The 46,897-nt window shown below is 63.7% G+C and carries 38 protein-coding genes and 1 pseudogene (1 of these 39 running past the window's edge); 26 read left to right on the top strand and 13 right to left on the bottom strand.

All coding sequences use genetic code 11. The features are described 5' to 3' along the window. Nucleotides 1-784, top strand: a pseudogene (locus tag ZAL01S_RS06795) (MobF family relaxase); the annotation flags it as partial. A 73-nt stretch (nt 785-857) separates the two neighbouring features. On the opposite strand, the gene ZAL01S_RS06790 reads toward ZAL01S_RS06795, so the two are convergent. Together ZAL01S_RS06790 and ZAL01S_RS06785 are read right to left on the bottom strand one after the other, a co-directional pair. Beyond that, nucleotides 858-1,853: a DNA-processing protein DprA gene (locus ZAL01S_RS06790; protein WP_066081598.1), complete on the bottom strand. Its 996-nt coding sequence runs from the start codon at nt 1,851-1,853 to the stop codon at nt 858-860. A 69-nt stretch (nt 1,854-1,922) separates the two neighbouring features. Further along, complete coding sequence (locus ZAL01S_RS06785) at nt 1,923-2,267, bottom strand: sulfate permease (RefSeq protein ID WP_066081622.1); 345 nt, start codon at nt 2,265-2,267, stop codon at nt 1,923-1,925. Between the two features lie 267 nt (nt 2,268-2,534). On the opposite strand from ZAL01S_RS06785, the gene ZAL01S_RS06780 reads away from it, so the two are divergent. The 10 genes from ZAL01S_RS06780 to ZAL01S_RS06730 all read left to right on the top strand — a co-directional run bounded on the left by ZAL01S_RS06780 (nt 2,535) and on the right by ZAL01S_RS06730 (nt 14,116). Continuing rightward, nucleotides 2,535-3,491, top strand: coding sequence for an AAA family ATPase (locus ZAL01S_RS06780; RefSeq protein WP_047691388.1), 957 nt, complete (start codon nt 2,535-2,537; stop codon nt 3,489-3,491). Further along, complete coding sequence (locus tag ZAL01S_RS10110; protein ID WP_066081596.1) at nt 3,488-6,106, top strand: S8 family peptidase; 2,619 nt, start codon at nt 3,488-3,490, stop codon at nt 6,104-6,106. Before ZAL01S_RS06780 ends, ZAL01S_RS10110 begins: the two co-directional genes overlap by 4 nt. 737 nt (nt 6,107-6,843) lie before the next feature. Continuing rightward, nucleotides 6,844-7,293: a hypothetical protein gene (locus ZAL01S_RS06765; protein WP_159421622.1), complete on the top strand. Its 450-nt coding sequence runs from the start codon at nt 6,844-6,846 to the stop codon at nt 7,291-7,293. Nucleotides 7,294-7,571: 278 nt separating this feature from the next. Further along, nucleotides 7,572-8,342 carry a peptidoglycan-binding protein gene (locus tag ZAL01S_RS06760; RefSeq protein WP_159421621.1) on the top strand — a complete coding sequence of 257 codons (771 nt, stop codon included), beginning with the start codon at nt 7,572-7,574 and terminating at the stop codon, nt 8,340-8,342. 77 nt (nt 8,343-8,419) lie between these two features. Next, a complete protein-coding gene (locus ZAL01S_RS06755; protein WP_306301594.1) occupies nt 8,420-9,049 on the top strand; it encodes an ABC transporter ATP-binding protein in 630 nt (209 codons plus the stop codon). Between the two features lie 14 nt (nt 9,050-9,063). After that, nucleotides 9,064-10,245 carry an ABC transporter permease gene (locus tag ZAL01S_RS06750; RefSeq protein WP_083523148.1) on the top strand — a complete coding sequence of 394 codons (1,182 nt, stop codon included), beginning with the start codon at nt 9,064-9,066 and terminating at the stop codon, nt 10,243-10,245. A gap of 46 nt (nt 10,246-10,291) precedes the next feature. Beyond that, entirely contained in the window at nt 10,292-10,966 is a 675-nt protein-coding gene (locus ZAL01S_RS06745; RefSeq protein WP_066081585.1) for a response regulator transcription factor, read from the top strand. Further along, nucleotides 10,959-12,143: a sensor histidine kinase gene (locus ZAL01S_RS06740; protein WP_066081583.1), complete on the top strand. Its 1,185-nt coding sequence runs from the start codon at nt 10,959-10,961 to the stop codon at nt 12,141-12,143. Before ZAL01S_RS06745 ends, ZAL01S_RS06740 begins: the two co-directional genes overlap by 8 nt. 171 nt (nt 12,144-12,314) lie before the next feature. Next, nucleotides 12,315-12,641, top strand: a complete 327-nt coding sequence (locus ZAL01S_RS10510) for a hypothetical protein (RefSeq protein ID WP_066081582.1) — start codon at nt 12,315-12,317, stop codon at nt 12,639-12,641. Then, on the top strand, nt 12,638-14,116 hold the full coding sequence (locus tag ZAL01S_RS06730) for a metallophosphoesterase (protein WP_066081580.1): 1,479 nt from the start codon (nt 12,638-12,640) through the stop codon (nt 14,114-14,116). The genes ZAL01S_RS10510 and ZAL01S_RS06730 overlap by 4 nt, the downstream gene beginning before the upstream one ends. Nucleotides 14,117-14,234: 118 nt before the next feature. Here the strand turns inward: ZAL01S_RS06730 and ZAL01S_RS06725 are convergent, their stop codons facing one another. Next, nucleotides 14,235-14,579, bottom strand: a complete 345-nt coding sequence (locus ZAL01S_RS06725; RefSeq protein WP_066081578.1) for a histone-like nucleoid-structuring protein Lsr2 — start codon at nt 14,577-14,579, stop codon at nt 14,235-14,237. A 263-nt stretch (nt 14,580-14,842) separates the two neighbouring features. Between ZAL01S_RS06725 and ZAL01S_RS06720 the strand changes: the two genes are divergently transcribed. The 4 genes from ZAL01S_RS06720 to ZAL01S_RS06705 are packed head-to-tail and all read left to right on the top strand — an operon-like array spanning nt 14,843 to nt 18,113. Continuing rightward, nucleotides 14,843-15,340: a beta-class carbonic anhydrase gene (locus ZAL01S_RS06720; protein ID WP_066081575.1), complete on the top strand. Its 498-nt coding sequence runs from the start codon at nt 14,843-14,845 to the stop codon at nt 15,338-15,340. 8 nt (nt 15,341-15,348) lie between these two features. After that, the gene (locus tag ZAL01S_RS06715) at nt 15,349-15,957 is read left to right on the top strand and encodes a methylated-DNA--[protein]-cysteine S-methyltransferase (protein ID WP_083523147.1); all 609 of its coding nucleotides are present in this window, start codon (nt 15,349-15,351) and stop codon (nt 15,955-15,957) included. Further along, nucleotides 15,954-16,535, top strand: a complete 582-nt coding sequence (locus ZAL01S_RS06710) for a DNA-3-methyladenine glycosylase I (RefSeq protein ID WP_066081570.1) — start codon at nt 15,954-15,956, stop codon at nt 16,533-16,535. Before ZAL01S_RS06715 ends, ZAL01S_RS06710 begins: the two co-directional genes overlap by 4 nt. A gap of 48 nt (nt 16,536-16,583) precedes the next feature. Next, entirely contained in the window at nt 16,584-18,113 is a 1,530-nt protein-coding gene (locus ZAL01S_RS06705; protein WP_066081569.1) for a serine aminopeptidase domain-containing protein, read from the top strand. Nucleotides 18,114-18,135: 22 nt separating this feature from the next. Here the strand turns inward: ZAL01S_RS06705 and ZAL01S_RS06700 are convergent, their stop codons facing one another. From ZAL01S_RS06700 to ZAL01S_RS06685, 4 genes are all read right to left on the bottom strand, one after another. Next, nucleotides 18,136-21,561, bottom strand: a complete 3,426-nt coding sequence (locus tag ZAL01S_RS06700) for a DNA polymerase III subunit alpha (protein ID WP_066081567.1) — start codon at nt 21,559-21,561, stop codon at nt 18,136-18,138. Then, nucleotides 21,558-21,896: a DUF6504 family protein gene (locus tag ZAL01S_RS06695; protein WP_244875358.1), complete on the bottom strand. Its 339-nt coding sequence runs from the start codon at nt 21,894-21,896 to the stop codon at nt 21,558-21,560. The genes ZAL01S_RS06700 and ZAL01S_RS06695 overlap by 4 nt, the downstream gene beginning before the upstream one ends. Before the next feature lie 125 nt (nt 21,897-22,021). Further along, a complete protein-coding gene (locus ZAL01S_RS06690; protein WP_244875357.1) occupies nt 22,022-23,011 on the bottom strand; it encodes an App1 family protein in 990 nt (329 codons plus the stop codon). 254 nt (nt 23,012-23,265) lie between these two features. Further along, a complete protein-coding gene (locus ZAL01S_RS06685; RefSeq protein WP_066081561.1) occupies nt 23,266-23,973 on the bottom strand; it encodes an SOS response-associated peptidase in 708 nt (235 codons plus the stop codon). Between the two features lie 183 nt (nt 23,974-24,156). On the opposite strand from ZAL01S_RS06685, the gene ZAL01S_RS06680 reads away from it, so the two are divergent. After that, complete coding sequence (locus ZAL01S_RS06680) at nt 24,157-24,894, top strand: TetR/AcrR family transcriptional regulator (RefSeq protein ID WP_066081559.1); 738 nt, start codon at nt 24,157-24,159, stop codon at nt 24,892-24,894. Here the strand turns inward: ZAL01S_RS06680 and ZAL01S_RS06675 are convergent. Further along, on the bottom strand, nt 24,891-25,574 hold the full coding sequence (locus ZAL01S_RS06675; protein ID WP_159421620.1) for a DedA family protein: 684 nt from the start codon (nt 25,572-25,574) through the stop codon (nt 24,891-24,893). The two genes, ZAL01S_RS06680 and ZAL01S_RS06675, sit on opposite strands and share 4 nt — an antisense overlap. A gap of 169 nt (nt 25,575-25,743) precedes the next feature. Here ZAL01S_RS06675 and ZAL01S_RS06670 point away from each other — a divergent pair, with 169 nt between their 5' ends. From ZAL01S_RS06670 to ZAL01S_RS06640, 7 genes are all read left to right on the top strand, one after another. Continuing rightward, entirely contained in the window at nt 25,744-27,150 is a 1,407-nt protein-coding gene (locus ZAL01S_RS06670) for a cytochrome ubiquinol oxidase subunit I (protein WP_066081617.1), read from the top strand. Continuing rightward, nucleotides 27,150-28,226, top strand: coding sequence for a cytochrome d ubiquinol oxidase subunit II (cydB, locus tag ZAL01S_RS06665; RefSeq protein WP_083523144.1), 1,077 nt, complete (start codon nt 27,150-27,152; stop codon nt 28,224-28,226). Before ZAL01S_RS06670 ends, cydB begins: the two co-directional genes overlap by 1 nt. A 48-nt stretch (nt 28,227-28,274) precedes the next feature. Next, nucleotides 28,275-29,969 carry a thiol reductant ABC exporter subunit CydD gene (cydD, locus tag ZAL01S_RS06660; RefSeq protein WP_083523143.1) on the top strand — a complete coding sequence of 565 codons (1,695 nt, stop codon included), beginning with the start codon at nt 28,275-28,277 and terminating at the stop codon, nt 29,967-29,969. Further along, nucleotides 29,966-31,639 (top strand): thiol reductant ABC exporter subunit CydC, encoded by a 1,674-nt coding sequence (gene cydC, locus ZAL01S_RS06655; RefSeq protein WP_066081555.1) that lies wholly within the window; start codon nt 29,966-29,968, stop codon nt 31,637-31,639. The genes cydD and cydC overlap by 4 nt, the downstream gene beginning before the upstream one ends. A 66-nt stretch (nt 31,640-31,705) precedes the next feature. After that, nucleotides 31,706-34,228, top strand: a complete 2,523-nt coding sequence (leuS, locus tag ZAL01S_RS06650; protein WP_066081552.1) for a leucine--tRNA ligase — start codon at nt 31,706-31,708, stop codon at nt 34,226-34,228. 247 nt (nt 34,229-34,475) lie between these two features. Continuing rightward, entirely contained in the window at nt 34,476-35,273 is a 798-nt protein-coding gene (locus ZAL01S_RS10335; protein ID WP_066081549.1) for a helix-hairpin-helix domain-containing protein, read from the top strand. Between the two features lie 82 nt (nt 35,274-35,355). Then, nucleotides 35,356-37,824, top strand: a complete 2,469-nt coding sequence (locus ZAL01S_RS06640) for a ComEC/Rec2 family competence protein (RefSeq protein WP_159421619.1) — start codon at nt 35,356-35,358, stop codon at nt 37,822-37,824. Here the strand turns inward: ZAL01S_RS06640 and ZAL01S_RS06635 are convergent. Continuing rightward, nucleotides 37,721-39,331 (bottom strand): GTPase family protein, encoded by a 1,611-nt coding sequence (locus tag ZAL01S_RS06635; RefSeq protein ID WP_066081545.1) that lies wholly within the window; start codon nt 39,329-39,331, stop codon nt 37,721-37,723. The two genes, ZAL01S_RS06640 and ZAL01S_RS06635, sit on opposite strands and share 104 nt — an antisense overlap. Next, nucleotides 39,328-41,061, bottom strand: coding sequence for a dynamin family protein (locus ZAL01S_RS06630; protein ID WP_159421618.1), 1,734 nt, complete (start codon nt 41,059-41,061; stop codon nt 39,328-39,330). The genes ZAL01S_RS06635 and ZAL01S_RS06630 overlap by 4 nt, the downstream gene beginning before the upstream one ends. Before the next feature lie 106 nt (nt 41,062-41,167). On the opposite strand from ZAL01S_RS06630, the gene holA reads away from it, so the two are divergent. Continuing rightward, nucleotides 41,168-42,202 carry a DNA polymerase III subunit delta gene (gene holA, locus ZAL01S_RS06625; protein WP_066081543.1) on the top strand — a complete coding sequence of 345 codons (1,035 nt, stop codon included), beginning with the start codon at nt 41,168-41,170 and terminating at the stop codon, nt 42,200-42,202. On the opposite strand, the gene ZAL01S_RS06620 is transcribed toward holA, so the two are convergent. The 3 genes from ZAL01S_RS06620 to ZAL01S_RS06610 all read right to left on the bottom strand — a co-directional run bounded on the left by ZAL01S_RS06620 (nt 42,199) and on the right by ZAL01S_RS06610 (nt 44,441). Continuing rightward, entirely contained in the window at nt 42,199-42,834 is a 636-nt protein-coding gene (locus ZAL01S_RS06620) for a DJ-1/PfpI family protein (protein ID WP_083523140.1), read from the bottom strand. The genes holA and ZAL01S_RS06620 overlap by 4 nt on opposite strands. 143 nt (nt 42,835-42,977) lie before the next feature. After that, complete coding sequence (gene rpsT, locus ZAL01S_RS06615; protein WP_066081541.1) at nt 42,978-43,238, bottom strand: 30S ribosomal protein S20; 261 nt, start codon at nt 43,236-43,238, stop codon at nt 42,978-42,980. A gap of 114 nt (nt 43,239-43,352) precedes the next feature. Continuing rightward, on the bottom strand, nt 43,353-44,441 hold the full coding sequence (locus ZAL01S_RS06610; RefSeq protein WP_066081538.1) for a CPBP family intramembrane glutamic endopeptidase: 1,089 nt from the start codon (nt 44,439-44,441) through the stop codon (nt 43,353-43,355). Nucleotides 44,442-44,566: 125 nt separating this feature from the next. On the opposite strand from ZAL01S_RS06610, the gene lepA reads away from it, so the two are divergent. After that, a complete protein-coding gene (gene lepA, locus ZAL01S_RS06605; protein ID WP_066081612.1) occupies nt 44,567-46,417 on the top strand; it encodes a translation elongation factor 4 in 1,851 nt (616 codons plus the stop codon). 391 nt (nt 46,418-46,808) lie between these two features. After that, nucleotides 46,809-46,897: the 5' portion of an arginine-ornithine antiporter gene (gene arcD / locus ZAL01S_RS06600; protein ID WP_244875356.1), read on the top strand. 1,417 nt of this gene lie beyond the right edge of the window; 89 of the gene's 1,506 nt are visible here — the first part of the coding sequence; it begins with the start codon at nt 46,809-46,811; its stop codon lies off the right edge, out of view.

Below are 46,897 nucleotides of genomic sequence, written 5' to 3'. Positions count from 1 at the left end.
CGGCGTGCTCCAACACAGCGGTGCTGAGCTGTCGGCGCACGAGACCATCACCGCTGAGCAGGAGCGGTGGGGCTCGATCGCCCAACTCGCCGCCGAATACGAAACCATCGCCGCCGCAGCCCAACACGACCGCTGGACCGCCCTCGTCACCACCAGCGGCCTCACTACCGACCAAGCGCAAGCCGTCATCGACTCCGACGCCTTCGGCGCGTTGACTGCGGAACTGCGCCGGGCGGAAGCGAACCACCACAACGTCGACACCCTCCTGCCACGCCTCATCAAGGCTCGCGGGTTCGCCGACGCCGACGACATCGCCTCCGTCATCCACCACCGCCTCGCCAACGCCACCATCCGTCCCGCCGGATCGGGCCGCACCCGCCAGGCCCCGCATCTCATCGCCGGCCTGATTCCCGAAGCCACCGGCCCCATGACCCCCGACATGCAGCAAGCCCTGACCGAGCGCCGCCACCTCATGGAAACTCGAGCAGAAGCAGTCTTGGACGCCGCCGTCCAAACCCACGAACCATGGGTTACGGTACTCGGTCCGATCCCAGCCGATGGGCGGGAACGGCGGCAATGGCGACGCCGCGCCGTGGTCGTGGCCGCTTACCGTGACCGGTACCAGATCAGCGACCCGGCCCCGCTCGGCGCCCAGCCCGAAGGCACGGCGCAGAAGATCGACCGCGCCCGAGCCGAAACAGCACTACGAACGCTGACCCGCCCGACCCTCCGGGACGAGCGTCGGCGCCCCGCCGTCCAAGCGACGCGGCACCTCGACCTGTAACAGCAGGGGACAAAGAAGGGGTCTCGCACCGTCCACAGGGATGCTGCGAGACCCCATGAGCCTGCCGACCGGGCTACAGAGACCGTTCCGGCGGTCCAGCCGCCGGCGACGCGCGCCGTGTGAACTCGGCTGACAGCTCCGGACGCTGGGTGGCGCGGTTGGCGGTGAGTTCTTCGACGTCGGCAGCGGAGGTGACCAAGTGTGCGTGGCCGGTGCGGAGTAGCTCGTGCGGACCATGACTGGTAGCGCTGGTGACCGGCCCCGGCACTGCACCGACTTGGCGTCCGAGTTGGTGGGCTTCGACTGCTACCCGTAGCGCCCCCGATCGTGCGCCGGCTTCCACGACCACCGTCGCGGCTGACATGGCCCCCAGCAGTCGGGAGCGGGCCAGGAATCGGTGCCGCGTCGGCGCCGCTCCGGGAGGAAGCTCGCTGACCAGCGCACCCACATCACCCACCCGGTCCAGCAAGTCACGATTCCCGCTCGGGTAGGGGCGGTCCACACCACCTGCGAGCACCGCGATTGTGTCCCCACCGGCCGCCAACACCGCGCGGTGCACGGCAGCTTCGGCACCATAGGCGCCACCAGCCACCAGAACACGCTCACGGTTCGCGAGGTCACCTGCCAGTTCGCCCGCGACATGCTCCCCATACGCGGAGGCCGCCCGAGAACCCGTGACCGTCACCAAGCCGTTCAGCGGTCGAGCCAGGAACGACGCTGCGCCGCGCACGAACAGAACATACGGGGCACGCTCGCCCAGCTCATCCAGCGCTCGGGGCCAGTGCGCATCACCCGGGATCAGCGTGGCGATCCCGCTCGCCTCAACCATGCGCAGCCGCTGGTCAACCTCATCCAGCCTGCCCGGTGAGGTGAGGCGGTCACGCCACACCTGACCATCGATCCGACCCAGACCAGGCACGGTCGTGTCGGTGTCGAGCAGCCCGAGCGTCTCAACGGCACCCACGCGGCGCATCAGCCCACCGGTGACGGGATCATCAGGCTCCGCCAGCATGGCCAGCACCACTCGGGCACGACGCTCATCAACACCAAGACCAGTAACACCAGACATGACGCACCCTCCTCGAACAGACTCCGCCGAGTAGGTGCGCCAACACAGCCCGCGAGCCTCGCGCGGCTGTCAGGCCGTGGGCACCGGCGAACGTGACAGCAGGCGCCGGTCGCGACGCTCAGTAGTGCGGGCACGCACCAACAGCACCACGCTCACCGGCCCCATGACCAGGAACTTGAACGCGTTCCAGATGCACAGCAGCACCAGCAGGTGGAACCAACCAGGCGCACCGCGGCCGATGAGAATCGTCAGGATGTTCGCGCCCGCGAGATACGGGATGGCCAGCAACATCGCCGGCACGCCCCACTTCAGCCCCCGCCGCGTGCGGAGCCTGTCCAAGACGATGTTGGTCGGCATGTAGCGGTGCAGGAAGTCCCGCGTGTGGATGCTGGCGATCCAGATCAGGCTAAACATGAGCACAGTCCTCTCCTCGTCACCGGCGACAAGGAAACAAGAGGACCACTCCGACCGAAGCCATCAGGTCAACCACCGCATCCAACGGTGGGCCACGCAGGTAGAGGCCGCCTACAGGCAACCATACTGCCTGGCAGTCGCGAGGGAAGTGAACCCGCCGCTGTCGCGCGGGGACCGGGGTGTCCACGGCGGCGAGGCTCTCTCGGTTCCCGGTGCTCGCCGCTAAGATGGAGCAAGGGTAACGGCTAGCGGTTCAAGGAGGCAGAGATGGCGCGTGCTGACCTGCTACTTGACCTCGTCGAAGCGGAGAGACGTGGTGACCGAGACCGATTTCGCGTTCTCGTCGAAGCTGTAATCGCTGAGGAGCGAGCCAACCAGCACCACCTTGTCGCTGACCGCTTGTCCGAGCTGATTACCACTACTGGGCAGAGCGCTCCGCGTGACGACCATGCGGCAGCTATGCGCGACCTGATCCAGGAGATCGTTCCTCAACGCCGCTTGGAAGAGCTAGAGCTTGCACCGGTCCCTCGTCGGGTCGTCGCTGAGTTGATTGAAGAGCAAAAGCGTTCCGAGCTGCTCCGCAGCTACGGAATCGAGCCCCGCAACCGACTCCTGTTGTCTGGTCCGCCGGGTAACGGCAAGACCAGCGTCGCCGAGGCGATCGCCTCAGAACTGATGCTGCCCTTCTACGTCATCCGTTATGAAGGAGTGGTCTCAAGCTTCTTGGGCGAAACCGCTGCACGGCTCGACAATGCCTTCGAGTTCGCACGGACGCGCCGTTGCGTCCTGTTTTTCGACGAACTTGACACCATCGCTAAAGAGCGATCGGACGAGCACGAGACAGGAGAGATCAAGCGCGTGGTCTCGACACTGCTGCTCCAGATCGACCGGCTGCCTCCGCATGTCCTTCTAGTCGGGGCGACAAACCACAGCGAGCTTCTCGACCGGGCAGCATGGCGACGCTTCCAGATCCGCGCCGAACTCGAACCACCCAGCCGTGCTCAAGCGACGCGCTTTCTCGAACGCCTCGCCGCCCGGCTAGGCGGTGATCTCGGATTTGCCCCGCGCACTCTGGCGGACAAACTTGCGGGAGCTAGCTTCTCCGAACTGGAAGAGTTCGCTCTCGACGTGCGTCGCAGAGCAGTCCTCGAACTCCCCGACAGCAACCTCCGGAAGATCGTCCAAGAACGTCTGGAGCACAGACGAGATCAGGCAACGGGATGACGGCCGAGCCTCGGCCCCTCCTGGCATTCGGGGCACCGAAGGTTGCAGGCCGACCAAAACAAAAGGCACGCGATCTGCCACGCTTGTCCAAACCAACCAGCGGCAGGCAGGGCGCACGCCTGACACCGCAATTTGGTGAACTGCGCTCGGCGTTCGATGCCGAGCGCGCACGTCTCTCGCCTGACGCGCGGGATGAGGTGGATCCGGCCTTGGTAGTGGTCTTTGACCTCGCCGGCAGCGTCACGGATTTCCGCAACGCGATCGACAAAGTCGACGGGCTGGAGTTCTTGTCTGAATTGATCGGGGAGCAATCTGACCCTGACGACGATTTCCACATGGTGGAGTCCAAGAGCGGCCGTACGGACAAGCCCGTTCAGCACTCCCTGTACCTGATGCTGTCGAACGCAAAAGCGATTGATCAACTCCTCAGCTTGTTCAAGACTTGGCAAACAGACCCGACAACAAAGTTTGCTCGTGGCCTCGGCAGGTTCAAGACAGCGTTCGAACAGCTCACCTCAATCAGACGCTGGGGGCCAGAGGATCGCATCCGAGAGACCGGCCTTCGCGAACAGTGGCAAGAGACGCTCGACCTCGTCGGCCAATCCGTGAGCACTGTGATGGTTGAAATCGAGCTGTGGTACCGCTCCGATGCTAGACAGCGCGCCACCGCGCAAGCGCACGTCGAGCAAGTCATCGCCGACAGTGGCGGGCGTGTGCTCGATCGCTCTCAGATCGGGGAGATCAGCTACCACGCCCTGCTTGCCGAACTGCCGATTCAACAGGTTCATTCCCTGACCACTGAGGGTGCCGAGTCGATCCAACTACTGGCCACAGACGAAGTCATGTTTGTCAGCCCGTTCACCCCTATGCACGTTGCACCGCCGACCACGGAAACGAGTATTCAGTTCGACCTGGAACCCCGAAGAGGTGCCCCTTCTGAGTTGCCTAGGGTCGCCTTGCTGGATGGGTTGCCGTTCACTAACCATGACGCCCTCGCAGGTCGACTGGTAGTCGATGATCCTGATGGTCTTGGCGAGGACTACCCGCTGGCCTCTCGTTACCACGGCACGGCGATGGCGTCCTTGATCATTCATGGAGACCTTGCCACCCGCAGTGAACCGATCGACCGGCCCCTTTATGTGCGTCCAATCATGCAACCCCACGAGTTCATGTCAGGACACGAACAGACCCTGCCAGACAGGCTGTTCCCTGACCTGCTACACCGCGCGGTCAAGCGAATCGTTGAAGGTGATGCCGGCCACGACCCTGTCGCACCCAGCGTGCGCGTCATCAACCTCTCGATCGGGTCCCAAGCACGAGCGCTCGTGAGAAGGATGAGCCCTGTTGGCCGGCTACTCGACTGGCTAGCTCACTCCTACAACCTGCTGTTCATCGTCAGCGCTGGCAATCACCTCGGCCCAATCACAATTCCCGTTACCGTGGCCAGCGACCCCGAATCCGCTCGATCCGCTGCAATCCGAACCCTCCACGACAGTGCGCTGTTGCGCGGCATCCTCCCTCCAGGAGATGCTCTCAACGCACTCACCATCGGAGCGACCCACACCGACGGACTCGGCGATATCGACGTACCAGACACCGCCTGGGACATTACGCACCCGAACGGACCTGCCCACTACGGCGCGACGGGACCCGGCGTCGATCGATCAGTCAAGCCCGACCTGCATCACACCGGTGGCAGAGCGCTCTACACCCGCCCTGTCATTCCAGCCGATCGCCTAGAAACCGTTGCCGTGGAACTGGCCCAGACCGCAACTACCGGTCCGGGGCTCCAGGTGGCTGCACCTGGGCGAGCAGGCGCAACCAACCACACCGTCTTCAGCGTCGGCACGAGCAACGCAACGGCACTGGTGACGCGCGAGGCCAGCCGACTCTTCGATGTCCTTGAAGCTGGCTCCGACGATTCAGAAGACGCGCCGCTGCCAGATCCTCAATATCATCCCCTACTAGTGAGAGCCCTCCTTGCCCATGCGACAAGCTGGGGCGATTGGGAACCGCAACTGCGCCGCGAACTCAAGCTGAGCAAGCAGGAAGCTCGTCGACACCTGACCGCGCTTCTGGGCTACGGGCGCCTCGACACAGATCGACTCGGCGCTGGGGCCACAAACAGAGCAGTCCTAGTCAGCGGAGGGCTGATAGCCGGCGACCAACGTCACACCTATGAGTTGCCACTCCCGCCTTCGCTTCGTGCACGCGCAGAATGGCATCGCCTCACCATCACCCTGGCGTACATGGCCCCCACTGTCAGTCGGCTCAACCGCTACCGAAGTGCGAAGGTGTACTTCGCCACTCCAGACAAGCAACTCGCAGGCGGAGAACGCATTGATGCGGAGCACAACTCGGTCAGGCGAGGGAGCCTCCAACACGAGATCGTCCAAGGCAGCCGCGCCATGGTGTTCGGCGACGATGACACGTTCCCGATCCACGTTGAATGCATGGACGACGCCCAACACCTTGGTGCTGGTAAGACGGTGCGATACGCACTCGTGGTCTCCATCGAAACAGCAGAGCAGACCTCGACCACGATCCACGACGAAGTACGGGCAAGACTGCGGCAGCAAGCCCGCGATCGCGCGCGCGGCCGGGTACAGAGCTGATATGAACGGCGAAGGACTGCATACTCGGACCCAGCTCCTGTTGGAAACATCAGCGTTGGCCATGATGTCTTGAGCTCTTGCCGAAACCGTGGGGGCTCCATTCAGACACGACCGTGCGTGTCGCGCATCATGACACCGGCGGCGATCAAGTGTTTGCGGACTGTCCCCGCGGTGTAGCCGAACTTGTTGCCCACACGCTCCAGTGAAGCCCCCTGCTCATACATGGACCGCATCAGCCGAATCTCGCTGATCGACGGGGAGTGGTTGCGGAGGACGACACCGCCCTCTCGCAGGAGGCGAGAGAGTCGCTCGTGTCCGAGGCCAACTTGCCGGGCCACAGCCTTCAGGGACCCGCCGGCAACGTAAGCGGCTTCCGCTCGCTGGAGGAGGTCTGCGGACGCTCGCGGCGCCTGCTGCGGTTGGTGCCTCCGGCGGTGCGTCTTGTGCTTTCTCGCGCGGATGGACTGGTGTGCTCGCGACATCTGAATCACCGGCGGGGTAAGTTTCGACAAGCCTCCCGCTAGGTCCACCACCGAGAGGGTCCTGAAAAGGACCCTCTTTTTCGTGTTTCCACGGCAATGTTGCCGTTTACGTTCTCGAAACCGGGCACTCGACATCCTCAATGGTGACCATTCAACAGGCTTCGGCAGAAGGCAGCTGAAGCACACACCAATTTGGAGGACTCACTCATGCGCAGCAGTTCAATTGCGACACTCCTTGGCACTTGCGTTGCCGTCGTGGCAGCACTCACCGGGTGCACTTCATCACAGGGAAACGTCGATATCGGGAGTACCTCAGCGCAGAGTTTGGAGCAGTGGCAACACGATTTCCAGCGATGCATGGGCGAACATGGCATCGAGCTCGGCGAAGGCGGTGCAATCCCCGTGAACGCAGATGGCTCGTTTGGTGGATCTGCAGATGGCACAGACTTTGACGCTGCGATGCAAGCCTGCGAAGAACAGCTTGGGCCGCCGCCGGCTGATGCCGGGACCCAGCTCGATGAGGACACGAAAGCTCAGATCCTTCGATTCACCAAGTGCATGCGTGAAGCCGGGTATGACATGCCAGATCCTGACTTCGAATCCGGCGAGGTGGTCGTCAGCGGAGGTGCAGACGCAGACCCGCAGGATGTGGAACGCTGCTCCATGGAAGTGGGCCTCGCCGCGCAGCCGGAGGGAGCCCAGTAATGCTGCGACGGAGAACGAAACTCGCGGCCATCGCTTGCGTTGGCATTGTCGCGGTGGGCGGTGTTGCAGCACTCGTCACTCTGGGCCCGAATACACCAGAGGCTGCCTCGATGCCCGCTGTTGCGACCGCAACTGCTGAGCGCAGTGACCTCGTTGACCACGTTGAGCTCAACGGGACGCTTAACTATGGCGCGGTAAGCCAGGTGGGGACTTCGCTGCAGGGGACGGTTACCTCACTCGCTGAGGCGGGTGCGACCATCAAGACAGGTGATGAGCTCATGCGCGTCAACGATGAGCCGGTCACGGCGCTCCGTGGTGCCCTCCCAGCATGGCGTGACTTCGAGCCAGGGATGAGCGATGGGCGGGACATCCAGCAGCTCGAGGAGAGCCTTGCCTCACTCGACTACTTCTGGTCGACGCCAGATGAGCATTTTGATTGGAACACCGCGACCGCAATTGCCTCGTGGCAGCGGGACCTGGGTATGCCCTGGCGCACCACGCTTGAACGGGGAAGAATTGCGTTTCTTTCCGGTGATGCACGTGTGCATCAGCGTCTTGTTTCAACGGGGGAACCGGCAGCCGAAGCCAGCCTTGAAATAACCGGCACTGAGCTTCACGCGACAGCGGAATTGGATGCTAAAGAGCAGCAACTCTTGCGGGTCGGGGAGAACGTCGACGTGAAACTTCCGAACGGCACGAGCCAAGCTGGCATTGTGGAGACCGTCGGCACAGCGGTCGAGCGAGAAGACAGCTCGGGGAAGAAGACAACGAAGATTCCCGTGCAGCTTGGGTTGAAAGATTCTGCCCAGGCGGCCGATTTCGCCAATGTCACTGTGCGCGTATCAGTCAATCGAACGGTTGCCGAGCAGGTGCTCAACGTGCCAATCAAGGCACTCCTTGCACAACCCGGCGGATCCTTCGCCGTTGACGTGCTTCGGGACGACACTGTCCAACGGGTGCCCGTTGAAGTCGGGAAATTCGCTGATGGTCGAGTGGAGATCACCGCTGGAGAGTTGGCCGAAGGGGACGTTGTGGCGGTGGCCGAGTGATGAATACAACTCCTCTCCTTCGCGTTTCGAATGTGTCGCGGTGTTACGGATCTCCGCCCACGACGGCCCTCACGGAAGTGAGTTTTGACGTCGATCCGGGCGAGCGGGTCGCGATTATCGGACCGAGCGGTTCAGGGAAATCAACGCTGCTGAATCTCATTGGCACACTCGACCGGCCTTCCACTGGGGAGATTCTCCTGTCGGGGCAGGCGACTTCAACTGCGAGCGATGAGTGCCTCGCCTCTCTGCGCGCGTACTTCATTGGATTCGTCTTCCAGCAATACCACCTCGATGAGTCTCAGACCGCGTTGGATAACGTTGCAGCTGGTCTCCTTTACCAGGGGATTCCGCTGCCAACGCGGCGGGAGCGAGCGAGGGCTGCCCTTGAACGGGTCGGGCTTGCCGACCGCGCCAGCCACTTGCCCAAGGAACTCTCTGGTGGACAGCGGCAGCGGGTGGCGATTGCTCGTGCCGTGGTTGGCGAGCCACCGCTGCTGCTCGCTGATGAACCAACTGGCGCTTTGGACTCCCGTTCTGGGGAGCGCGTGATGGACATTCTGGAGCAACTCAATGAAAGCGGTACCACGGTCGTGGTCATTACACACGATCGCGAGATCGCCGCACGCTTTCCTCGACAGATCACGCTTCGCGACGGTGTGATCAAATCCGACTCACGACAGCTCGCAGAGTTTGGTGCGGTGCGATGAGGAATGTGAAAACCATGCAAGTCTCGAAGCTGCGCAATATCGATGTCCTCAAACTTGGATGGCATGGGCTTCGGGCGCACCCGGCTCGCGCCACATTGTCAGCGCTCGGGGTCGCGATTGGCATCGCCGCGATGGTCGCCGTTATTGGGCTGTCGATGTCGAGTCAGGCTAGTGTGCAGCAACAACTGGCCGCACTCGGAACCAACTTGCTGACGGTGACACCCGGAGAGTCGTTCACGAACGATGAGGCTAAGCTTCCTGAGGACGCCGCAGCCCGCGTTGGCAGAATCGATGGTGTCGAGCAGGTGAGCTGGATTGCTGATCTCCAAGGCGTTCATGCGTACCGAAACGGCTTCATCAGTGAGGGGGAAACGAACGGGTTGACCGTTCGCGCAGCTGACCAGCGCCTGCTCGAGGCAACGTCGACAACAGTGCGTCAAGGCAGCTGGTTGGATTCGGCGACGCAACGCTATCCCACCGCCGTCCTCGGAGCGACGGCCGCGCAACGGCTCGGGATGACACAGAGCGGCGCGCAGCTCAACATCGGTGGTGTACAACACTCCGTTATCGGGATCCTGGCTCCATCTGCGCTTGCCCCCGAACTCAACACGTCAGTGCTTGTCGGGGATACGAATGCGCGAGAGCAATTCGGGTTTTCGGGAGCGCCCACAACACTGTTCGAACGATCACATGACGATGTTGTGGATGAGGTTCGCACGCTCTTGCCGTCAACTCTGAACCCGCAACGCCCCAATGAGGTGAGCGTGAGCCGGCCGTCAGATGGCCTGGCAGCACAGCACGCTATTGACACCGTCTTTACTGGGCTCCTCGTGGGGGTCGGCTCGATTGCACTGCTCGTGGGAGGCATCGGGGTCGCCAACATTATGGTCATTACCGTGATGGAGCGACGTCGCGATATTGGTTTGCGACGTGCGCTCGGAGCCACCCGTGCGCATATTCGACGCCAGTTCCTCGTTGAAGCAGTTCTTCTTGCAGCCTACGGCGGTGTCGCGGGTGCAGCGCTTGGTGCGGGCTGCACCGTGGTCGTCGCCTGGATCAACGGCTGGATCCCGACGATGCCACTGTGGGTACCCGCTGTCGGTATTCTTGTGACGATCGTTGTTGGCGCGATCGCCGGGGTTTTGCCTGCGCTCAAGGCCGCGGCGATGTCACCGACAGCAGCTCTCGCCGCGTGATGCGCATGAGCATCTCGCAAGCGACGGTCGAGAGCGGAGGTAGCGCGTGCGTGTATTGATTGTGGAGGACGAGACATTCCTCGCAGACGCGATCCGTGAGGGTCTTGCCCTTCACTCCTTGCCAGCTGACGTGGTTGCCGACGGTGAAGCTGCACTCGCCGCCGTTGAGTTCACGGAGTACGACGTCATCCTGTTGGATCGCGATATCCCCGGAATCCATGGCGATGAGGTGTGTCGTCAACTGAATCTCTCACCACGCCGCCCCGCCATCCTGATGGTCACGGCAGCGAGAAGTGTGCGGGAAAAGGTCGACGGACTGTCACTTGGCGCAGACGACTATCTGGCGAAACCATTTGACCTTGCCGAGCTCATTGCTCGGGTGCGGGCGCTCGGACGGCGTCGGTTCACTTCGGTGCCGACGACGTTCGCCGTCGCCGACGTCACGCTTGATCCATTTCGTCACGAAGTCACTCGCGGGGGACGCGCCGTGCATCTCACTCCAAAACAGTTTGCCGTGCTGGAGGCGTTGATGCGTGAACCTGGACGTGTGGTCAGTGCCGAACAACTGCTGGCTGAAGCGTGGGACGAGAATGCCAATCCATTCACCCAATCGGTCAAGGTAACGATCAGCGCCCTCCGTCGTAAACTCGGTGAACCGTGGATCATTCACACGATTCCTGGAGTCGGGTACACCGTGGAGGATAGGTCAAGCCATGCGTGACGACGAGCAGGTACTGTCCCGAACGACTACCTATCGTTTCAGTGCACGCACCCGCCTGGCCTGCTCATATGCGCTCATGGTCGTGGGCTGTGGGGCGATCCTGTTGACGGTGCTCGTGTTGTATCTCGGATATGGCCCTGAATACGCCTTCGGTCCCGCGGCCGGCAATAACGGCTCGGACTCACTGGTGATTGTGCCCGATGACGGAGGGGCCGACGGTGCGGTCCTGTCCGTCGAGGTGCAAAGTCGCGACGATCTCATCCGGCTACTGGTGGGCGTATCAGCTGTTGTCTTGGTCGTTCTCGCGGGTGCAAGCTCGCTCTTGGCATGGTGGGTGGCGGGTCGGATGCTGCGCCCGCTGTCCGAGATCAACCGGGCAGCGCGGCTGGCGGCGGACGGCCGCCTCGACCACCGGATTGGGCTGTCCGGTCCACGTGATGAAATCGTCGAACTAGCGCAGACGTTCGACATGATGTTGGCAAGTATGGAGCGCTTCACGAACGCGCAGCGACGCTTTGCAGCGAACGCCTCGCATGAGCTTCGTACGCCGCTTGCCGCAAACAAGACGATGCTGGAGGTCGCGCTCGCGCGAGGCGAGAGCGAACATCGCGAGATGTTCAAGAGACTTGCCGCGCTCAATGAACGCAGCATCCAGACCGTTGAAGCGCTCCTGGACCTGGCTGATGCGGAAAGCGGGCACCGCCAACCTGCTGACGTTGATCTCGCCGAGCTATTCGAGGATGCCCTCGCACTACATGAGCACGAGGCAGCCGCCCGCATGCTCACCATGACAAGCAAGCTTGAGCCCTCGTTGACCGTGGGCGATGAGCGTTTGTTCTCCCAGCTGGCAGGCAATCTCGTGCAGAACGCGATCAGGCACAACCGCGAGGGTGGCTCGCTCGAGGTGCGCACGGAGTCGATTGTGTCGGCCGACGGGGTCTTGTTCGCTCGTGCCGTTGTCGAGAACTCGGGGCAGGTCATCGACCCCGCGGACGTGGGCAGCTTGATCGAGCCGTTTGCCACCGGGAGTGAGCGAACGCGAGGTGACAGCCGCGGCCTTGGACTTGCCATCGTCTCAGCCATCGTGAACCGGGCCGAGGGCACACTTGAGCTCACCGCGAGACCCGAAGGTGGCCTTCGGGTTGTCGTCACGCTGCCTGCAGGTGCGTCGACGTAGACGGGGGCAGCCGGATCAGCCTTCGCCAGCCCGGCACTGGCGAGCATCGTTGAGTGAACGCTGTTCATCTGTCGTTTGTGGGGTGCCCCGAGCGTCAAGCGTCCCTCGTTACCCTCCTCGATCAGAAGGACCACCGTGTCTCGATCGTTCCGAGTCGCAGTAGCTCTTGCGATGACGGCCGCGTTCTGTGCGCCGTTGGCTGGCGCGCTTGCGCCGGCCCCAGCCGTAGCAGCAGCGGATCCCCGCATCGTCGTCACCGAGATCAGCACAAACCCAACCGGCGCAGACAACTTTGAATTTTTCGAAATTGCCAACGCCAGCACAGCGCCCGTCGATCTTGGTGCCGAGGGCTATGCCTTCGCGTACAGCTACGTCGACGGCGTCGACCAGACCAAGGATGCTCCGCTCGAAGGGATGAAGTTGACCGCCACATCACCGGACAGAGTGCCGAGGAGTTCACGCTCGAGGGTCTCGTCAACACGAGCCGCTATGCAGTGAACGGTACCGTCACGATGCTCGTCCAGCACTCGGAGGGCTTTGCCGGTGCGCCTCGATCGACGCGTGACAGTGTCGTGCCGCAGGCCCACGCCGAGGATGTACCGCGCAGCGAATACGACTTCACCCTCGCGTGGGAGTCGGATACGCAGTACTACAACGCGCAGTACATGCAGCACCAGAAGTCGATCCACGACTATGTGCTCGCCGAACGCGACAACAAGAACATTCAGTATCTCTTCCACATGGGCGACATCGTGGACGCCTACGACCAGATGTACCAGTGGGAGAACGCTGACCCCCAGTACGCTCGTCTTGACCAAGCCGGACTTCCGTACGGTGTGCTGGCCGGCAACCACGATGTGGGGCACCTCGCCGTTGATTACACGAACTACGGCAACTACTTCGGCGAAGCCCGTGTTGCCGGGAACCCCTGGTATGCCGCCAGCTACGAAAACAGCCGCGGCCACGTCGACCTGTTCTCGACCGGAGGCATTGACTTCATGGTCCTGTCGATGGGTTGGGACCCGGGCGACAAGGAAATCGCGTGGATGAATGAGCAGCTCAAGCGTCGCTCTGACCGAGTTGCCATCATCAACCTGCACGAGTTCATGCTCACGACCGGTGGCCTTGGCCCCATTCCGCAGCGCATTCTCGATGAGGTAGCAGCGCCAAACCCGAACGTGCGCATGATCATGTCCGGGCACTACCACGACGCGTTCCAGCGAACCGACTCCTTCGACGACAGCGGCGACGGCGTGAACGACCGTACCGTGACATCGATGCTGTTTGACTACCAGGGCCTTGCCGAGGGTGATCTCGGCTACCTCCGACTCATGCACTTCGACAATGCGTCGCAGCTCATGAGGGTACGGACGTATTCGCCCTCGCTGCAGGACTACAACTCCGACGAAGCTTCCCTCATGGAGCCAGCGGATGACCCGTTGAAGTACCAGTCCTTCGACATCAGCTACGAACAGCTCGGCATCATGCCCGAGGGACGGTCGCTCTCCACCGACAGCTTCACGGCCGAGGTGCTCACGGATCAGATCATCGCGACGAAGGAGAACATCGCGACACCCGCGTGCGTGAGTGCCGACTGGCAGGTCACCGAGGCCGGCCAGTACAGCTGGTACGTGATCACCCGGGACACCCACGGCGGTGTTGATCGCTCGGTGGTGCACCGTTTCATTGCCGTGAACGAGGGCACCGTGACGCCTGCGCCGACTCCGGCGCCAACCCCGGCACCGAGCCCGACGTCGCCCGCCGTGACTCCCGGTACGGAGGCTCCGACGGCAACCGCACCGACGCATGGTGGCGCAGCATCCGGCGCAACGGAGACCCCTGCTGTAGATGCTGCCTCAAACGGCGTACTGAGCTCGACCGGTGTCGAGGCGCAACCGTGGATGGCGTGGGTCGGTCTCGCGATCATCCTCCTGGGCGGTGCAGGAATGATCATCAAGCGTCAGCGAAAGTAGCTGCCAGGGGTGAGGTCACCGCACCAAACGCTGCGTGGCATCACCCCTCGTTGAGGATGAGCGAAGGGGCGCTGCCGCAGACTGTGGCATCGCCCCCTCGCTGTGATAGTTGTCGCGCTTAGCGGTTGTCGTAGGCGTCGACGATGTTCTGTGCAATGCGGCCACGGTCGCTCACGGTGTAGCCGTTGGCGCGAGCCCAGTCGCGGATTTCCTGCAGGTCTTCGCGCTTGCTGCTCTGAGCACGAGTCGAAGCGGCGGCGCCACGGCGGCCGCGAGCCTGGACCGGGCGGCCAGCGTCGATGTACTCGCCGAGCATGGCGCGGAAACGGGTCGCATTTGCCTTGGAAAGGTCGATTTCGTAGGTCTTTCCGTCAAGACCAAACTGAATCGTCTCGCCCGAGCCTTCGCGAAGCTCGGTGCCGTCCAGGTCATCCACGAGCTGGATGAGAACCTTCTGTGCCATGGTGTCCTACTTTCATTCAGGTGTTCTCGGAGAAGCCGGATTGCGGGGCGACTTCGTTTCACCGATCGTCGTGCTAACCCAAGAGTAATCCGTTTTTGCGATAAAAGAAACAACGCATGGAGTGTTGAGTTGCTTTCAATACAGACAATCATCTGCGAGTCGAAGGTAATTGTTGATGAAATCAATCTGTTCGTGCGTGCCGTCCTCGCGTAGGCTGAGAGGTCCAAGCGCCCTCGTAGCGGCGCCTACTCTCGAGGAGCAGCATGAGCATCATTGATGAGGTCATCTCGCGAAATCAGGAGTATGCCGAGGGCTATCCCGGACCGCTGCCGCTGCGACCGGCTGAGAAGCTCGCGGTGATTGCGTGCATGGACTCACGTCTCGATGTGTTTGCCATGCTCGGTCTTGAACTTGGTGACGCCCACATCATGCGGAATGCCGGTGGTGTCATCACCGACGACATGATTCGTTCACTCACGATCAGCCAGCGAATGATGGGCACTCAGGAGGTCATTCTTGTGCACCACACCAACTGTGGCCTGTCGACATTTAGCGAGGATGAGTTTGACGAACTTCTGCTTCGTGAGACGGGTCGTCGCGCTCACTGGAAAGCCGAATCGTTCAAGCACGCTGAAGACTCTGTTCGTGAGTCGATCCGGCGAATTCTGCAGAGCCCATTCGTTGCAGAGAAGGAATCGGTACGTGGATTCGTTGCGGATGTCGAGACGGGGTTGCTCACCGAAGTCACGCTTGACGACTAACTGAGTCGATGCTTCACTCCAGAGAAGAACGCTCCGTTCTTGCCGCACGATGCCTTGACAGCCACATTGGTCCGTTGCTCATTGTCGTCACGGACGTTGGCGTCGCACACATCGCCTTTCAAGAAGCAGCGACTGACTCGCCGGTCGAGCAGCTCGTGAGAACTTTTGGGGCGCTCGGTCAGGATGCGCTTGCCGAGTCGAGCCAGCTGCTCGACGACACCGTTGGCGAAATCGTCGCCTGGCTCAACGGCGAACTCACCTCGTTCACCGTGCCCATCGACTGGTGCCTCACCTCCGAGAACTACCGCGGCAAGGTGCAGCGTGCACTATGCACCATTCCTCGCGGTGAGGCCTGGAGCTATGGAGAACTCGCCGAAGCGACCGGCCGCCCGCGGGCAGCTCGCGCAGTCGGATCGGCGTGCGCCACGAATCCCTTGCCGCTCATCGTGCCGTGTCACCGCGTCATCCGCTCTGACGGCACGATTGGTCCGTACGGTGTGCAGCTTGGACTTGCTCGGGGGAGTGAGATCAAGCGGCAGCTGCTCGCGATGGAAGGCGTGGAATTCGGTTGGTCGCCAGCATCCGGGCTGCGGGCACGAGAGGTGAACCGCTTGTGAGCGGGCCCGTGAACCTCGCCCCAGGCTTCGAACGAGGCCCGGACGGTGTTGCGCGGCCAGCATGGGCGACCGCGAACGAACTCATGCGGGACTACTACGACAGTGAGTGGGGCTTCCCCGTGCGCGATGAGCGCGGCCTTTTTGAGCGGTTGAGCTTGGAAGCGTTTCAGTCGGGCCTGGCGTGGTCGACGATCCTCGTGAAGCGACCTGCCTTTCGCCGAGCATTCGCGAACTTTGACGTCGAAATGCTTGCCGAGTGGGGCGAACACGACATCGAGCAATTGCTCCTCGATGCGTCGATCGTGCGGAACCGGCGCAAGATTGAGGCCACGCTGAACAATGCTCAGGCATGCTTGAAGCTGCGCGAGCATGGTGGACTGGCGAAGCTCGTGTGGACGTACGCCTCGACGCAGCCGTTGACGGTACGGAGTCATCCTGAGGCTCCGAGCGAGACGGACGCGTCGAGGGAGCTCGCTCGTGAACTCAAGCGGCACAGCTTTCGTCACGTCGGACCGGTCACAATACAGGCGCTCATGGACGCGACAGGGGTCGCTGGCATTCGAGACGGCGTGAGCTGAGCGGGTGGGAGCTGGCACAGCGAGAGCAAGAAGAGGTGAGGAGACAGGATGAGCGCACGCAGGCCGTTCCCGACGGACGTCATCAGAGACGTTGCCTATTCGACGCGCTGGCATGTGCGCTCGTGGCTTCGCCCGGCCAAGGTCGATCGCTATGAGGGCGGCGATGAACGCTTCCCGACCATCGTGCCGATTGCTGGCATTTTTGAACGCTGGGACTTCTTGATACCGGTGCTCGACCGCTTGCACGAGGTCGGCTACCCGATTTGCCCGCTGCCGGAGCTGAAACGAAATGCTGGCGCTGTGCGTGCGCTCGCAGCGATGGTGCTCGACGAGATCGAGCGTCGAGGACTCGATGAAGTCATCCTTCTCGGGCATTCGAAGGGTGGCCTCGTCGCGAAGGCTGTCCTTGTGCTTGCAGCAAAACGTGCACGGGCGGGCACGAGCCGCACGACCGTGCACGGGGCGATCGCGATTGCGGCGCCGTTCGCTGGGACGCGTCTCGTGGACGCGTTTGCGGATGATCCTGAACTTGGCATGTTCTGCCGCACGAGCGAAACGACGCGCACTCTCGATGCGTACGACGATGTGGACCGACGCATCATCGCGATCGTGCCGGAGGCGGACGAGATCGTGTCGGAGCCTGGGCTCATCGAGTTTGGTCGCAATGTGATCGTGCCGCTTGGCGGTCACGGACGCGTGCTCGGGGACTGGCGCACGAAACGGGCGGCGCTCCGAGCGGCCTGGATCTTGGGCGTCGAAGGCGGAAACCAGTGCGTGCCGGAGCCGCCGAAGCTGTGTGCGCCGCGGGCAGCGGATCATCCGCTCGATCGCGAACGTGGCGTGGTGTGGCGACGCCGCCGTGTCTTCGACATGCGCGACTGGCCGCTGCGCACGATCGACTATCTCTGGGCTCTGCGCGCGCAGTTCGCGAGTTTGTTCCTGTCGAAGCGCACGGTTCGGCGTTGGGAGCATGGCCGAGCAGACGGGGCAACGATCGTGTTGGTTCCCGGTGTGTTCGAGCGGGCGGGATTCCTGCGCTCGCTCGCGGAGCAGCTGCGCATGAACGGTCACAGCGTGTACCTCGTGAACTCGCTCGGGTGGAATCGGGCAAGTCTTGGCGAATCGGCGCGACGACTCGAACGTGAGCTTGAGCTTCGCGGCCTGGATGACGTGATTGTCATCGCCCACTCGAAGGGCGGTTTGATCGCGAAGGCCGCGATGCTGCGTCCCCGGGGTGATCGGATCCGTCACCTCATCGCGATCGCGACACCGTTTGCGGGGTCGAAGTACGCTCAGCTGTTCGCCGATCCTGCGCTGAGAGTGTTCTCGCCCGAGCATCCTGAACTGCGTGGTCTCGCGCGCGAACGAGGCGTGAACGAGCGCATCACGACGGTGCAGCCGGAATTTGACCCGCACATTCCAACGGATGTGGAAGCGTTTGCGCTCGGCACGCTGCCCGGCGCACACGAGCGGATCGTGTTGCCGCTGGCCGGCCACTTCCGGTTGCTTGATGATCCGCGCCTCCTGGAGATCGTGACCCGCGTCATTCGAGCCCAGTGGCCCGGGGCCTCGCGCTAGTGCCCGCACGGGCGAGTGACCGTTAGGCGGCATGACGGCGCCGCCATTCTTGCCAGAGTTCCGCGAGATCCCACGCCCGATCTGCTTGCAGACTCACCCCTCGAGCCCCGGTACGCCGGGTGGTTCCTGCGATGACGAGGAGCTTGGAGTTGAAGAGGGCAGACCCGGTGTGCTGCTGCGCTTCTTCGAAGAACGCGGCATCCGCGCATCCGGTGCCGTCGTCGACGCTCACAAACACCACACGCTTGCCCGAACGCATTGGCGGTGTTTGGGTTGCGACGCGAACCCCGGCAACCATCACCTCGGTGCGATTACGAAGCTCGAGCAGCTCTGCGGCAGGAGTCACCCCAAGCTCGTCGAGGAGAGGCCGGTAACTCTCGATGAGGTGCTCGGAGAGGTCGATGGAGAGCACTTCAAGCTCTGCCTGCACACGCTCACGTGTGCGCTCGGAGCTTGCCCGGGCGCGGCCGCTCTGCGGTAGCTCAACAGCGTGGACCGCATCGAAGTCCAGAGGCAACTGCAGCTCATCGGCTCTCGGAGCGCGAGGTCGTTTGCGCTGGGCAGCAAGTTCGCGCACGCGTGCAATGAGCTCGCCCCGGCTCGGGAATACTGGGATGTCTGCCTGCACGCTTGTGTGCTCGAGCGCGTCGAATGCCCCGACCATCGCGAGACGTTCTGCCAAGCGGCGTGACGGTCTGGCTCGCTCCCACACATCGCCGAGGGAATGGAAGGGGCGCTCAGCGAGGATGCGCGTGAGCTCGGCCTCGGTAATGCCCTGCACATCAGCGAGCGCGACACGAATCCCAAGGTCACCAGGCCGAGTGGGGACACCCGCGGGTGTTGCTCGGACACGTTCGACGGTCCAGGTTCGTGCTGAACGGTTGATGTCGACCGGGAGGATGGGGATCCCCAAACGTCGAGCATCGCCAACGAGGAGCCGTTTCGGGTACATGCCGGGGTCGTGGGTGAGGAGCCCCGCAAAGAATTCGGCGGGGAAATGCGTTTTGAGCCAGGCGCTTTGCCAGGTGGTGAGGGCAAAGGCTGCGCCGTGCGCTTTGCAGAACCCGAAGGAGCCAAAACCCGCCACGACCGACCAGATGCGGTCGATTTCGGCTGGCTGAAAGCGCGGGCGCCTGTCTTCGTCGCGCTGAGCTGCGCTCGCTGCCCGGAATTGACGTTCGACCTCAGTGAGCTGATGCGACATCTGTCGGCGAAGCTCATCAGCTTCGGCGTAGCCGATGCCCATGCAGAACGACAGGACGCGAATGAGCTGCTCGTGATACACGACGACACCGTGCGTCTCGCGAAGAAAGGGAATGAATTCGGGGCGCAGATACTCCGCAGACCGAATCCCGTGGCGGACATCGAGGTACGGTGCCACCATGTTCCCCTTCATCGGGCCCGGACGAAACAGGGAAATATCGGCGATGAGATCTTCATAAGCAGTTGGCTGCATCTTGCCAATGAGTTCTCGTTGCCCGGGCGACTCGATTTGAAACATGCCGAGCGTATGCGTGGAGCGAATCATGCGCAGCGTGGCCTCATCGTCGTGAGGGATGTCATTGAGCGCGAGCGTTCCCGAAGCGAGATACGGAGCATCCTCTGGCAGGCCCCCGGCGCTCGCGATCTCATCGCCGTGAAGACGCGTGATCTCGTGCACCGTGTAGGCCAATGACGATTGCATTCGGACACCGAGAACATCGAGTTTGAGTAGACCGAGATCGTCGATGTCGTCCTTATCGAATTGGCTCATCGGGAGTCCGATGCCGCTTGGCTGAACCGGAGTGACCGACAAGAGCGTGTTGTCGCCCAGGAGAACACCACAGGGATGCATGGACAGATGCCGGGGGAGGCGATCGAGGCGCTCGGCAAGATCGAGCAACAGTTCTGCCTGGGGAAGTCCGCCGAGCGAGGCGGAGAGCCGCTGCAGCTCGGGGTTGTTCTGCAGGGCGCTGCGCAGATCGCGAGCATTGAGCCGCCAGAGTTGCTTCGCAATGAGGTCAATGTGCTCATCGCTGATACCGAGGGCTCTGCCCGCATCGCGGGTGGCCCCACGTGCCCGATACCTCGACTGCATGCCGAGGAGCGACACGCGGGTATCTCCATACCGGCGGAAAATCGCACGGTAGATCTCGTGCCGTCGAGCGGATTCGACGTCGAGATCAATATCGGGGAGCGTGGAGCGCTGCCGGCCCAGAAAGCGTTCGAAGAGCAAATCGTGTTCGAGCGGATTGACCGGTGAAATCCCGAGGAGATAGTTCACTAAGCTTCCGGCGCCAGAGCCCCGCGCCTGGACCCGAATGCCCCGGCTGCGGATGAGATCGGTGACATCGGCAACCGCAAGAAAATACGTCGCGAAGCCAAAACCGGAGATTGTGACGAGCTCATCGCGGAGCCGCTGCTGTGCTCGCGTGCGCGCACAACCGCTGAGATCACCCAACCGTGCGGAGAACGCCGCCTCGCAGCGGTTCGAGAGCGCCCGATTGGGCTCCTCGCGAATGCCAATGACCTCTGGCTCGGGTGTCTTGGGCATTTGCCACGCGAGATCATCGCGAGGAGACAGGACGCAGCGTCCGGCAAGGCGCTCAGTGCCTTCGAGGAGCGCGGATGTTGCGTCGCGGGGGAGCGCCGCGCGGTCAACAAGAAGTTGCGCCAGTGCTTCCATCCGCTGGGGGCTCTTGAGCCATGCTTGGGCGTTCAAGCCGCCGATATCAGGCCTGAGCGGTGTGAGGGTTCCGCTGGCGGCAAGGACATCGGCCGTCACCGCCTCATCGGGAACCCGATAGCGGACGTGATTGCTGAGAACTGCCGGGAGCTCAAGATGGTGAGCAAGCTCGAGCCAGCGCGCCGCCTGTTGCAGGCTGGTGGCGTGCCCGGGCGCTGTGAGGTGGCACACGACTTCGAGTGTGAGTGCACCGGGAAACGTTGTTGCCAGCCTGCGCAGCATGCGCTCGGCAAGCTTCCACTCGCCCCGCTGGAGCGCTTGGGCGGGCGCTGATTCTGGGCCGAGCAGCAGGGCGCCGACAGGGCCCGTCTCGCCCGTGATGAGTGCAGCGAGTCGATCAAGTGCAAGTTGTGGCTGCCAGTTGGCGGGCTTCCTCCCGCGCGGGGGAGTATGAGCGGCACTGACTGCACGGCACAGCATGGCCCACCCCGCCCCTCGCGTGTTGCCGTGCGCGAGCAACACGCCACGACCGAAGGGAGCGGAGTGCTCCGGGCTGGGCCGAGACGACGCAGCGAGCGAGAGTTCAACACCCACGATGGGGTCAACGCCGTGCTGGATGCAGGCGCGGACATGGCGCACTGCCCCAGAGAGCACATCGCGGTCGGTGAGCGCTGCAGCGTGCGCGCCCTGCGCGACAGCCTGCGCAACAAGCTCTTCGGGGGAGCTCGTGCCGTGATGAGCTGAGAAGAAGGACGCCACGTGCAGATGCGTGAACGTGCTCATGGCTCGAGGAACAACAGCTCTTCGAACTCGTCGGTGAACGCGTCGGCGAGAAGCCACGACGAGCGCGCGGCATCGACCGCAAGATCAAAACTTCCTTCGGATGCCGCAGGGGCAGCAGGAGAGAGCGCAACGGCATCGACCCGCCAACGCTCTTGTTCGTACTCGTGCACGCCACCACCACGCGGAGCACGCGCAGCATCGTGCGACCACCACCGCTGCTGTGCAAGCCACGGCTCGGGCGTGCTCACCACGTGATACTCATACCCACGCCAGACAAAGTGGGCAGGGGCACCCCGAGGGGACAGCTCAACGTGGACAGGCTCGTTGACTCGCACAATGACACTCCTCACACTGGTGTTCGAACTGGTGTTCGAACTGGTGTTCGATCAATGTGATGAGTGTAAGAAGGGCCACCGACATTCCGGGAGGGTGTGTCGAAAATCCGTTCGAAGGTGAGGTCTTATTGGGGGTCGTATGTCGACTCGCGTGCGTCCATCTCGGCGAGGAACTCTTCGCGTTCTTCTTCCTCGATACGCAGTGCCTCAGGTTCAGCGAGCATGCCTGCCTCGCGGAATGCATCGATGAGACCCGCGCCATCCGGAGCTGAGAACCACGGGACCTCGATCCCGTCCTCCTTGGGTCCCTCCTCTTCGGGGAGGATACTGCGTGCACCTTGCGCGAGGATCGCCTCACTCGGGGAGAGTCGACGAATGGCAACGGCCTTCACATGGTCAGGGAACTCACGCGCGAAGTTGCCGTAGATCTCCTCGTCGTGCTGGCCGTCATCGCCGATGAGAATCCACTTGATGTTGGGGAACTCCGCTGCGAGGCGACGCAGATTCTCCACCTTGTGGTCATACCCCGAGCGGAAGAAGCGATCCGGCGTCGGGCCCCAGTCGGTAAGCAGGAGTGGGCCAGCCGGGTAGACGTTCCGGCCAAGGAATCGGGCGAGCGTCGGTGCAACGTTCCAGGGGCCGGTCGAGAGATAGATGACGGGCGTTGTGCCGTGGCCAAAGGCGTCGAGTAAGCGCTCATCGAAGACGTTCATGCCTGGCGTGGGTGTACGTGCGTGCACGTCAAGGACGAAGGTGTTCCACGCGGCAAGAAGTGGACGGGGGAGCGCTGTGACCATCACGGTGTCATCGATGTCGGACACAATGCCCACTCGCTGTTTGGGGTCGACAATGAACACCGGCGCAGTGGTCACGAAGCCATCAGCGCTCTCAAGACTGATCTCCTGCCAGCCGGGCCTCAGCGACGCGGGCAAGTTGATGTCGATGACGCCGCCTCGGTCCGCGGTCACTCGGTGGGTCGTCGAGCCAATCTTCACGGTCACACTCGAGTGAGCGGCTGCAATGCGCGTGAAGGCTCGCCAGCCTCGGACAGTGCGTTCACGGCGTTCGCGACGCTCGACAAGAACCTTCGGCATGAGCAGGGGTGGCGGCGCCATCTGTACGCGTGCGAGTATACGCACCCACTCGGTTGATCCGTATCCGGTGTAGGGCTCAACCACCATCCGGTAGCCGCGTCGGCGGACGCTGCGGACTCGCGAGTTGTGGATCCAATCCTCAACCCGGAACGCATTCCGCATGGCCAGTTTGACTGGGGGGAACGTGCTCATGAGAGACGATATGGCTGGTCCAACGCGGTTTTTCGGGCTCACGGGCCGTATCTTTTCATGCCTTCGTGACGCGCTCCTTGACGTTACCGGTCAATGTCGATGGCTTGGATGAGTTCGGGGCTGTTGTTACGGACGTTGCCCACAGCGCTCGAAACGGCGGTGGCAGTGAGCTGGGTGGCCACGCTCCGGCCTGCATCGGTGATGGCACTCACAAGCTCACGCGAGCCTTCGACCTGCGGGCTGATCCAGTCGTTGAGGAGATCCTCGTGAAGCATGACCGGCATCCGGTCGTGGATGTCAGCAAGATGTCCCTCTGCGGCCTGCGTGAGGATCGTCGCCGAGAGGAGCCATGGTGACTCCGGCGTCGAGGGGTCTTTCCACCACTCGTACAGTGCTGCGAAAGGGAGTGAATCGCCTTCGGGATGCAGATAGAAAGGCTGCTTCGTGCCGTCAGCTCGCTTTTGCCACTCGTAATATCCGCTCGCGGGGACGATCGCTCGTTGGCTTGTGAGTGCGTGTCGAAACGTTGGCTTCTCGTGCACGCTTTCCGAACGCGCGTTGAACGCGCGCACGCCGATGGTCGGGTCGTTTGCCCATGGGGGGACAAGTCCCCACTTCGCGCCCTCGAGGCGCCAGTGCGATGCGTCCTTGGCACTGATGGTGATGATCGGGATGATACTCATCGGTGCGTGATTGAACGACGGGTCCGGCGTATCGGGGCCGACGACGTCAATCTGAAAGTCGGCGAGGAGCTCGGCTTTCGCTCGCGCGACCACGAATCTTCCGCACATGCGAACAGCCTATGAGGCGATGGGGGAGTCAACGAAAGTCTTCAGAAAAATCCGTGATTCATCAGGATGTTTGTTGCCGTGTCGTGCCGACCCCTCAGGTAATATTGGCGGTCGGAGATGCAAAGTGGGGCGCGTGACTAACGTTCTGTTGGGGGGCTCTATCTGGCACAAAAGGGGACTCAGGTGAACGATCGAATCACGCCGACTCAGGCGCGTGGTGTCGCTCGTGTCCAAGAATTGCTCAATGCCTGCGCCGCTGTCGTTGACGAGGTGGGTATTGAACGTCTGACGACAAACCTCGTTGCAGAGCGGGCGGAGTGTTCGATCGGCACGCTGTACCGATACTTCCCAGACCGCACGGCGGTGCTGCGAGCACTTGGCCTTCGCCACTTCGAAGAGCTCCACACGCGGATGCGTGAAGTCCTCCGCTGGACCGAACCTGACGTTGCTGGCTACCGTACGCTCCTTGACCGTCTCGCGATCGACTTTCTTGAGTGGCACCAGAAGACGCCCGGCAGCCCTGTGCTTGGGTACGGATACCTCTTTGACCTTCCGATCAGCGAAGCTGAGGCAGCGCTTCTTGGTGGCGTCTTGCGTGCTGGCGAAGTTCCCCGGCTCATGGCCGCGCGTGAGATTGCGCAGTTCTTCGTGCCGGAGGGACCAGCGTTCCGTCAAGTGGCGTCAGATATTGAGTTTGTGCTCATGATCGCGTTCAGCCTTATTGAACGTGCGAGTGCGTACCGGCTGTCGGGGCGTGACTCAGAACCCTGTTACGAACGCGCCAAGCGGACCCTCGAAACGACGAACATGGTGCTCGTCCTCCGCTTTGAGGAGCTCATGCGGGGGTCGCGTGACGAGGCCCAACTCGAACGGCTCGCCGATGCACTCATGCAGGAGATGCCGATCGACCTCGACAACTAGTCGATTCGAGAGGCGCGACGATCCGCCTCGCCCCGCGACGTAGGCGTTCCCGGTTCGAGGAATCGTCGGGCGAACCATTTCTTGCCGAAGTGCACGAGCAGCAGACCAATCGCAAGAGCGCCAAGAAAGAGGACGCCCGCCCACTGCAGCTCGCGCGAGAGCTCGCGATAGCTTGCTGATGAGACGGCGGCGAGTGACACATAGGCAAGTGCCCACAGTGTGCACGCCGGGGTCGTCCAGGCGAGGAAACGGCGATAGCTCATGCCGGACAGCCCCGCGATGAGCGGCACGAGGGAATGAAGCACCGGCAGGAACCGCGATGCGAACACGGCTGCGCCGCCCCGCTCGGCAAGCAGCTCTTCTGCGCGCGTCAAGCGCTCGACCCCGATCCAATGTCCAAGCCTGCTGCGGATGAGTGCAGGCCCCAGGAGGTGCCCGAGCACGTAGCCGATGGATTCTCCGGCCAGCGCGCCGGCAATGACCGCGGCAACCATCGCCAGCCAGTCACTGGGTGAGGCGACTGCAGTGGAAGCGATGATGACGAGCATTTCGCCGGGGACGATGAGTCCCAAGAGCACGCTTGTTTCGAGCAAGATCGCCACCGCAGCGCCGAGGGTTCGCGCGAGCGGATCAAGGCTTGCGATGCTCGCCAGCGCCCAGTCGATCCACTCATTCAGCATCCCCGCATCGTAACGTCGACGGCGGCAAATAAACGGTGTAAATTTGCTCGTAGCGACACTCAGCAAGTTCCCAGAACACAAGGATTCGTGTCGTGGGAACGCGCACAGCGTGGAGCTCCCACCCTCGGCGCTTCTGCCCCGCGCCGACCGAACCCTTGGAGGCAACGCCGTGGACGGCATCCTCGACCCACTCGTCCTCGCCCGGTGGCAATTCGGGCTGACGACGCTCTATCACTTCCTCTTCGTGCCGCTCACGCTTGGCATGGTGCTCGCCGTCGCAATCTGGCAGACCGCCTGGGCGCGCACCGGCAAGATCGCCTACCTCCAGCTCACCCGATTCTTCGGCAAGCTGTTCCTCATTAACTTCGCGATGGGTATCGTCACCGGCATCGTGCAGGAGTTCCAGTTCGGCATGAACTGGTCGGAGTACTCCCGCTTCGTCGGCGACATCTTCGGCGCCCCGCTCGCATTCGAAGGCCTTATCGCCTTCTTCCTCGAGGCCACGATGATTGGTCTGTGGATCTTCGGTTGGGACAAGCTTCCGCCGAAGCTGCACCTGCTCACGATCTGGGGCACGATGCTGGGCACCTGGATCTCGGCCTACTTCATCCTCGCGGCCAACGCCTTCATGCAGAACCCGGTCGGCTTCGAGTTCAACCCGGAAACGGGCCGTGCGGAACTCGTCGACTTCATGGCGGTGCTCCTCAACCCGGTCGCGCTCGCGCAGCTCCCGCACACCCTCTTCGCTTCGATCATGTTCGCGGCCGGTGTCATCGCGGGTGTTGCTGCCTGGCACCTCAAGCGTGAACAGAACCTCGAGATTATGCGCCCGGCCCTCAAGTTCGGCCTTTGGAGCATGATCATCGGCGGTATCGGCGTCATCTGGTCGGGAGACGCGCTCGGCCTCGTCATGGTGCAGACCCAGCCGATGAAGATGGCGGCTGCGGAAGCGCTCTACCACACGACCGCCAACGCCTCCTTCTCGATCTTCACGCTCGGTACCCCGGATGGTACGAGCGAGCTCTTCTCCATCCGCGTCCCGCACCTGCTCTCCTTCCTCTCGACGCACACGCTTGACGGCACGGTCGAGGGCATCAACGACCTGCAGGCCCAGTACCAGGCGCTCTACGGTCCGGGCGACTACACCCCGACCATTTGGATCACCTACTGGTCCTTCCGCTGGATGATGTTCTTCGGCTTCGCTTCGATCCTGGTCGCGATCGTTGGTCTCTTCCTCACGCGCAAGGGCCGCCAGCCGAAGGCATGGCAGTGGAACATCGCCATCTGGACGAGCGCCTTCCCGCTCATCGGCATCCTCATCGGGTGGATCTTCACCGAGATGGGCCGCCAGCCGTGGATCGTGTTCTCGCTCCTGAAGACCGAGGCCGCGGTGTCGCCGAACGTCAGCGGTCTGAGCGTGCTCATCTCGCTCATTGCCTTCACGCTCATCTACGGCATCCTCGCCGTCGTTGAGTTCCGCCTTCTCATCAAGGCCGCCCAATCCGATCCCCAGACCTTCGAGCTCGAGGAAGACGACGAGCCGGCGAAGGTCGCAGTGGAAGCGAGCGTGTACTAATGGATCTCCCTAGCCTCTGGTTTGGCATCGTTGCCTTCCTCTTCATCGGGTACTTCATCCTGGACGGCTTCGACTTCGGTGTCGGCATGGCCATCCCGGTCATCGGCAAGACCGACACCGATCGACGCGTGCTCATCAACACGATCGGCCCGGTGTGGGACCTCAATGAGACCTGGGTCATCGTGGCCGGTGCCTCGCTCTTCGCGGCATTCCCGGAGTGGTACGCGACGATCTTCTCGGGCTTCTACCTCGCCCTCCTCGTGATCCTCCTCGCGCTCATCGCGCGCGGTGTCTCCTTCGAGTACCGCCACCAGGGTCACGGAGCGAAGTGGACGAACTGGTTTGACTGGATGATCTTCGCCGGATCGGTCGTTCCCGCACTTCTGTGGGGCGTCGCATTCGCGAACATCGTGCAGGGCCTGCCGATGGATGCCGACTTCAACTACACGGGCACCTTCTTCGACCTGCTCAACCCGTACGCACTCCTCGGCGGACTCACCACGCTGAGCCTGTTCTTCTACCACGGCCTCATCTTCCTCACGCGGAAGACGGTGGGTGAGATCCGCGAGCGTGCTCGTGCGCTCGCATGGAAGGTCGGCATCGTCGTGGCAGTTCTCGCGATCGCCTTCCTGACATGGACGGTTATCGCGAACTTCAGCGTTCTCGGCCTCGTGCTCGCACTCGTTGCGGTGCTTGCCTTCGTCGGTTCGTGGCTCACGAACCTGCTCCACAAGGACGGCCTCGCCTTCGCCTTCGGCGCCCTCACCGTGGCCGCCGCGGTTGCTGCGCTCTTTGCGAGCCTGTTCCCGAACCTCCTCCCGAACACCGCCGACCCGACGCTCTCGATGACGGTCGCGAATGGCTCTTCGAGCGAGTACACGCTCCAGATCATGACCTGGGCAGCCGTGTGCATCCTGCCGTTCGTGCTCGGCTACCAGGCGTGGACGTTCTGGGTGTTCCGCAAGCGCATCCGCCGCTCGCACATTACGGGCGACCACGTGGATGACGCGGTCGACATTGAGGTGGAGCGTTCGCGCGGGCGTGAACTCGCCCAGGTAGCGGCCTCCACGAACTAATCCCTGGTACCGCCGCGGATTCCGGTCCGCGGCGGTACCGTGTCTTCCATGCGCCCCCTCGACCCACGACTGCTTCGCCGCGCACTCTCGGCGCGGAGATTCCTCGTGGGAGGCGGGGCGCTTGGCGTTCTTGAAGCGCTCGCGCTCATCGTCTCATGCTGGTGCCTCTCGACCGCGATTGCCGAGCTGGTTGCTGGTGCCTCGTTTGTTTCCGTTCTGCCCTTTATTGGGGTGTTTGCGCTCGCAGTGGTGACGCGGGCTGCGAGCCAGTGGATCATGGGCATGTTCTCGGCACGTGCCGCCGCGAAGGTGCAGCTCGAACTTCGGAGTCAGCTCCTTGATCACCTCGCCGAGCAACCCGCCGAGGCGCGCGCTCACACGCACCTCGCGACGCTCAGCCAGCTCGCGGCATCCGGCCTCAACGCGCTCGACGCGTACTTCGCGCGCTACGTCCCGGAACTCATCCGCGCGGCGCTCGTGACGCCGGTGCTCATTGCCGCGATTGCTCTTGCGGATCCGCTCTCGGCAGTGGCCATTCTGGCGACGATTCCGTGCATCCCCGTGTTCATGATCCTCATCGGTCGCGTCACCGAGCGGGCCCAGTCGCGACGCTGGGATGCGCTCACGAACCTGGCCCGCGGCTACGCCGAGATCGTCGAGGGGCTTGCCACGCTCAAGATCTTTGGTCGGGCACGCCGCCAAGCCGAGCGGATCCGCACGATCACCGAAGAACACCGGGCCTCCACGATGGGGGTGCTGCGCTACTCGTTCCTGTCGGGCTTCGCGCTCGAGCTCTTGGCGAGTATCGCCGTCGCTCTCGTGGCAGTCTCGATCGGTGTTCGTCTCGTGAACCGCGAGATGCTGTTGCAGACGGGGATTTTCGCCCTGCTGCTTGCGCCGGAGGCGTATCTGCCGCTTCGACAGGTGGGCGCGCAATTCCACGCCGCCGCTGATGGCCTCTCGGCCTCGAACGCCGTTCTTGACGTGCTCGACGAGGATGCTGATGCCTCGCCGCTCCGCTCTGAATCGTCGTCGTCAGGGGCGCAGAGCGACGGTCTCAAGATCAGCGGGCTCACCCTTGAACGCGAGGGTCGCATCGTCGTGCGAGGCCTTGATCTTGTCGCCGCGCCGGGCAGCTTCACTGTGCTCTCTGGCCCCTCCGGTGCGGGTAAGTCGAGCATCTTGGCCGCGATTCGGGGAAGCCTGCGTCCTGCTGCGGGGACGATCTCGTGCGGTGGCACGCAGTGGGGAGAAACCCGTGCCGAGCGCGCCGTATCCATTGCCTGGTCCGGGCAGGGCGCGATGCTGTTTGGTGGCACGGTTCGGGACAACCTGTCGCTCGGTGAGAGCACCGGCGCGAGTGATGACCTCCTGCATCGGGCGCTCGAGCTCGCGGCGCTCCGCTCTCGGCCCGGCGACGATCATCCCGTTGACGGTGAACTGCGGCTTGATGATCGGATCAACGAACTCGGGCACGGCATCTCCGGCGGTCAAGCCCAGCGCCTCGCACTTGCGCGAGCCATCGCCCGACACTGGGTGGTCGGAACGCCACTGATCCTCCTTGACGAGCCGACGTCGGCCCTCGACGAAGACACCGAAGCGCGCATTGTGGCATCGCTCCGCGAGCTTGCGTCACGCGGCGCGATTGTGGTTGCCGTCAGCCACCGCGAGGCGCTTTGGGAGGCTGCCGACCAGCACCTCGAGGTGCCCCTGCTCGAGCTGGCGACGGAGGACGTCGCATGATCGGGATGCCAGACCGCGAGCAGGCGCGAATCCTGCGACTTGCCACCCCCTCGACGCGCAGCCTCACCCCGGCCGTTCTCTTTGGTATCGCGTGGGCGCTCTCGGCGATGGCGCTTCTCGCGACGAGCGCCTACCTCATCACGGCAGCCTCGCTCACCATCCACATGCTGCTCTTGCAGTCGCTCATCGCGAGCGTGCGCGGCTTTGCGATCGGTCGAAGCGTGTTCCGGTACGTCGAGCGGCTGCTGGGCCACTCGGCCTCCTTCCGCCAGCTCGCGAAGCTCCGGGCGGGTGTCTACGAGCGCCTCGAGGCGGTGGTCCCGGCAGGACTTGGCGCCGCTGGTCGTGGGGAACTCCTGGACCGGCTCGTGACGGATGTCGACGGGCTGCAGTACTTGCCGCTGCGCGTGATCGAGCCGCTCGTGGTGTCACTCGTGTCGCTCCTGCTCGCGGTGAGCTGCGTGTGCCTCGTCAACCTGCCCGCGGGAGCAGCCCTCGCCGCATCGCTCGTCATCGCTGCGATCGTTGCCCTCCTCGTCCACGAGCGCCTCGGTGGAGATGCGGAGCGGCGGCTTGCACGCGAGCGCGGTGAACTTGGCCAGTCAGTCGACGAATTCCTGCGCGGCCTCGACACCCTCGAAGCCTTCGGTGCGGTGGCTGAGCGGCGTGCCACGATTGCCGAACTCGACCGGGCACTCTGCCGTTCGCGACTGCGCTCGACCCTTGGCGAAGGCGCGGTGCAGGCGGTCATGATCCTGTGCTCCGGCCTCGCGAGCGCAGCGGCCCTCATCTTCGGCTCGGATTCCCTCGCGACCGGTAATCTCACGCCGCCGCTCCTGACCCTTATCGTGCTCGTGCCGATGGCGTGCTTTGAAGTGTTCCAGGCGGTGCCGCTCGCCGCAGGCGCCTGGCGACAGCTGCGACCGAGTGCGGGGCGCATTGCCGAGCTTGCGCCGGAGACGCCACCCACGGAGATTCCCTCCGCGCGCACAGCCCCGGACGGCCCGTCACCGTGGGTGCGCCACCACACGCCGACGCTGGAACTGCGCGAGGTGCGCGCCCACTGGTCAGGAGCCGCCAAAGCGCAACTTGAGGTACCGGCATTGACGCTCGCGCCCGGGACACGGCTGCTGGTTCGTGGGCCCTCCGGAAGCGGCAAGTCGACGCTCGCCGCGGTGCTCGTGCGCTTCCTCGAGCACGAGGGCAGTTACCTCCTCGACGGCATCGACGTGAAGAGCACGCACCCGGACCATGTGCGTGCGGTCGTCGGGCTCATCGAACAGCGTCCGCACCTTTTCCACGAAACCATCCGCCAGAACCTGCTGTTCGCGAAGCCGGATGCGAGCGATGCTGAACTCATAAGCTCCCTCGAGCGCGTCGGTCTCGGCTCGTGGCTTCGGAGTCGCGGTGGCTTGGATACTCGGGTAGGGGAGCAGGGAACGCTTCTCTCAGGTGGACAGGCCCACCGTATTGCGCTTGCTCGCGCAATCCTCGCGGACTTCCCGATCCTGGTCCTGGATGAGCCGACGGCGGATGTCGATCCGCCCCGCGCCGAAGCACTCGTCCGAGAACTCGTCGAGGCCGCCGGTCCAGAACGCACCGTCATCATCATTTCCCACACGCCGATCGCTTCACAGCTCGTCACACAGGAGCTTCGCTTGGGCGCATGAGTCTCGGGATGTCGGCGGTGAGCGGTAGCCTTGAGGGCATCCATCCGTCCGATCGAAAGCGAGACCATGAGCGACGAGCCCACCGGCAACGCCGAATTCAATCCCCAGGCCCTCGAGGCCAAGTGGCTTCCGGTGTGGGACGAGCTTGAGCTTTTTGTGACGGGTGACGGCGAGGGCGAGAAGCCTCGCAAGTACGTGCTCGAGATGTTCCCGTACCCCTCGGGCGACCTCCACATGGGTCACGCCGAGAACTACGCGCTCGGCGACGCGGTGGCTCGCTACTGGCGTCACCGTGGCTTTGAGGTGCTTCACCCGATGGGTTGGGACTCCTTCGGTCTACCGGCCGAGAACGCCGCGATCAAGTCGGGCGGCGACCCGAAGACGTGGACGTACAACAACATCGCCCAGCAGCGCGCCTCGATGCGTCGCTACGCGACCTCGGTCGACTGGAACCGCCTCGTCCACACCTCCGATCCGGAGTACTACCGCTTCAACCAGTGGATCTTCCGTAAGATGCACGAGCGCGGCCTCGCCTACCGCAAGAAGTCGCTCGTGAACTGGGACCCTGTCGACCAGACCGTCCTCGCGAACGAGCAGGTGCTCGCTGACGGTACGAGCGAGCGTTCGGGCGCCAAGGTCGAGAAGAAGGAACTCACGCAGTGGTTCCTGCGCATCACCGACTACGCCGACCGCCTCCTCGACGACCTCGACAAGCTCGAGGGCAAGTGGCCGCACAAGGTGCTGCAGATGCAGCGCAACTGGATCGGCCGCTCGCACGGTGCCGATGTTGAGTTCGTCATCGAGGGCCGCGACGAGCCGGTGACGGTGTTCACCACGCGCCCCGACACGCTCGCGGGTGCCACCTTCATGGTCGTCGCACCCGAGAGTGACCTCGCTGCAGAGCTCGCTTCGAAGGCCTCGCCTGAGACGCGCATGAAGTTCCAGGCCTACCTCGACGAGACCCGCGCCATGAACGCGATCGACCGCCAGACGGCCGACCGTCCGAAGACCGGTATGTTCCTCGAGCAGTACGGTCTCAATCCGCTCACGGGCGAGCGCCTTCCGATCTGGACGAGCGATTACGTGCTTGCCGACTACGGTCACGGCGCGATCATGGCCGTGCCCGCGCACGACCAGCGCGACTTCGACTTCGCAAAGCAGTTCGATCTGCCCATCCGCGCCGTCCTCGACCCGACGCGACTCGAAGGGGCGGACCCCGAGGTCACCTTTGCGGACATCGACCCGGCCACCGCGTCGGAGCCGATCCTCGGCGACGGCATCCTCATGAACTCGGGTGAGCTCGACGGCCTCCCGAAGGCTGAGGCCGTTGCTCGCGCCATCGAGATCCTCGAGGGCAAGGGCACTGGTCGCGCCGCAACGAACTACCGCCTCCGTGACTGGCTCATCTCGCGCCAGCGCTACTGGGGCACACCCATCCCGGTCGTCTACGACGAGGACGGCGTTGAGCATCTCGTGCCCGAAGACCAGCTCCCGGTGCTCCTGCCCGAAGGTGAAGGCATGGACCTCAAGCCCAAGGGCACCTCGCCGCTTGGCGCTGCCACCGAGTGGAAGCAGACGACGCTGCCGGATGGCCGCCCCGCCACCCGCGACACCGACACGATGGACACCTTCGTCGACTCGTCGTGGTATTTCCTGCGCTTCACCGACCCGCAGAACCCGGACATGCCGTTCGACCCAGACAAGGCGAACGCCTGGCTGCCGATCGACACGTACATCGGTGGTGTCGAGCACGCGATCCTGCACCTGCTCTACGCTCGCTTCATCACGAAGGTCCTCTTCGACATGGGCTACGTCAACGTTGAAGAGCCCTTTGAGGTGCTCCTCAACCAGGGCATGGTTCTGCTCGACGGTGCCAAGATGTCGAAGTCGAAGGGCAACGTCGTGCTCTTCGGCGAGCAGCTCGACGAGCACGGTGCGGATGCCATGCGCGCCGCTATGTGCTTCGCGGGCCCGCCAGAAGACGACATCGACTGGGCGGATGTGTCGCTGCAGGCGATGAACCGCTTCCTCGCCCGCGCATGGCGCCTCGGTGGCGACGTGACGAGCGAACCGGGTATCGACCCGGCCACGGGTGACCGCGCCGTTCGCCAGGCGAGCCACCGCTTCCTGCGCGATGCGGTTGAGCTCTTCGAACAGCACAAGTTCAACGTCGCCGTCGCCAAGCTCATGGAGCTCGTGAACACGCTCCGCAAGGCGATCGACCAGGGACCGGGCGCTGCTGACCCGGCCGTCCGCGAGGGTGTTGAGATCGTCGCGCTCGTGCTCGACTGTGTCGCTCCGTACACGGCCGAAGACCTCTGGGAACGCCTCGGTCACAAGCCTGGTGTCGCACTCGTGGAATGGCCGACGGTCGACGAGTCGCTTCTCGTCGAGTCGACGACGACCGCAGTCGTGCAGGTCAACGGCAAGGTCCGGGACCGCATCGAGGTGCCCGTCGACATCACCGACGAGGCGCTTGAAGCCCTGGCACGTGAGAGCGAGGCGGTTGCCCGTCAGCTCGAGGATAAGGAGATCGTCAAGGTCATCATCCGTGCCCCGAAGCTCGTGAACATTGCGGTGAAGGGCTAACAGCGCGTTCGGCGCTTCGATGACCGGGTCGTGACGAGTGTCGCGGCCCGGTCAACGCCGTTTCCACGCATCCTTTTCATGCTGTGACTCGTGTTCGTGGCTTCATCATCCTGCCGAGATACGTCGTATCCGTCGATCCGTACGGCTGCGCGGGTCGGATCCAGATACGGCCTGTGGAATGTGGAGCTCTCAACAACTTCCTGAGGCGGGGCGGGCAGCCTGCGTGGATCTCACCTAGCGTGCCCGCGTGAACATCGATGAGCACGACACCATGCGCCCCAAGAGCGCCCCCTCGCACGATCTGTTGTCCGCTTCGGACGATCAGGCCGTCAACGTCGTAGTGGGGACAGGAGCTTCTCGAGACGAGGTGCTCGAACGATTCGATGAGTTCACACTCACGAGCGCACGCCCTCGCTGGCGGATTGGTGCGGGTGCGCTCGTGGTGGTGGTCTTGGTCATCCTCGCAGCCGCCATCGGGGTGCAAGCCTTCAACCCGGCGAGCACCGTCTCGATCGCGGCCGAAGAAAAGGCCAGCGCTTCCGCGACACTCGACCTTGCGCCCGCAACGACCGCGAGCGCGCGGCTTCTCGTCCACGTCATGGGTGCCGTTGCGAAGCCCGGTGTGTATGAGCTTCCGGCAGGGGCACGCCTTGTGGATGCGGTTGCGGCAGCAGGCGGGGTGAGCGCTGATGCTGACACGAGCCTCGTGAATTTGGCGCGCCCGATTGCGGACGGCGAGCAATTGCGCATCCCGCGGGTCGGTGAATCGCCAGCGCCCGCCGAGGCCCCAAGCGGTGCGACGAACGACAGCAGTGGCGGCACGGGCACGTCGGCTGGAACGGGTGTGGGAAGCGGTCTCGTGAACCTCAATACCGCGAGCGCCAGCGAACTCGAGGCGCTGCCTCGGATCGGGCCAGCGATGGCCGAGCGGATCATTGATTACCGCGAGCAGCATGGCGGTCTCTCGAGCGTGGATGAGCTCAAGAACGTGACGGGAATTGGCGATGCCACCTTCGAACAGATCGCGCCCCACGTCACCGTCTAGCTCGAGCCCGGCCGAAGCGTCGCGCGAGCGCAGCGATTGGCGTCTGGGCCCGGCGGCAGTGCTGGCCTGGAGCATCGCCGGTGTGAGTTACAGCATCGACGAGTCCGCGGCGTGGCTCACCAGCGGGGCAGCGGCGGTGGCAATCCTCCTCATCGCGGGCGCCGCAGTCGTGCAGCGTAGAGGGTCGAGCCGGTGTGCTGGCTGGCTGAGGCTGCTCGCCGTGAGCGCCGCGGTTGCAGCCTTGACCGGATGGGCATCCTGGCACGCGCTCGAGCAGCGTCAAGCTGCGCCGATGCAGGAGGCGATCGCCTCGAAACATTCGTGTCTGGTGGAGTTCACACTCACCCAGATGGTGAGTTCTTCGGTCCTCGAGGATCCGGGCAGCCAGGAGGATGGTGGGCAGGCCCCGCTCGGACAGCGATTTCGTGCCCAACTCACCCACCTGGACTGCGGTACAGGAGCATTCCGACTCGATGCGCCCGTCCTCGTGAGCGGTCGGCTCGCGGCGGGCAGCTCCACCGAGCCGGGAACACGGTTCGCCGCAGACGCGAAGCTCCGCGACATCCAGGCTTCCTCGAGAAGCGCGGCACGCCTGAGTCTCGACGCCCCAGCCGAGCAGCTTGCTCCACCGGTCGGTGCGCTCGCGGTTGGTGCGACGCTTCGGGCGAGCTTCCTAACGCTGGCGGCGACGCTGCCAGGGGACGGCGGACAGCTCGTGCCTGGGCTCGCCGTTGGGGATGACCGAGAGGTAGCCGAGGACCTCGTTGCCGCCATGAAGACGAGTTCGCTCGTACATCTGACTGCGGTGTCGGGTGCCAATTGTGCCCTCGTCACCGGCGCTGTCCTCGTGATCGGGCGCCTGCTCATGCGTCCTCGGCTGGAACGGCTCGCAGCGGCAAGCTTGGCCCTCGTCGCCTTCGTGGTGCTCGTCACGCCGCAAGGAAGTGTCGTGCGTGCGAGTGCCATGGCGATTGTCGTGCTCGCAGCGGATGCTGGCGGGCGACGCGTGACCGGATCGTCCGCCCTCAACCTCGCGGTCATTGGACTGCTCATCATCTCACCGGATATGTCACTGGATGCCGGGTTTGCCTTGAGCGCCGCCGCCACGGCAGGACTCCTCCTGGGCGCTGGGCCGCTCGGCGAACGACTCAGCGCGTGGATGCCGCGCCCCCTCGCGCTCACCATTGCGGTCCCCGTCGCCGCGCAACTCCTCTGCCAACCCGTGCTCGTGCTGCTTGACCCACGAGTCCCCGTGCACGGGGTGACCGCGAATCTCCTCGCGGCACCGGCCGCGCCGATTGCAACTGTTGTTGGTTTGCTCGCATGTTTGCTCGCGCCCCTGGCCCCGCCGCTCGCCGTGGTGCTCGCGTGGGTCGCGTGGCTGCCCGCCTCGTGGATCGCAGCGGTAGCGCGGGTGACGAGCGGGTGGCCCCTCGCGAGCATTCCCGTCCCGGAAGGGCTCGGGGGAGTGCTCATCACGGCCATCCCCGCGGTGCTGCTCGTGTGGTGGTGCCGCGAGCGGGGCGATTCGCCGCCCGCTCGGCTGCGTCGCCTCGCACTGGTCGCCCTGATGGCACTCCTCGTCACTGTGGCGCTCGGGGTCGGGCTTGGACAGCGGGTGGGGTCGGGGCTGACTCGGCCCGATCCGTGGCGCTACTGGATGTGCGACGTCGGGCAGGGCGACGCGATGCTCATCCGCAGCACCGCTGGCGTCATCCTCATGGACACCGGGCCCGAGTCTGAAGCTCTGGACGCCTGCCTCACTGAGGCGAAGGTGAGTGAGCTTGCAGCGCTCATTCTCACGCACTTCGACAAAGACCACGACGGGGCAGCAGCCACGGCACTTCCACTTGCCGAGCAGCTCATTGTCCCCACCACCGGGGAGGCCCATGGCGAAGGCATCGTCCGGGATGCTGCAACGCATGGCATCCCGCTTGTGTTTGCCGGCCGAGGCGATGTCTTCACCTTTGGTGACCTCGCGCTGCACGTGCTGTGGCCTGCGAGAACCAGCAGTGGGCAGCCGAGCGTGCTTTCAAGCAATGAGGGCAGCTTGGCTGTGTCGGTGAAGCCGACAGCATCCTGCCGACAGGCGTGCGTCTCCCTCATCGCGCTCGCGGACCTCGGCGAGGCACAGCAGAACGAGCTCATGTCTGAGGCCCCGCCGGAACTGCTCAGCGCGGACGTCGTCAAGGTGTCCCATCACGGTTCACGCGACCAAGCCGCGGAGCTGTATCGCGTCATGCAACCGAAGGCAGCACTCGTCTCGGTTGGAGCTGAGAACGGCTACGGCCACCCCACACGCTCCACACTCGACATGCTCACAGCAGCCGGGGCCATACCGCTGCGGACAGACGAGCGTGGACACCTCGTCGTGGCGGGCTCACCCGATGACATCACCGTGTGGAGTCCACCACAGGCACTTGCCGAGGCTGCTGCTGTCCCGCGGTTTAGCGCGAGCGGGTGGCCTGCTTCACCGCCTTGCGATACTGCTCTGCCCGAGTGCGCTCCGCCTCGATCGGCTTCACGATCTCGGCGTTCACGCACTCCTTAACCGAGGCCGTCAATCGCCTGCGTGCTCGCGAGCGTCGCGCCGCGGCAAGTCCCGCCGCGAGCGCACTCGAGAGGATGCCGAGGAGGATACCGAGGACGATTCCGCCAACGATGAGGAGCCCTGGAACCGGCCACCCCTCCACGAGCGTGATCTCGGGCGCGGGAAGCCCCCAACCTGGCAGGAACCAGACCGCGAGATACCAGCACGCGCCGACAAGCGCCGCGAGCAGCGACACCCACTGCAGAATCGCCACGAGCACCCACCACCACGAGCCGCGAGCGCCGAGCGACGTGCCGGCGATGGCACGGTCGAGTTCGTGGGGGAGTTCCTCAAGCTTTGCATTGGCGGTGTCGCGAATCGACTGCTGCCAGCCGGGTGCAAGCCCTTCGCCGGCAGCGTCCGCGTAGCTGCGCACCGCACGCGCAATGGACGCGGACTGCCCTGCCGAGAGCGGCGGGAGCGCCGTGCGATGCACCTCGGCAACGCGGCCATCCTTTCGAGCCGCCGCACGCTGACTCGTCGGGAGGTGGAGGCGGGTGAGTGGGTCCTTGCTGAACCGCAGCATCCAGGCCGTGAGCGGCCAGCCGGTCGTGAGCCCGGCACGATGACGGTACGAGCGAGCAACCGCATCAGCGACCGTGTCGACACCAGCAGCCGAGGCGATGGTCGACACCATCTCCTGTGCACGCTTTCCCGACAGCGCAGCCGGTGCACTACCCGCGTCAAGCGATGCTGCAGCGGTATCCAGGTCAGCCAGCAGACGCGCATCCTTCGTCGCCTTCGAGCGCGCAAACCGTGCGATGAGCTGCTGCACGGCAGGAACACCATCGCCCGTGAGCGCGGAGGCGGGCAGGATGCGAATCGCGCCGAGCCCATCCGAACGCAGCAGCTCCTCAAGGGATGCGAGCACCCGCGGCACCTCGTGCTCGGGAAGGCGGTCCACCTGATTGAGCACACACGCCGAGACCTTCGCGTGCTTCGCGAGCGGCTTGATGAAGTCGTTGTGGATGGTCTCATCCGCGTACTTTTGCGGATCGACGACCCACACGAGCACATCCACCTGGCCGACGAGCCGCTCCACGATCGCTCGATGCTCGATCGCGATCGAGTCGAAGTCCGGGAGATCCAGCAGGATGAGCGGCAGGGTCTCACCACCCGGGAACGGGGTCTCAACCGGACGGCGATCCGTCACCTCGAGCCAATCAAGCAGCGGCTCGGAGCCCTCTGCTTGCCAGATCGCAGCAAGCGGTTCGCTCGTGGTCGGGCGGCGGACGTGCGCGGTAGCAAAGTTCGTTTCGGTGACGGCATTGAAGAGGGACGACTTGCCGGATCCGGTCGCCCCGAAGAACCCGACGACGGTGTGCTCCGAGGAGAGCGTGCGGCGCTCTTCTGCTCGTGCGAGTACCTGCTCGACACGCTTGAGCTCCTCGGTGCCGATGCGTCCACGGCCGAGCTCGATGGCTTCACGGAGCGCGGTGAGGCGCTCATCCAGCGTCTTTGCACTCATCGGGTCACCTCCGAGGCGAGCTCAGAGGCAGCACTCGAGAGTTCCGAGTCGTCCGGGCCCTCGAGCACCGGGTCAATAAGCGCGGCGTACCGCGCGTATTCGTGCTCGAAGAGCTCGTCGATGCGCCACTCGAGGCCTTCGCGGGCCTTCTTCGCCATGCGGCGCACGGTCTCGTCACCGAAGACCGTTTCGAGGAGCTTCTGACCGACAACAGCCGAACCACCAGCGATCGCGATCTCACCACCGGTGAGGCCACCGGTCGAGGCGAACACCGCCACCATGAGGGCAACCGTGACGGCGTTGAGGCCGAGCGAGAGCAAACGTGCCTCCACGCGCTTCGAGCTCGCGCTCTCGCGGATCATCTGCATGAGTTCAAACTGCCAGTCGCGGATAAGGCGCGAAGCCTTCTCGTCGAGACCGGAGCTTTCGCGTCCGAGACTCGGATCAGCCTTGAGCGAGGCCGCAGCCTGCGAGTGTCGGAGCGTCTGCCAGGACTCGCCTGCGGCGCGACCGGCCTCGTCGATGATGACCGAATACAAGCCGTGCTCGATTTCGCGCTCGACTTCGCGAATCGGGGCGGGCTTGCCCTGCACCCAGGAGGTGACCGCATCGCGGGCGCGACCAAACCACGCCTCGAGGGTGCGGAACACATCGCTCGTGCCGATGTAGTCCTGCCATCGGGCGAGCACTTCAGCACGCAGCAGGGCGCCGTCCTTCGTCGCGTCGATCACACGCGCCGCAGCGTCGTCATGCTGTGCCTTGACGAGGGTCGCAAGATCGGATGCCGCGTCAATCTGGCTGCGGCGCGCATTCGCGACCAGGGCCGTGTCGCGGACGAGCTGCTGCACCGCGCCGGCAACGCTTCGGCGGGCAACCTCGCGGCGGGTTGCGCGATCATTCGCGATCTCAGCAAGCCATTCGCGAAGCGGCTTGACTTGCTCTTCTGGAAGCATGTCGAGTTCGTTGAGGGGCGCCTCCGGGATCACGAAGATCGGAGCTTCGCCGAGGCCTCGCTCGTCGAGCATCATGCGCAAATCCGACTCAACCTCACGGGCACCCTCCGGCACACGGTTGAGGACGACCGCCACTGTCATATCCCGTTGGGAGGCCGCATCGAGGTGCTTCCACGGCACCGCATCGGCGTAGCGGTTCGCGGTCGTGACGAAAATCCAGAGGTCGGCCGCCTGCAGGAGCTGCTCGGCGAGGGCACGGTTCTCATCAGCGATCGAGTCAACATCGGGCGCATCGAGGATCGCGAGTTGCTCAGGAACTGCGTCATCGCCGACAAGCACGACCGAGGAGATGAGCTTCGCATCGGGGGCATCGCCCGCCTGACGCGAGGGCGTCCCCTCCTTCACCGGGACGCCGGTGATACGCGCAAGCTCCGGCAGCACACGAGTGCCCGTAAACGAGTCTCGGTCCACCGGATTGTGCAGCAGGATCGGCTGACGGGTTGTGGGGCGGATGGTGCCCGTGCGAGTTACCGGGTGCCCGACGAGCGCGTTCACGAGCGTCGACTTGCCGGCACCTGTTGAGCCGCCGACGACCGCGAGCAGGGGAGCGTCGAGGTTCTCGAGCCGCGGTGCAATGTAGTCGTCGATCTGCTGCAGCGAACGTCGTGCCCGCAAGCGGGCTTCGGGGGCGTCCTGCAACTCGAGGGGCAGGTGCACCTCGGCGATTGCCGCGCGCAGCCGCTCGAGCGGAGTTGTGTCGGGGGTCGTGTCACTCACGCACCTCAGCTTGCCTGATTTAGCTGGGCAGACGGCGGTGACGGGAGCTGCCCGGGAATGTCGGCGCTCGCCGCTACGCTGGAGGCCGACCGTGAAGGAGGAACGCATGCCTGCAGCCCGTGGCACATCCCGCTCCGCCTCCGCGCGCCCCAAAAAAGCGAAGATCCCGGTCGTCCCGGCCCGTGAGGCGTACCCCGTGCCGATCGTGCTCGTGAGTGGCAAAGAAGACTTCTTCGCGAGCAAAGCCACGAGTCTCATCAAGCAGACCCTCGTCACCGAAGACCCCGAGCTCGAGGTCACGGAGCTTGCCGCATCCGGCTATGCGGCAGGTGAGCTTGCGAGCTACGTGAGTCCCTCGCTCTTTCTCGAGCCGCGCCTCGTCCTCATCGACGGCGCCGAGAGCTGCACGGACGCTTTCATCACGGATGCCATCAGCTACCTCGAAGTGCCGATCGACGAGACAACGCTCGTCATTCGCCACCGTGGCGGTCAACGCGGCAAGAAGCTCCTCGATGCCATCCGCAGCGCCCCACAGGGCATCGCCATCGAGGTGTCGTGCGAACCGCTCAAGGCGAACGAACTTGTGGACTTTGTCATGGGAGAGTTCAAGGCCGAACGCCGGCGCATCGTGCCCGCCGCCGCGCAGCAGCTCGTCGCCGCGTTCAATGCAGACCTCGCCGAGCTCGCAAGCGCCTGCAGCCAGCTCATGACGCTGAGCGACGACGTCATCACCGAAGAGCTGATCGACAAGTATTACGGCGGCCGCGTCGAGACGACCGGCTTCAAGATTGCTGATGCCGCGATCGCAGGTCGCGTCCGCGAAGCGCTCGCACTCGCGCGGCACGGCTTCGCCACCGGCATCCACCCGGTGCCCATCGTCGCAGCCTGCGCGAACAAACTCCGCACCATGGCGAAGGTGTCCGATCTTCGGGGTACGGATGCCCAGCTCGCCTCGCAGATCGGGGGAGCGCCGTGGATGATCGGCCAGGCCCGCCGCGAGCTGCGTGGCTGGGACGACCGCTCGCTTGCTCGCGCCATCCAGCTCGTCGCCGAAACCGATCACCGCGTCAAGGGCGGTTCGAAGGACGCCGAGTTTGCTGTCGAACGGATGCTCCGCATGATCGCCACGCGCCAGCTCTAGCGGTCAACAAGTCCATAGAGCGAGGCGAACGGGTCGTGATCCGCGTTGCGTTGTGGTTCGTATTCGACATGTTGGGTGACGCTACGAGCTACCTCGTCGCCATACAGGTGCGCAATGAGTGCTGCCGTCATGTCCATACCTGCTGCCACGCCGGATGAGGTCCATCGATCTCGATCGTGCACCCAGCGGGCTTCTGCAACCCAATCAACGTCATGACCATGTCCGCGCACCCATTCAAACGCCAGCTTGTTGCTCGTCGCGCGATAGCTCTCGAGGCATCCAGCAGCGGCGAGGAGCGCGGACCCGGTGCATACGGAGGTGACGAGGTGCGATGTCTTGGCAACGGTTGTCAGACGCGTGAGAAATGCGCTGTCGTGGACGAGCTGCCGGGTGCCAGCTCCACCGGGCACGAGCAGGATGTCAGCCCGAGTGTCATGGGTGAATGGTTGTTCCGCAATGACGCGAACGCCCTGTGAGCTCGTCACTGGCCCCGGCGAATCTGCCACCCACGTGATGCGAAGCTCGGGGACCTTGCTCAAGAGTTCAACCGGACCGAACACATCGAGGAGTTCGAATTGCTCGAACAGCACCACGGTGACTTCACGAGACGCAATGGTTGGCATGACCGACATGCGGTGAGCGTAGCTGTCCGGGCCTGAGAAAGTATCTGGTTAGACGAAGTGTCTGTTGTGGGTGCTAAGAACGTGCGTCCCGGGTCCTGAAACACGACGAAGGCCCCCGCACAATGCGGGGGCCTTCGTGAAAGCGATGAGGCTTAGAGCGCTGCAACCTGCTTGGCGATTGCCGACTTACGGTTCGCTGCCTGGTTCTTATGGATGACGCCCTTCGACACGGCCTTGTCGAGCTTCTTCGTGGCGTGCTGGAGAGCTGCCTGGGCCTTGGCCTGGTCGCCCTCAGCAACGGCCTCGCGGACGCGACGGATCGCGGTGCGGAGCTCTGCCTTGTAGGCCTTGTTGCGCAGGGTGGCCTTGCGGTTGGTGCCAATACGCTTGATCTGCGACTTAATGTTCGCCATGGGTCTCTTTCGCGTGAATGCTGATGCTGTGGTCAAGTGCCGAGCGGTAGAGGGGCCGCGCGGCGAACTCGCGCCGAGTGGGAATACGTGCGGCGCGGAAGCCAAAGACCAACCCTAGCAGCGTTCAGTGGGCTCCTCAACGAATTCGTGCGGCGCGCGGGCGGGCGTGACGACCAGTTCGAGGTCCTCCTCAGGCTCCTCCTCGACATCGCATCGCCAGGGTCGAGGTGTGGGGCGCGACCCCCACACGACGAGGGCAATGAGCGCGAGCACCGCATAGCAGACCCACATCGGCCACATCGAGACGAGGTTGAACGTCTTCAGCACGCTCGGGTCATTCGCCCAGAGAAAGAAGCCGAGCGTGACGGAGGCGTTCATCGAACCGTGCGCAATCGCGGCGGGCCACACCGTCTCGGAGCGCATCCGGAGCCACATGAAGAAGGCACCGACCGGGATGCAGAAGAGCACCATGAGCAGGATGCCGCCGATGCCGCGATCCTGGAAGTTGTAGCCGAGGAGCAGCAGGGGAGCGTGCCACACGCCCCAGATGACGCCGGTCACGAGTGCGCACGTCCACTTGCCGAGCGGGGCCAGAGCCTGGACGAGGAAGCCACGCCAGCCGATCTCCTCACCGAGCGCAGAGGAGACACCGAGCGGCACCGCGATGAGGAGCGTATGGAGCACCGTCATCCAGGCGAGCGTGGTTTCGTCCATGCCCGTCACGCCTGCCTTGGCATAGAGGTCCATGAGCGCGCCTGTGCCGAAGCGGAAGCCACCCATCGCCCCGACCGCGAGTGCGCCCATAAGATTCAAAATGACCGGCACATTCCACGCGATGACGCAGAACCCGAGCGTGCGCCAGAACGGGCGGATGAGGAATCCGAGTTCACGCCAGGGCTTGTCTGGGCGCTGCACAGCAAACACCGCGATGAATGCAGCGATTGCTGGCGACCACATCATGAGTGTGCCCGAGAGTGCAAAGGTAGTCGTGGTCATGAGCTCGGTGAGCTCCTTGCCGCTCGTCCACAGTGGCAGACACGAGAGCCACGCACCGCCGAAGGCAATGAAGAGGTAGACGGCCACCGCAATCCAGGGGATGCGTCCCGGGACGCCGTGCGCGTCGATCGACTTGGCGAGGTCGCGAGGGGGAGTCGACGTTGTCGTTGATGGTTCGTGAGGCTGCAGCTCTGTGATGCTCGTCATGCGTCCAGCCTCCCGAACGTGAGCTGCCCGCGCATCGGCGACGCAGCCGAAGAAACTCGTCCACGCGGGTGAACCGGGCGGACGAGCCCCGCGATGCCTCCCGTCATGGGACAATGGGCGACACTATGTCACCTCGCGCAACCAAGCCTCTCGAGCCGGCCAAGACCGACCCGTCGCGGATCCGCAATTTCTGCATCATCGCGCACATCGACCACGGTAAGTCAACGCTCGCCGACCGCATGCTCCAGATCACCGGTTCTGTTCCCGACCGTGAGATGCGAGCCCAGTACCTCGATCGTATGGACATTGAGCGCGAGCGTGGCATCACGATCAAGTCGCAGGCCGTGCGCATGCCGTGGGAAGTGGGCGGCGAAACCTTCGCCATCAACATGATCGACACCCCCGGCCACGTCGACTTCTCCTACGAGGTCTCGCGTTCGCTCGCTGCGTGTGAAGGCGCCATCCTCCTCGTGGATGCTGCGCAGGGTATTGAGGCGCAGACGCTGGCGAACCTCTACCTTGCGCTCGAGAACGACCTCGAGATCATCCCCGTCCTCAATAAGATTGACCTCCCGGCGGCAGACCCGGAGCGTTTCGCGGCAGAGCTGGCGAACCTCATCGGTGGATCCCCGGATGACGTGCTGCGGGTGTCGGGCAAGACCGGAGTCGGTGTGGAGGAGCTGCTCGACTGCGTGGTCGAGCGCATCCCGGCGCCGACGGGGAATGCGGACGCCGCCGCTCGCGCCATGATTTTCGACTCGGTGTACGACCCCTACCGTGGTGTCGTCACCTACGTCCGCATGATCGACGGCAAGCTCACGCCGCGCGAGAAGATCCAGATGATGTCGACCGGTGCGAACCACGAGCTCCTCGAGATCGGTGTCTCCTCGCCTGAGCCCGTGCCGACCAAGGGCCTTGCCGTTGGTGAAGTGGGCTACCTCATTACTGGTGTGAAGGATGTTCGCCAGTCGAAGGTTGGTGACACGGTCACGAACGCGCAGAAGCCGGCCGATGAGCCGCTTGACGGCTATGTTGACCCGAAGCCGATGGTGTTTTCGGGTCTCTACCCGATTGACGCGAGCGACTATCCGGAGCTGCGTGACGCACTCGACAAGCTCAAGCTCTCGGATGCCGCCCTCAACTACGAGCCCGAAACCTCGGTTGCTCTCGGCTTCGGTTTTCGCGTCGGCTTCCTGGGTCTACTCCACCTCGAGATCGTGACTGAGCGTCTCTCTCGCGAGTTTGGGCTTGACCTCATTACTACGGCGCCGTCGGTGATCTACGAGGTCACAACAGAAGACAACGTCGTCCACACGGTGACGAACCCGTCCGAGTATCCAGAAGGACGCATCATTGAGGTGCGCGAGCCTGTCGTGCGCGCCGCGATCCTCACGCCGAAGGACTACGTGGGCAAGGTGATGGAACTGTGCGAGTCTCGCCGCGGATCCCTCCTCAACATGGACTATCTCTCGGAAGAACGCGTCGAGCTTCGTTACCAGGTGCCGCTCGGTGAGATTGTCTTCGACTTCTTCGATCAGTTGAAGTCCCGCACGCAGGGCTACGCCTCGCTCGACTACGAGCCCATGGGGGACCAGGTTGCCGACCTCGTGAAGGTCGACATTCTGTTGCAGGGTGACAAAGTGGATGCTTTCTCCGCCATCGTCCACAAGGACAAGGCCTACTCCTACGGCACGCTCATGGCGGAGCGACTGCGCAAACTCATCCCTCGTCAGCAGTTCGAGGTGCCGATCCAGGCAGCAGTGGGTGCTCGCATCATCGCGCGTGAGACGATCCGCGCTATCCGCAAGGACGTGCTTGCCAAGTGCTACGGCGGTGACATCTCCCGCAAGCGCAAGCTGCTCGAGAAGCAGAAGGAAGGCAAGAAGCGCATGAAGATGGTCGGCCGCGTCGAAGTGCCGCAGGAGGCCTTCATCGCCGCGCTCTCCGGTGACGTGGAGGGCAAGGAGAAGAAATAGCCCCCAGTGGTGGCGGGGCACTCTACCCCGTGCCGCCCCTTTGGTAATACCAAAGGGGCGGCACGTTTTTTGTGTAGAAAGAACAACACATTTGTGCATTCCTTGAAGTTGCTATTTCCTCACCCATTTTCATCCGGGAGGAGAATCCGACAGATTTCTCTACGTCGAGAAAATTCGCGGTGAACAGCATTTAGTGCAACCTCCAAATCTGATCGCTACCCGCTGGGGAACCTTGGAGTATGCGGCAAAACGGTTGCAACCTTCGTCGGAGTGAATAACGTTGAGGTTGCGAGGTCGGAAAGGCCGGACAGCCACGGGCCTCGCGGGGCGATAGATAATCGACCCCGATATGCGGGCGAGACGATCCTCGCCCCTGGCCTTGGGAGGCGCCGTGACCAACGTCACGAACACCATCGAAACAGGAGCCACTGCTGAAGGCTCCGCCGAGGGGAAGCTCCCACTCGGCGCACTTATTGCCCT

It is taken from the genome of [Zimmermannella] alba NBRC 15616, from assembly GCF_001570905.1.
Taxonomy (GTDB): Bacteria; Actinomycetota; Actinomycetes; order Actinomycetales; family Microbacteriaceae; genus Pseudoclavibacter; species Pseudoclavibacter albus.
This window is presented reverse-complemented; position numbering and strand designations above follow the sequence as displayed.

What these genes read in the sequence shown, in the direction of transcription:
- ZAL01S_RS10510 (WP_066081582.1), top strand. Translation starts at nt 12,315, where the DNA reads ATGACGGCCGCGTTCTGTGCGCCGTTGGCTGGCGCGCTTGCGCCGGCC.
- ZAL01S_RS06725 (WP_066081578.1), bottom strand. Translation starts at nt 14,579, where the DNA reads ATGGCACAGAAGGTTCTCATCCAGCTCGTGGATGACCTGGACGGCACC.
- cydD (WP_083523143.1), top strand. Translation starts at nt 28,275, where the DNA reads ATGCGCCCCCTCGACCCACGACTGCTTCGCCGCGCACTCTCGGCGCGG.
- ZAL01S_RS06620 (WP_083523140.1), bottom strand. Translation starts at nt 42,834, where the DNA reads ATGTCGGTCATGCCAACCATTGCGTCTCGTGAAGTCACCGTGGTGCTG.
- ZAL01S_RS06720 (WP_066081575.1), top strand. Translation starts at nt 14,843, where the DNA reads ATGAGCATCATTGATGAGGTCATCTCGCGAAATCAGGAGTATGCCGAG.
- leuS (WP_066081552.1), top strand. Translation starts at nt 31,706, where the DNA reads ATGAGCGACGAGCCCACCGGCAACGCCGAATTCAATCCCCAGGCCCTC.
- ZAL01S_RS06780 (WP_047691388.1), top strand. Translation starts at nt 2,535, where the DNA reads ATGGCGCGTGCTGACCTGCTACTTGACCTCGTCGAAGCGGAGAGACGT.
- ZAL01S_RS06700 (WP_066081567.1), bottom strand. Translation starts at nt 21,561, where the DNA reads ATGAGCACGTTCACGCATCTGCACGTGGCGTCCTTCTTCTCAGCTCAT.
- lepA (WP_066081612.1), top strand. Translation starts at nt 44,567, where the DNA reads ATGTCACCTCGCGCAACCAAGCCTCTCGAGCCGGCCAAGACCGACCCG.
- rpsT (WP_066081541.1), bottom strand. Translation starts at nt 43,238, where the DNA reads ATGGCGAACATTAAGTCGCAGATCAAGCGTATTGGCACCAACCGCAAG.
- holA (WP_066081543.1), top strand. Translation starts at nt 41,168, where the DNA reads ATGCCTGCAGCCCGTGGCACATCCCGCTCCGCCTCCGCGCGCCCCAAA.
- ZAL01S_RS06760 (WP_159421621.1), top strand. Translation starts at nt 7,572, where the DNA reads ATGCGCGTCAACGATGAGCCGGTCACGGCGCTCCGTGGTGCCCTCCCA.
- ZAL01S_RS06790 (WP_066081598.1), bottom strand. Translation starts at nt 1,853, where the DNA reads ATGTCTGGTGTTACTGGTCTTGGTGTTGATGAGCGTCGTGCCCGAGTG.
- ZAL01S_RS06715 (WP_083523147.1), top strand. Translation starts at nt 15,349, where the DNA reads ATGCTTCACTCCAGAGAAGAACGCTCCGTTCTTGCCGCACGATGCCTT.
- ZAL01S_RS06750 (WP_083523148.1), top strand. Translation starts at nt 9,064, where the DNA reads ATGCAAGTCTCGAAGCTGCGCAATATCGATGTCCTCAAACTTGGATGG.
- ZAL01S_RS06635 (WP_066081545.1), bottom strand. Translation starts at nt 39,331, where the DNA reads ATGAGTGCAAAGACGCTGGATGAGCGCCTCACCGCGCTCCGTGAAGCC.
- cydB (WP_083523144.1), top strand. Translation starts at nt 27,150, where the DNA reads ATGGATCTCCCTAGCCTCTGGTTTGGCATCGTTGCCTTCCTCTTCATC.
- ZAL01S_RS06675 (WP_159421620.1), bottom strand. Translation starts at nt 25,574, where the DNA reads ATGCTGAATGAGTGGATCGACTGGGCGCTGGCGAGCATCGCAAGCCTT.
- ZAL01S_RS06610 (WP_066081538.1), bottom strand. Translation starts at nt 44,441, where the DNA reads ATGACGAGCATCACAGAGCTGCAGCCTCACGAACCATCAACGACAACG.
- ZAL01S_RS10110 (WP_066081596.1), top strand. Translation starts at nt 3,488, where the DNA reads ATGACGGCCGAGCCTCGGCCCCTCCTGGCATTCGGGGCACCGAAGGTT.
- ZAL01S_RS06785 (WP_066081622.1), bottom strand. Translation starts at nt 2,267, where the DNA reads ATGTTTAGCCTGATCTGGATCGCCAGCATCCACACGCGGGACTTCCTG.
- ZAL01S_RS06705 (WP_066081569.1), top strand. Translation starts at nt 16,584, where the DNA reads ATGAGCGCACGCAGGCCGTTCCCGACGGACGTCATCAGAGACGTTGCC.
- ZAL01S_RS06740 (WP_066081583.1), top strand. Translation starts at nt 10,959, where the DNA reads ATGCGTGACGACGAGCAGGTACTGTCCCGAACGACTACCTATCGTTTC.
- ZAL01S_RS06685 (WP_066081561.1), bottom strand. Translation starts at nt 23,973, where the DNA reads ATGTGCGGAAGATTCGTGGTCGCGCGAGCGAAAGCCGAGCTCCTCGCC.
- cydC (WP_066081555.1), top strand. Translation starts at nt 29,966, where the DNA reads ATGATCGGGATGCCAGACCGCGAGCAGGCGCGAATCCTGCGACTTGCC.
- ZAL01S_RS06690 (WP_244875357.1), bottom strand. Translation starts at nt 23,011, where the DNA reads ATGGCGCCGCCACCCCTGCTCATGCCGAAGGTTCTTGTCGAGCGTCGC.